At 63.1% G+C, this 56725-nt stretch carries 52 protein-coding genes and 3 pseudogenes (2 of these 55 running past the window's edge); 27 read left to right on the top strand and 28 right to left on the bottom strand.

From position 1 onward, the window contains the following. The 3 genes in view from PVU19_RS01305 to PVU19_RS01295 are tightly spaced (at most 17 nt apart) and all read right to left on the bottom strand, a layout consistent with a single transcriptional unit that may run on beyond the window. Positions 1–603: the 5' portion of a saccharopine dehydrogenase gene (locus PVU19_RS01305; RefSeq protein WP_050664162.1), read on the bottom strand. It extends 453 nt beyond the left edge of the window; only the first 603 of its 1056 coding nucleotides appear in the window; the start codon lies at positions 601–603; its stop codon lies off the left edge, out of view. Between the two features lie 10 nt (positions 604–613). Further along, a complete protein-coding gene (locus tag PVU19_RS01300) occupies positions 614–1228 on the bottom strand; it encodes a glutathione S-transferase family protein (RefSeq protein WP_050664163.1) in 615 nt (204 codons plus the stop codon). A gap of 17 nt (positions 1229–1245) precedes the next feature. After that, positions 1246–1896 carry a histidine phosphatase family protein gene (locus tag PVU19_RS01295; protein WP_050664164.1) on the bottom strand — a complete coding sequence of 217 codons (651 nt, stop codon included), beginning with the start codon at positions 1894–1896 and terminating at the stop codon, positions 1246–1248. Between the two features lie 220 nt (positions 1897–2116). On the opposite strand from PVU19_RS01295, the gene fdhF reads away from it, so the two are divergent. After that, the gene (fdhF, locus tag PVU19_RS01290) at positions 2117–4891 is read left to right on the top strand and encodes a formate dehydrogenase subunit alpha (protein ID WP_050664165.1); all 2775 of its coding nucleotides are present in this window, start codon (positions 2117–2119) and stop codon (positions 4889–4891) included. A gap of 63 nt (positions 4892–4954) precedes the next feature. Here fdhF and PVU19_RS01285 read toward each other — a convergent pair whose 3' ends face one another. Continuing rightward, positions 4955–5614 carry a YiaD family glycine zipper/OmpA-like lipoprotein gene (locus tag PVU19_RS01285; RefSeq protein ID WP_050664166.1) on the bottom strand — a complete coding sequence of 220 codons (660 nt, stop codon included), beginning with the start codon at positions 5612–5614 and terminating at the stop codon, positions 4955–4957. 124 nt (positions 5615–5738) lie between these two features. After that, complete coding sequence (locus PVU19_RS01280; protein ID WP_274789863.1) at positions 5739–6578, bottom strand: bifunctional helix-turn-helix domain-containing protein/methylated-DNA--[protein]-cysteine S-methyltransferase; 840 nt, start codon at positions 6576–6578, stop codon at positions 5739–5741. A gap of 606 nt (positions 6579–7184) precedes the next feature. Here PVU19_RS01280 and PVU19_RS01275 point away from each other — a divergent pair. The 3 genes from PVU19_RS01275 to PVU19_RS01265 all read left to right on the top strand — a co-directional run bounded on the left by PVU19_RS01275 (position 7185) and on the right by PVU19_RS01265 (position 9937). Next, the gene (locus PVU19_RS01275; RefSeq protein WP_160316403.1) at positions 7185–8237 is read left to right on the top strand and encodes a choice-of-anchor F family protein; all 1053 of its coding nucleotides are present in this window, start codon (positions 7185–7187) and stop codon (positions 8235–8237) included. 72 nt (positions 8238–8309) lie between these two features. Further along, positions 8310–8954 carry an endonuclease III gene (nth, locus tag PVU19_RS01270; RefSeq protein WP_050664477.1) on the top strand — a complete coding sequence of 215 codons (645 nt, stop codon included), beginning with the start codon at positions 8310–8312 and terminating at the stop codon, positions 8952–8954. Next, a complete protein-coding gene (locus PVU19_RS01265; RefSeq protein WP_050664478.1) occupies positions 8951–9937 on the top strand; it encodes an adenosine kinase in 987 nt (328 codons plus the stop codon). Before nth ends, PVU19_RS01265 begins: the two co-directional genes overlap by 4 nt. A 278-nt stretch (positions 9938–10215) precedes the next feature. Here PVU19_RS01265 and PVU19_RS01260 read toward each other — a convergent pair whose 3' ends face one another. Continuing rightward, entirely contained in the window at positions 10216–10992 is a 777-nt protein-coding gene (locus PVU19_RS01260) for an enoyl-CoA hydratase (protein WP_274789924.1), read from the bottom strand. Positions 10993–11055: 63 nt separating this feature from the next. After that, positions 11056–11907 (bottom strand): bifunctional DNA-formamidopyrimidine glycosylase/DNA-(apurinic or apyrimidinic site) lyase, encoded by an 852-nt coding sequence (gene mutM / locus PVU19_RS01255; RefSeq protein ID WP_050663106.1) that lies wholly within the window; start codon positions 11905–11907, stop codon positions 11056–11058. An 86-nt stretch (positions 11908–11993) separates the two neighbouring features. On the opposite strand from mutM, the gene ubiE reads away from it, so the two are divergent. Both ubiE and ubiB read left to right on the top strand, forming a co-directional pair. After that, entirely contained in the window at positions 11994–12737 is a 744-nt protein-coding gene (gene ubiE / locus PVU19_RS01250) for a bifunctional demethylmenaquinone methyltransferase/2-methoxy-6-polyprenyl-1,4-benzoquinol methylase UbiE (RefSeq protein WP_050663107.1), read from the top strand. A 3-nt stretch (positions 12738–12740) separates the two neighbouring features. After that, positions 12741–14273, top strand: coding sequence for a 2-polyprenylphenol 6-hydroxylase (gene ubiB / locus PVU19_RS01245; protein WP_050663108.1), 1533 nt, complete (start codon positions 12741–12743; stop codon positions 14271–14273). A 10-nt stretch (positions 14274–14283) separates the two neighbouring features. Here ubiB and PVU19_RS01240 read toward each other — a convergent pair whose 3' ends face one another. Both PVU19_RS01240 and fliK read right to left on the bottom strand, forming a co-directional pair. Then, positions 14284–14952, bottom strand: coding sequence for a flagellar hook capping FlgD N-terminal domain-containing protein (locus PVU19_RS01240; protein ID WP_050663109.1), 669 nt, complete (start codon positions 14950–14952; stop codon positions 14284–14286). 12 nt (positions 14953–14964) lie between these two features. Then, positions 14965–15711, bottom strand: a complete 747-nt coding sequence (gene fliK / locus PVU19_RS01235) for a flagellar hook-length control protein FliK (RefSeq protein WP_050663110.1) — start codon at positions 15709–15711, stop codon at positions 14965–14967. 55 nt (positions 15712–15766) lie between these two features. Here fliK and PVU19_RS01230 point away from each other — a divergent pair. After that, positions 15767–15898 (top strand): annotated as a pseudogene (locus tag PVU19_RS01230) (flagellar type III secretion system pore protein FliP); the annotation flags it as partial. 155 nt (positions 15899–16053) lie between these two features. Next, positions 16054–16467 (top strand): universal stress protein, encoded by a 414-nt coding sequence (locus tag PVU19_RS01225; protein WP_050663112.1) that lies wholly within the window; start codon positions 16054–16056, stop codon positions 16465–16467. Between the two features lie 48 nt (positions 16468–16515). On the opposite strand, the gene PVU19_RS01220 is transcribed toward PVU19_RS01225, so the two are convergent. From PVU19_RS01220 to cuyA, 3 genes are all read right to left on the bottom strand, one after another. Next, entirely contained in the window at positions 16516–16962 is a 447-nt protein-coding gene (locus PVU19_RS01220; RefSeq protein ID WP_050663113.1) for a YtoQ family protein, read from the bottom strand. 14 nt (positions 16963–16976) lie between these two features. Continuing rightward, on the bottom strand, positions 16977–19376 hold the full coding sequence (pheT, locus tag PVU19_RS01215) for a phenylalanine--tRNA ligase subunit beta (protein ID WP_050663114.1): 2400 nt from the start codon (positions 19374–19376) through the stop codon (positions 16977–16979). 113 nt (positions 19377–19489) lie between these two features. Next, complete coding sequence (gene cuyA, locus PVU19_RS01210; RefSeq protein WP_050663115.1) at positions 19490–20506, bottom strand: D-cysteate sulfo-lyase; 1017 nt, start codon at positions 20504–20506, stop codon at positions 19490–19492. A gap of 98 nt (positions 20507–20604) precedes the next feature. On the opposite strand from cuyA, the gene PVU19_RS01205 reads away from it, so the two are divergent. Continuing rightward, positions 20605–21483, top strand: a complete 879-nt coding sequence (locus PVU19_RS01205) for a LysR family transcriptional regulator (RefSeq protein ID WP_050663116.1) — start codon at positions 20605–20607, stop codon at positions 21481–21483. A gap of 69 nt (positions 21484–21552) precedes the next feature. Next, positions 21553–22845 (top strand): nicotinate phosphoribosyltransferase, encoded by a 1293-nt coding sequence (gene pncB, locus PVU19_RS01200; RefSeq protein WP_050663117.1) that lies wholly within the window; start codon positions 21553–21555, stop codon positions 22843–22845. A gap of 26 nt (positions 22846–22871) precedes the next feature. Here pncB and PVU19_RS01195 read toward each other — a convergent pair. From PVU19_RS01195 to PVU19_RS01165, 7 genes and pseudogenes are all read right to left on the bottom strand, one after another. After that, a pseudogene (locus PVU19_RS01195) lies at positions 22872–22994 on the bottom strand (flagellar basal body P-ring protein FlgI); the annotation flags it as partial. Positions 22995–22998: 4 nt separating this feature from the next. Continuing rightward, a pseudogene (locus tag PVU19_RS01190) lies at positions 22999–23268 on the bottom strand (flagellar motor protein MotB); the annotation flags it as partial. 85 nt (positions 23269–23353) lie between these two features. Then, positions 23354–24754 (bottom strand): TRAP transporter large permease, encoded by a 1401-nt coding sequence (locus PVU19_RS01185; RefSeq protein ID WP_050663118.1) that lies wholly within the window; start codon positions 24752–24754, stop codon positions 23354–23356. 12 nt (positions 24755–24766) lie between these two features. Then, on the bottom strand, positions 24767–25399 hold the full coding sequence (locus tag PVU19_RS01180) for a TRAP transporter small permease subunit (RefSeq protein ID WP_050663119.1): 633 nt from the start codon (positions 25397–25399) through the stop codon (positions 24767–24769). A 74-nt stretch (positions 25400–25473) separates the two neighbouring features. Next, complete coding sequence (locus tag PVU19_RS01175) at positions 25474–26493, bottom strand: C4-dicarboxylate TRAP transporter substrate-binding protein (RefSeq protein WP_050663120.1); 1020 nt, start codon at positions 26491–26493, stop codon at positions 25474–25476. A gap of 121 nt (positions 26494–26614) precedes the next feature. Beyond that, on the bottom strand, positions 26615–27949 hold the full coding sequence (locus PVU19_RS01170) for a sigma-54-dependent transcriptional regulator (RefSeq protein ID WP_050663121.1): 1335 nt from the start codon (positions 27947–27949) through the stop codon (positions 26615–26617). Continuing rightward, the gene (locus PVU19_RS01165; protein ID WP_050663122.1) at positions 27946–29679 is read right to left on the bottom strand and encodes a sensor histidine kinase; all 1734 of its coding nucleotides are present in this window, start codon (positions 29677–29679) and stop codon (positions 27946–27948) included. The genes PVU19_RS01170 and PVU19_RS01165 overlap by 4 nt, the downstream gene beginning before the upstream one ends. A 75-nt stretch (positions 29680–29754) precedes the next feature. Here PVU19_RS01165 and PVU19_RS01160 point away from each other — a divergent pair, with 75 nt between their 5' ends. Together PVU19_RS01160 and PVU19_RS01155 are read left to right on the top strand one after the other, a co-directional pair. After that, complete coding sequence (locus tag PVU19_RS01160; protein WP_050663123.1) at positions 29755–30384, top strand: bifunctional 4-hydroxy-2-oxoglutarate aldolase/2-dehydro-3-deoxy-phosphogluconate aldolase; 630 nt, start codon at positions 29755–29757, stop codon at positions 30382–30384. Beyond that, positions 30384–31298, top strand: coding sequence for a sugar kinase (locus tag PVU19_RS01155; protein WP_050663124.1), 915 nt, complete (start codon positions 30384–30386; stop codon positions 31296–31298). The genes PVU19_RS01160 and PVU19_RS01155 overlap by 1 nt, the downstream gene beginning before the upstream one ends. Positions 31299–31500: 202 nt before the next feature. Here the strand turns inward: PVU19_RS01155 and denD are convergent, their stop codons facing one another. Then, a complete protein-coding gene (gene denD, locus PVU19_RS01150; RefSeq protein ID WP_050663125.1) occupies positions 31501–32466 on the bottom strand; it encodes a D-erythronate dehydrogenase in 966 nt (321 codons plus the stop codon). 106 nt (positions 32467–32572) lie between these two features. Here denD and PVU19_RS01145 point away from each other — a divergent pair, with 106 nt between their 5' ends. Next, a complete protein-coding gene (locus PVU19_RS01145) occupies positions 32573–34354 on the top strand; it encodes an IlvD/Edd family dehydratase (RefSeq protein ID WP_050663126.1) in 1782 nt (593 codons plus the stop codon). Here the strand turns inward: PVU19_RS01145 and PVU19_RS01140 are convergent, their stop codons facing one another. Continuing rightward, positions 34355–34873: a glutathione peroxidase gene (locus PVU19_RS01140; RefSeq protein ID WP_050663127.1), complete on the bottom strand. Its 519-nt coding sequence runs from the start codon at positions 34871–34873 to the stop codon at positions 34355–34357. A gap of 127 nt (positions 34874–35000) precedes the next feature. Between PVU19_RS01140 and msrB the strand changes: the two genes are divergently transcribed. Genes msrB through PVU19_RS01125 form a run of 3 tightly spaced genes read left to right on the top strand, consistent with a single transcriptional unit; the run spans position 35001 to position 36900 of the window. Beyond that, positions 35001–35450: a peptide-methionine (R)-S-oxide reductase MsrB gene (gene msrB / locus PVU19_RS01135; protein WP_050663128.1), complete on the top strand. Its 450-nt coding sequence runs from the start codon at positions 35001–35003 to the stop codon at positions 35448–35450. After that, a complete protein-coding gene (gene msrA / locus PVU19_RS01130) occupies positions 35447–35959 on the top strand; it encodes a peptide-methionine (S)-S-oxide reductase MsrA (protein ID WP_050663129.1) in 513 nt (170 codons plus the stop codon). The genes msrB and msrA overlap by 4 nt, the downstream gene beginning before the upstream one ends. A gap of 2 nt (positions 35960–35961) precedes the next feature. After that, positions 35962–36900 carry a DMT family transporter gene (locus PVU19_RS01125; protein WP_050663130.1) on the top strand — a complete coding sequence of 313 codons (939 nt, stop codon included), beginning with the start codon at positions 35962–35964 and terminating at the stop codon, positions 36898–36900. A 70-nt stretch (positions 36901–36970) separates the two neighbouring features. Here the strand turns inward: PVU19_RS01125 and PVU19_RS01120 are convergent, their stop codons facing one another. The 5 genes from PVU19_RS01120 to PVU19_RS01100 form a co-directional block, all read right to left on the bottom strand. Next, on the bottom strand, positions 36971–38296 hold the full coding sequence (locus PVU19_RS01120) for an NAD(P)/FAD-dependent oxidoreductase (protein ID WP_050663131.1): 1326 nt from the start codon (positions 38294–38296) through the stop codon (positions 36971–36973). After that, a complete protein-coding gene (locus PVU19_RS01115) occupies positions 38293–39108 on the bottom strand; it encodes an ABC transporter permease (RefSeq protein ID WP_050663132.1) in 816 nt (271 codons plus the stop codon). Before PVU19_RS01115 ends, PVU19_RS01120 begins: the two co-directional genes overlap by 4 nt. A 79-nt stretch (positions 39109–39187) precedes the next feature. Continuing rightward, entirely contained in the window at positions 39188–40078 is an 891-nt protein-coding gene (locus PVU19_RS01110) for an ABC transporter permease subunit (RefSeq protein ID WP_050663133.1), read from the bottom strand. Beyond that, on the bottom strand, positions 40075–41439 hold the full coding sequence (locus PVU19_RS01105) for an ABC transporter ATP-binding protein (protein ID WP_050663134.1): 1365 nt from the start codon (positions 41437–41439) through the stop codon (positions 40075–40077). The genes PVU19_RS01110 and PVU19_RS01105 overlap by 4 nt, the downstream gene beginning before the upstream one ends. A 72-nt stretch (positions 41440–41511) precedes the next feature. After that, positions 41512–42585, bottom strand: coding sequence for a polyamine ABC transporter substrate-binding protein (locus tag PVU19_RS01100; RefSeq protein ID WP_420833239.1), 1074 nt, complete (start codon positions 42583–42585; stop codon positions 41512–41514). Positions 42586–42744: 159 nt separating this feature from the next. Between PVU19_RS01100 and PVU19_RS01095 the strand changes: the two genes are divergently transcribed. Both PVU19_RS01095 and PVU19_RS01090 read left to right on the top strand, forming a co-directional pair. Beyond that, on the top strand, positions 42745–43440 hold the full coding sequence (locus PVU19_RS01095) for a GntR family transcriptional regulator (protein ID WP_050663135.1): 696 nt from the start codon (positions 42745–42747) through the stop codon (positions 43438–43440). A gap of 87 nt (positions 43441–43527) precedes the next feature. Further along, entirely contained in the window at positions 43528–44925 is a 1398-nt protein-coding gene (locus PVU19_RS01090; RefSeq protein ID WP_050663136.1) for an aspartate aminotransferase family protein, read from the top strand. 297 nt (positions 44926–45222) lie between these two features. Here the strand turns inward: PVU19_RS01090 and PVU19_RS01085 are convergent, their stop codons facing one another. Then, positions 45223–45681: an Lrp/AsnC family transcriptional regulator gene (locus PVU19_RS01085; RefSeq protein ID WP_050663137.1), complete on the bottom strand. Its 459-nt coding sequence runs from the start codon at positions 45679–45681 to the stop codon at positions 45223–45225. Between the two features lie 138 nt (positions 45682–45819). On the opposite strand from PVU19_RS01085, the gene ald reads away from it, so the two are divergent. The 4 genes from ald (at position 45820) to PVU19_RS01065 (ending at position 51423) form a co-directional block, all read left to right on the top strand. Further along, positions 45820–46932: an alanine dehydrogenase gene (gene ald, locus PVU19_RS01080; RefSeq protein ID WP_050663138.1), complete on the top strand. Its 1113-nt coding sequence runs from the start codon at positions 45820–45822 to the stop codon at positions 46930–46932. A 127-nt stretch (positions 46933–47059) separates the two neighbouring features. Further along, positions 47060–48106 carry an ABC transporter permease gene (locus tag PVU19_RS01075; RefSeq protein ID WP_050663139.1) on the top strand — a complete coding sequence of 349 codons (1047 nt, stop codon included), beginning with the start codon at positions 47060–47062 and terminating at the stop codon, positions 48104–48106. 15 nt (positions 48107–48121) lie between these two features. Further along, the gene (locus PVU19_RS01070) at positions 48122–49306 is read left to right on the top strand and encodes an ABC transporter permease (RefSeq protein ID WP_050663140.1); all 1185 of its coding nucleotides are present in this window, start codon (positions 48122–48124) and stop codon (positions 49304–49306) included. 23 nt (positions 49307–49329) lie between these two features. After that, entirely contained in the window at positions 49330–51423 is a 2094-nt protein-coding gene (locus PVU19_RS01065) for a dipeptide ABC transporter ATP-binding protein (RefSeq protein ID WP_420833276.1), read from the top strand. Positions 51424–51453: 30 nt separating this feature from the next. Here the strand turns inward: PVU19_RS01065 and PVU19_RS01060 are convergent, their stop codons facing one another. Further along, positions 51454–52413 (bottom strand): L-malyl-CoA/beta-methylmalyl-CoA lyase, encoded by a 960-nt coding sequence (locus tag PVU19_RS01060; RefSeq protein WP_274789861.1) that lies wholly within the window; start codon positions 52411–52413, stop codon positions 51454–51456. Between the two features lie 258 nt (positions 52414–52671). Between PVU19_RS01060 and dgcN the strand changes: the two genes are divergently transcribed. From dgcN to PVU19_RS01035, 5 genes are all read left to right on the top strand, one after another. Continuing rightward, positions 52672–53673, top strand: coding sequence for an N-acetyltransferase DgcN (dgcN, locus tag PVU19_RS01055; protein WP_274789860.1), 1002 nt, complete (start codon positions 52672–52674; stop codon positions 53671–53673). A gap of 74 nt (positions 53674–53747) precedes the next feature. Further along, positions 53748–54713 carry an N-acetyl-D-Glu racemase DgcA gene (gene dgcA, locus PVU19_RS01050; RefSeq protein WP_274789859.1) on the top strand — a complete coding sequence of 322 codons (966 nt, stop codon included), beginning with the start codon at positions 53748–53750 and terminating at the stop codon, positions 54711–54713. 4 nt (positions 54714–54717) lie between these two features. Next, entirely contained in the window at positions 54718–55578 is an 861-nt protein-coding gene (locus tag PVU19_RS01045; protein ID WP_050664499.1) for a D-amino-acid transaminase, read from the top strand. 142 nt (positions 55579–55720) lie between these two features. After that, entirely contained in the window at positions 55721–56215 is a 495-nt protein-coding gene (locus PVU19_RS01040; RefSeq protein WP_050664498.1) for a VOC family protein, read from the top strand. A 64-nt stretch (positions 56216–56279) separates the two neighbouring features. Continuing rightward, positions 56280–56725: the 5' portion of a branched-chain amino acid aminotransferase gene (locus PVU19_RS01035; protein WP_050664497.1), read on the top strand. It continues 430 nt past the right edge of the window; the window shows 446 of its 876 coding nt (coding positions 1–446); the start codon lies at positions 56280–56282; its stop codon lies off the right edge, out of view.

Below are 56725 nucleotides of genomic sequence, written 5' to 3'. Positions count from 1 at the left end.
CGCCGCCCCGGTGCCGACGCGGCCAAGCGCGCCGATGACGATGGCCGAGGGACGCGCGGCGCCGGTGCCATCAAGCTGCGTGCCAAGCGCCGCGAGCAGCGCATCGCGCCCCGGATAGGTCGCGACCGGCGGGCAGGTGCCGCCGCCCTGCTGCGCCGCCCATGTCATCAGCGACACCGCCGCCCCTGCATAGCCCGCCCAATAGCCGAAGGCGGCAACGCGCCGCCCGTCCTCGTCCACCAGATATTCCAGATCATAGAGCGTCCCACCGCCCTCCTTGAACCGTGCGAGCAGGCGTTTGCCCGCATGCTGCCCCTTGAAGGCATGACCGAACATGATGTGGCGATGCGGCAGGGGCGTGCCGTCCTCGGGCAGCTCCTTGAGGCCAAAGATGATCGCACCCGATGGGGCAGAGGGCCAGGAATTCTCCGCCGCGATCTCGCAGCCCGCCGCAGCATAGCCGTCGATTGGAATGGCACGATTGTGGCTGTCTTCCACCGTCACGCGGATGCCCTTGGCGATCAGCGCCGCGGCCTCCTCGGGCGTCAGCCCGACGCGTTCCTCGTTGGGCCGCTGTTCGGCCCGGACCCAGAGATGTGTCATGCGGCAGCCCTCAGATCATGTTGTCGGCAATGACCTGCGCCACCGAGGCACGGCCGCGCATCGCCTCGATGAAAGCGGCGATCTTGGGGTAATCCGCCACGGTCACACCATCCCCCTCCAGCCAGTTGCAGGCGACATAAAGGTAGGGATCGGCCAGCGAAAACGTCTCACCCAGAACATACGGCCCTTGCAGCACATGATTTTCCACATGGGCCGCGCTCTCGGTCATGGTCTGCACCGACTTGGCCTTCATGTCGGCGAAAGAACTTTCCTCACTCGCCCACCGGTGCCCGCGCATCTTGTGGGCGTGGTTCACATGCATGGTCGAGGCGATATAGCACATCGCCTCGCGCATCTTGGCGGCCTCATAGGCGTCCGAGGGGCGCAACCCGGCGGCGGGCGCGATATCGGCGATGTAATCAAGGATCGCACCCGTTTCGGTCAGAATACCCTGATCGGTGACAAGCGCCGGCACACGACCCTTGGGATTGATCGCCTGATACTCCGGTCCGGTCTGCTCTCCGGCGCGAAAATCGAGGCGGACCGGCTCGAAATCGAGCCCCGCCTCGTGCAATGCGATGGCCGTGGCAATGGCGATGGTGCCCTTGGCGTAATAGAGTTTCATGGCGCGTTTCCTGTTGTTCAGATGAAGGTGCGGGCATGCGCCCGGTCGGGTGTGTCGAGATGGGGCGTGGCGTTGAATGTGCCCAGCATCAGCATATCGTGGACATGTTCAAGCCGGTGCAGCGAACTGTTCATCACCTGCAGCATGACCTTGGACATTCCGGGAATATCAAGCCCGAGCGTGTGCCGCATCACCATGCCGATAACACCCCCCGAGGTAACAATCAGGACACGTCCCGGATGATGGCAGATATCGTCGATCAGGCCGGTGATGCGCGTGGTGAAATGCTCGAAAGTCTCCGGCACATCCGCAAGATCGCCGCGCGCCCAGTGTTCGATCACCTGCGGAAGGTAGCGGGCGAATTCGGTGGCGTCGACGGGCGCGGGGATTCCGTGCTGGGCCTCGATAGCCTGCGCGAGCGCGAAATAACTCAGCTCATCGAGCCGCGCGTCCTGTTCGGTGATGTCATAGCCCATGGCCCGCGCGGTGCCGGTCTGACGATGCAGCGTGCCGGTAAACACGTGATCGAAATGCGGATTGGTCTCGCGCAGATGCGCGCCCAGCCATTCCGCCTGCTGCACCCCGAGAGGCGACAGCCGGTCATAGCCCGCCTCGTCCGTGGCATGGCTGTTCGCCTGCCCGTGCCGCACCAGAATGAGTTCCGCCAAATCGCCGCCTCCCCGCTTGCCGCGCGACGTTAGCGCCGCACGACAGAGGGTTAAAGGTCCGCCACGGGAAATTATTCACCGGCCCCGATCCACCGCGCCTGACGCCTATACGAAACATAGCGCCCGACCGTGGCGTAAAAATGCGGTGAGGGGTCGGGATTGGTGGACTCGGAAATGCCCGCGCATGGTCTAAGATCGCCACGGACAAGGAGGCGCGCGCATGTCTGAGACGATCAAGATCACACTCGATGGCCAGGAGATCGAGACCGAGGCCGGTCTGACGATCTGGGAGGTCGCCAATGGTCGCGGCCTGAAGATCCCGCATCTCTGCCATAAGCCTGCCCCGGGCTATCGTCCCGATGGCAACTGCCGCGCCTGCATGGTCGAGGTCGAGGGCGAGCGCACACTCGTGGCCTCCTGCATCCGCGAGGCCCGCGAGGGCATGGTTGTCACCACAAATTCGAACCGCGCCGAAACCGCGCGCAAGATGGTGGTCGAGATGCTGCTCGCCGACCAGCCCGAGCGCGACACCTCGCACGATGCGTCCAGCCATCTGTGGGACATGGCCGATGCCAATGGCGTCACCCATAGCCGCTTTCCCAAACTGGAAAAACCGCGCGTGCCGCTGCTCGATGACAGCCACGTCGCCATGCGCGTCAACCTTGATGCCTGCATCCAGTGCAACCTGTGCGTCCGCGCCTGCCGCGATGTGCAGGTCAATGACGTGATCGGCATGGCCGGGCGGGGCCACGATGCCTATCCGGTCTTCGATTTCGACGATCCCATGGGTGAGAGCACCTGCGTCGCCTGCGGCGAATGCGTGCAGGCCTGCCCCACCGGTGCACTGATGCCCGCCTCGGTGATGAACGACGCGCAGCAGGGCGACAGCGCCGATTATGACGAGGAGGTGCAGAGCATCTGCCCGTTCTGCGGTGTCGGCTGTCAGGTTTCGCTCAAGGTCAAAGAGGGCAAGGTCAAGTATGTCGAGGGCATCAACGGCCCCGCCAACGAAGGGCGGCTCTGCGTCAAGGGGCGCTTTGGCTACGACTACATCCACCACCCGCACCGCCTGACCAAGCCGCTCATCCGCCGCGAGGATGCACCCGAGAAGGGCCTCAATGTCGATCCCGGCAACTGGCATGAATTTTTCCGCGAGGCGGAGTGGGACGAGGCGCTCGACCTGACAGCGGGTGAATTGAAACGTCTCAAGGATGCCCATGGCGGCGCGACCGTCGCGGGCTTTGGCAGCGCCAAATGCACCAATGAAGAAGCCTATCTCTTTCAGAAATTCATCCGTCAGGGCTTTGGCCACAACAACGTCGACCACTGCACGCGGCTCTGCCATGCCTCATCCGTGGCCGCATTGATCGAGAATGTCGGCTCGGGTGCCGTGACCGCCACCTTCAACGAGATCGAGAATGCCGACGTGGCGATCATCATCGGCGCCAACCCGATCGAGAATCACCCCGTGGCGGCGACCTATTTCAAGCAGTTCACCAAGCGCGGTGGCAAGCTCATCGTGATGGATCCGCGCGGGGTGGGCATGCGCCGCTTTGCGACCCACATGTTGCAGTTCAAGCCCGGCGCGGATGTCTCGATGCTAAACGCGATCTGTCACGTGATCGTCGAGGAAGGGCTCTACGACCAGCAATATATCGAGGCCTTCACCGAGAATTGGGAGGCCGAAAAAGCGCATCTGGCGCAATTCCCGCCCGAGAAGATGGAGGCGATCTGCGGCATTCCCGCTGAAACCCTGCGCGCCGTGGCGCGAGAGTTCGCCACGGCGAAATCCGGCATGATCTTCTGGGGCATGGGCATTTCTCAGCACATCCACGGCACCGACAATTCGCGCTGCCTGATTTCTCTGGCCTTGATGTGCGGCCATGTCGGCCGCCCCGGCACCGGGCTGCACCCGCTGCGCGGCCAGAACAACGTGCAGGGTGCCTCCGATGCGGGCCTCGTGCCGATGTTCCTGCCCGATTACCAGACCGTGACCGATGACGGCGTGCGCAATGCCTTCACCGAAGTCTGGAAATCCGGCGATTTCTCGAACCAGAAGGGCCTCACCGTCACCGAGATCATGGATGCGGTCCACGAGGACAAGATCAAGGGTATGTATATCCTCGGCGAGAACCCGGCCATGTCCGACCCGGACGTGGAGCACGCCCGCGATGCCCTCGCCAAGCTGGAGCATCTGGTGGTGCAGGATATCTTCATCACCGAGACGGCGAACTATGCCGATGTGATCCTGCCCGCCTCGGCCTTCTACGAGAAATCCGGCACCGTCACCAATACCAATCGGCAGGTGCAGATGGGCCGCCGCGCGGTCACCCCGCCGGGCGAGGCGCGCGAGGATTGGCAGATCACCACACAACTTGCCAACCGGATGGGCCTTGGGTGGCAGTATGACACACCTGCGGACGTGTTTGCCGAAATGAAGGTCAACATGCGCTCGCTCGACAATATCTCGTGGGAGCGGCTGGAGCGCGAGAATGCCGTGACCTATCCCTGCAAGACACCCGATGGCCCGGGCGAGGCCGTGGTCTTCGGCGACGGTTTCCCGCGACCCGAAGGCCGGGCGCGCTTCACCCCCGCCTCGATCATCCCGCCCGACGACGTGCCCGATGCCGACTATCCGATGGTGCTGACCACCGGGCGGCAGCTGGAGCATTGGCATACCGGTTCGATGACCCGCCGCGCATCGGTGCTCGACGCGGTAGAGCCCGAGGCCAACTGTTCGCTGCACCCGTCTACCTTGCGCAAACTCGGCGTGGAGCCCGGAGGCATGGTACGGCTGAGCACAAAACGCGGCTCGATCAGCATCATGGCGCGTGCCGATCGGGCGGTTTCACCGGACATGGTGTTCCTGCCCTTCGCCTATGTCGAGGCCGCCGCCAATATCCTCACCAACCCGGCGGTGGACCCCTACGGCAAGATCCCCGAGTTCAAATACTCGGCCGTGCGCGTCGAGGCGGCAGAGATCGCGGCGGAATGAACAGCAAAGGGGCGGCCCGATGGACCGCCCCTCGCCTTTTCATACCGGGTCGCGCGCCGTCTCTCAGCGGTTCGGCAGGATCACGATTTCGACCCGGCGATTCTGCGCCTTGCCCTCGGCGGTCAGGTTCGAGGCCACCGGCTGATCCTCTCCGCGGCCAAAGGCATTGATCCGCGAGAACGTCACACCGCCATTCATCAGCACATCGGCCACCGCATTGGCACGACGCTCCGAAAGGCCCTGATTGTAGCTGGCATCGCCGTCGCTATCGGTATGGCCGACGACCTGAACCGTAGTGTCGGGATATCTCTGAAGACTGTCCGCCACCTTGAACAGATCCGAACGCAGATCAGGCCGGATGTTGAAACTGTCGACCGGGAACAGAATGTCCTGCGGCATGGTCAGGATCAGGCGATCCCCGGTATTGGTGATCTGAACGTCGCTGTCGAGTTGCTGGCGCAGTTCGGCCTCCTGCCGGTCGAGCGCATTGCCGATGGCAGCGCCACCCAAGGCACCGATCGCACCGCCGAGCAAAGCCCCCTTGCCCTTGCTGTCACTGACGGCAGCGCCGGTGGCGGCCCCGACAAGCCCCCCGATAACCGCGCCTGACTTGGTTTTCCGACGCGGATCATCACCACCGACATAGGCGGGATCGGTGCAGGCCGCGACCAGCAGAAGCGATGCGCCGGAGAGGATGAGAATGGGATTACGTGCTCGGATCATGGAATGTCGCCTTCATTGATTTCACAGCCCGATGGATCGGGTCCAGTGCAATGATATGCAATAACAGCACCTCGCCCAAGGCAAATCCACGGGGAAATACAATGCAGCACGCGCAGAATTCCGCCTATCCTTCGGCGCGCGCACTTTCCCAGGCGAGGATCGCGCGCTTGACCGGCAGACCCCAGTGATAGCCACCCAAGCCCCCCGATTTTCGCAGGGCCCGATGGCAGGGGATGAGAAAGCTGACCGGATTGCGCCCCACGGCGGTGCCGACCGCGCGCACCGCGCGCGGGTTGCCGATGGCTCCCGCGATTTCGGAATAGGTGGTGACATGGCCCGAGGGAATCGCGAGCAGCGCCTCCCACACCTTGATCTGAAACGGCGCGCCGATCATGTGGAGCACGGCTTCGCCGCGTCCCTCAAACCCTGCATCCACCCAATGCGCGATCTTCTCCGGGGCCTCTACATAGATCGCGTCGGACCACCGCGCGCACATATCGGCCATGGTCACATCACGTCCAAACTCTGCGGCAAAGGCCACACCGCACAAACCACGGTCGGTCCCCATGGCAAGCGCCTCACCGAAGGGGCTGTCGAACCAGCCGTAATAGATGATCAATCCCGCCCCCTTGCGCGCGAACTCACCGGGGCTCATCGCCTCCCATCTCAGAAACAGATCATGCAGCCGCCCCGAGCCCGACAGCCCCGCCGCATCGGCGGCCTCCAGAGTGGTATAGCGCTGCGCCAGAAGGGCCTTGGCATGACCAAGCGTCAGATACTGCTGGTAACGCTTGGGAGATACGCCCACCCATTGCGAGAAAAGCCGCTGAAAATGCGCGGCGCTCATGCCCATCTCACGCGCAAGGTCCTCGAGCGAAAGTGTCTCGTCGCGCGCATCGATCAGGTCAATCGCACGGCGCATGACGTTGTAGTGGTAGGCATTGTCGGATGCATGATCTTGCATTGTGACCTCTGCGGCATGTGATGTCTTCGAAAGTAAGTCGTCCAATTTCAATATGCGACCCGAATCATGTGCATTCGCTCGGTATTGGTTGGCCTCTGGGTCGTGGATAATCGTGGTGGATTTTCTCAATTGTTTCGATTTGATGCTCAAGTCGCTTTGGCACCAGCGGCAGAGGTTCTCGAAAATGCACTGCCCAATTGGAAAAGTGGCATTTTTGTGGCGGAAGTTGATTCAAAACATATGCGAATATATCTATGTGTGGTAGACATTCTCTGGGGAGGTCTGAACCGTGGCTGACTTAGGGAACGCGCAAAATGCCCTCGGGACATAGGCAGACACCTTCATTGGCATCACCCCTTTAATCAGTTGCCGGACATGTCCGGCGGCTGCCAAACAAGGAGTGTTAGAATGATGAACTTTAGACATGTCACAGCCGTCGCTGTGGCAGTATCAGGGTTGATCGCAGGCAGTTCGGGGACCGCTGCCACGATCACCGGTTGGAATACAGATAACGTTGAAGTGGCCCCGCCGACCGTTCTGCCGGACGACGAGGGCGTTACAGGATAAAGCGTCGTCTACGATCGCGCTCTGCCCGATACGGATGCCGTGACGAACGGCCGGATCGCCTTTACCCCGCCCGAGGCGCAAAGCCCGGGCATCAAGGTTGAGCCAGTTCCATACGAGCAGACCGGCGGAGGCGCACCTGCCCTGAGCTTTTCGGGTTGCCTCATGACCTCCAATCCGGGGGCCACCTGCACCAGCCCGTTCCAAAGCGGCAAGCGCATAAAACAGCAGATGACCGGGACCGGCCCGGTCGATCTGGTTTTCGACGTTGCCAACGACGACAAGACCTCGACTTATCAGGTATTCCACCGCCTGATCAACGATACCAATGCATTGCTCGATGGGTTCAAGATCGAGCTTGGCTACGGGATCGGAGACGGCTTCGAAAAGGCCGCCGAACAGGGAAGCTTGAGTTTCTCGTCTCTCTTTGCCGCACAGCCACAGGACAGCGGCTCGGCCTCGACGCAGTTTCCATTCGGTCTGTTCGGGGAGGCGGATACCAACCCAAATTTCACGCTTGATGGCTTCTTCGCGAGTGCGCGGACCGGCTTCAAAACCGCTTTCAGTGCCGTCGAAATCGCAAGTGATGGTATTTTCGGCCCCTATACGGACTTCTTCGACACCTGGCTGCCCGGGCAGTCCGTTCCCGCAGGCGTATTCTGGGACAACGACAACAATCCGGGCACGGATGCACTTGTTATGGCCTGGGAACGACCGGACGGCACATGGGAGATCCGCCGCGAAATTGCGAGCCTTCTTGATGGGACCGCCGCCGCTCTTGCGACACCTGTCGAAAGGGGCAGCTTTGATGATGTGGTTGACTGGTTCGAAGATGAACAAGGTGTCGCAGATCTCAGGGCCGTTCTTCTGCCGGGTGAAATCGAGGATCTTGCCAATCTCAACGTGAACTTCGCCATCCAGCTTGCCGGAAATCTGTTTGATACTGCTGGCGCCGCATTGGACTCGTTCACCCTGCGCACGACCGTTTTTGCGGCCCCCATCGCGGCGATCCCGCTGCCTGCTGGGGCCCCGCTGTTGCTGGGCGGGTTGGGCATGTTGTGGGCCTTGCGCCGCCGCCGTCAGCGAGCCGTCTGAAACGGTGACATTACGCGCGTGCAACCCTGTAACGGGGTTGCACTTTTTCTCGACTGTGTGGCATCTGAGGGGATGCGCTCACAACTCGACTATCACACGATCCGCGAGATCTTTGCCCGGTTCGAGGCCGCCGAGCCGGAACCCAAGGGCGAGTTGGAGCATGTCAACGCCTACACGCTGGTGGTTGCCGTCGCGCTTTCGGCGCAGGCCACCGATGTGGGCGTGAACAAGGCCACGCGGGAGTTGTTCAAGATCGCCGACACGCCACAGAAGATGCTCGATCTGGGCGAAGAGGGGCTGATCGGGCACATCAAGACCATCGGCCTCTACCGCAACAAGGCCAAGAACGTGATTAAACTCAGCCGCATCCTCGTCGAGGACTATGCTGGCGAAGTCCCCAACAGTCGCGCCGCCCTGCAATCCCTGCCCGGCGTGGGGCGCAAGACCGCCAATGTCGTGCTCAACATGTGGTGGCATTACCCGGCGCAGGCGGTCGATACCCACATCTTTCGCGTGGGCAATCGCAGCGGCATCTGCCCGGGCAAGAATGTCGATGCGGTCGAACGCGCCATCGAGGACAATATCCCAGTGGATTTCCAACGCCATGCACATCACTGGCTCATCCTGCATGGCCGCTATACCTGCAAGGCGCGCAAACCCGCCTGCGGCACCTGCCTTATTCGTGATCTCTGCTTATTCGAGGACAAAACCCTATGACAAAATATCAGGCCGTCGGCATCGGCAATGCCGTGGTGGACGTGATCAGCCAATGCGACGACGCCTTTCTGGCCCGGATGGGCATCGACAAGGGCGTGATGCAACTGATCGAGACGGAGCGCGCCGAGTTTCTCTACGAGAACATGACCGACCGCTGGCAGGCGCCGGGCGGGTCGGTCGCCAATACCATCGCGGGATTGGGCGCGCTCGGCCTCTCCACCGGCTTCATCGGCCGGGTGAGCGATGATGAACTGGGCCATTTTTACGCAGACGCGATGGCCGAGGTCGGCACCGAGTTCGTCAACGCCCCGCGCAGCGACGGCGCGTTGCCCACCTCGCGCTCGATGATCTTCGTCTCGCCAGATGGCGAGCGATCAATGAACACCTATCTCGGCGTCTCCACCGAACTCGACGAGGGCGATGTGCCCGAGGCAGTGGCGGGACAGGCGGGACTTCTGTTTCTCGAGGGCTATCTTTTCGACAAGCCCAAGGGCAAGGCGGCGTTCGAACGCGCCGCCCGCGCGGCGCGGGCCGGTGGAGGCCGCGCCGGGATCACGCTGTCCGATCCGTTCTGCGTCGAGCGCCACCGCGCCGATTTCCGCGGCCTCCTGCGCGAACTCGACTTCGTTATCGGCAACGAGCATGAATGGTGCGCGCTCTACGAGACCGAAGACCTCGGCGCGGCATTGGAACAAGCGGCGCAGGAAAGCGGGCTGATCGTCTGCACCCGTTCGGGCCACGACGTGGTGCTGGTCGAGGGCGAAGAGACGGAGACAGTGCCGGTGCACCGGGTCGAGCCGGTGGACACGACCGGCGCGGGCGATCAATTCGCCGCCGGGCTGCTATATGGTCTCGCAACCGGGCAACCGCTGGCCGTGGCCGGGCGGATGGGCTGCATCGCGGCGGCCGAGGTGATCGGCCATTACGGGGCGCGGCCCGAGACGGACGTCAAGGCGCTCTTTGCGGCGGAAGGGCTGATCTGAGCCAGCGGTGCGCCCTTGGCGAAGGTCGTATCACGGAAATTTTCGCCAAAAAGAAACAGCTATGCGCGCCCGCCCCTGGCGTCGGTCGACGCTCTGTCGATGCAGACCGGGGACGGGCGCGGCTTCTCCTTGGGCGGTCATCGACTCCCCAGCCTGTACCGCGCCCGTATCGTCGCATGGCTAGGTTAACGAAACCTTGCCTTCTTTTTGGCCCCAATACTCCGGGGTGAATTGGCCGCAGGCCAAGAGGGGCAGCGCCCCTCACGCCGCAGACACGCTCACTTGTCGCGGAACTGCGGCTCGCGTTTTTCGGCGAAGGCGGCCATGCCCTCTTTCTGGTCCTCGGTGGCGAAGAGCGAGTGAAACACGCGCCGCTCGAACAAGAGCCCCTCACGCAGCGTTGTCTCGTAGGAACGATTGACCGCCTCTTTCGCCGCCATCACTGAGATCTGCGATTTCTCGGCAATCTTCTGCGCCGCCGACATCGCCTCTTCCATCAGCTTCTTGGCGGGCACCACGCGGCTCACCAGCCCCGCGCGCTCGGCCTCTTCGGCATCCATGAAGCGGCCCGTGAGGTTCATGTCCATCGCCTTGGACTTGCCAACCAGACGGGTCAGGCGCTGCGTGCCGCCCAGCCCGGCAATGACCCCGAGATTGATCTCGGGCTGACCGAACTTGGCGGTATCCGAGCAGATGATGAAATCGCACATCATCGCCAGTTCACACCCGCCGCCAAGGGCATAACCCGACACGGCGGCGATGACCGGCTTGCGCACGCGGCAAATCGCATCGCTGTCCTCGGTGAAGAGATCCTCGAGGAAGACATCGACGAATCCCTTGCCGCTCATCATCTTGATGTCGGCCCCCGCCGCAAACGCCTTTTCCGACCCGGTGAGCAGGATACAGCGCACCTTGTCGTTCTTCTGCGCCTCGCCGAGCGCCTGCGACAGCTCTGACATGAGCTGATCGTTCAGCGCGTTGAGGGCATCGGGGCGGTTGAGTTTGATGAGGGCGACGTGGTCTTCTATTTCGACGATGATCGTCTCATAGGCCATGAAATCAGCTTTCATTTGTTTCCATCAGACCGATTCATTACCATTGTTGGCCGCGCGTTCAACCTATCTTTGACAGCGTGGGCAATAGAAGCTGGAGCGCCCGGACTGTACGATGCGCCCAATAGTGCCCTCACATCCCTCCGTCCGGCAAGGTTCGCCCTCGCGCCCGTAGACGTCGAAACTGTGCTGAAAATAGCCCAATTCACCATCTGCTTGCCGGAAATCCCGCAGCGAAGAACCGCCCGCCGTGATCGCATCCCGCAGCACGTCGCGGATGATCGGCACCAGCGATCCTGCGCGTTTGCCCGAGATGTTCTCGGCGCGGCGGCGAGGCGAGATGCGCGCCCGAAAAAGCGTTTCGCAGACATAGATATTGCCCAGCCCCGCCACGATCCGCTGATCGAGCAGCGCGGATTTGATCGGCGTTTTGCGCCCCTTGAGCATCGCGGCGAGATAGGGCGCGTTGAAGTCGTTGCCCATGGGTTCAGGCCCCAGCTTGGCCAGCAACGGATGCGCCTCTGCCCTATCCGTCGGCATCAGGTCCATCGCCCCAAAGCGCCTCGGGTCGTTGAAGGTGATCCGCCCGCCATTCTGCATGTAGAGCACCACGTGATCATGCTTTTCCGGCGCCGGGTGCTCATGCACGAAACGCCCCAAGGGATCGCCCGAGACCAGCATACGCCCGGACATGCCAAGGTGAATGAGCAGCGTCTCACCCGAGCCGAGATCGGCAAGGATGTATTTCGACCGCCGCCGCAGCATCAGCACCTTCTGCCCCGTCAGCCGTGCCGCCATGTCCGGCGGAAACGGCCACCGGAGGTCAGGCCGATTGACAGCGGCACGTGCAATCACCTCGCCCTCCATCACTGGCGCTAGCCCGCGGCGGACTGTCTCAACCTCTGGTAATTCCGGCATTTGTCCCCTCGATCAACACAAGCGGCGCATTGTAACCCCCCGCCCGCGCCCTATAAGAAGGGCAGGACACAAAAGCGGCAAGGCCCATGAGCGAGAAAACCACCCATTTCGGATTTCAGGATGTGCCCGAGTCGGAGAAGGCCGGGCGCGTGCGCGGGGTCTTTGGCAGCGTGGCCAGCAAATACGACGTGATGAACGATGCGATGAGCCTCGGGATTCACCGCATCTGGAAAGACGCGATGATGGATTGGCTGGCCCCGCGCGCGGGTCAGCGCCTGCTCGATGTGGCGGGCGGCACCGGCGATATCAGCTTTCGCTTTCTCAAGCGGGCCGGTCATGGCCATGCCACCGTGCTCGACCTGACCGAGCCGATGCTGGTCGAGGGGCGCAAGCGCGCCGAGGCCGACCAGATGGCCGACAGTCTCGATTGGGTGGTGGGCGACGCGATGGCATTGCCGTTCGAGGACAACAGCTTTGACGTCTACACGATCAGCTTCGGCATCCGAAACGTGACCCGCCCGCAAGAGGCGCTGAACGAGGCGTTTCGCGTGCTCAAGCCCGGTGGACGGCTGATGGTGCTCGAATTCAGCCAGATCCCCAATGAGCTGATGCAAAAGGTCTACGATCTTTACAGCTTCAACATAATTCCGCGTCTTGGACAGGCGATCGCGAATGATCGCGACAGCTATCAGTATCTGGTCGAATCGATCCGCCAGTTTCCGGACCAAGAGACGTTTCTGGGCATGGTCCGACAGGCCGGATTCGAACAGGCAAAATACCGCAACCTGAGCATGGGCATCGCCTGTCTGCATTCCGGCTGGAAAATCTGAGCGATGCGCGGACCGCATAATATCCTGCGGCTGATCCGCACCGGTGCCACGCTGGAACGCACCGGTGCCATGGGCCTGATCATGGACGCGTTCGAAGCGCCGCCGCTGGTGCGCGGCACGATGCGGTTTCTGGCCTGGCCGTTTCAGTGGATGGGCTACAAGGGCGACGAGACGACCCCGCCTGCGCCCCGCGCGCTGACCGCATTGGGCCCGGCCTATATCAAGTTCGGTCAAATTCTCAGCACCCGCCCCGATCTGGTCGGTGAGGAGTTGGCTGGGCAATTGCGCGTCTTGCAGGACAAGCTTCCGCCCTTCTCGGTCGATGTGGCCAAGGCGAGCATCACCCATGAGCTGGGGCATCTCGTCGAAGAGATGTTCGACGATTTCAGCCCGCCCGTCGCCGCGGCCTCGATCGCGCAGGTGCACAAGGCACGGCTGCGCGACACGGGCGAAGCCGTCGCCATCAAGGTGCTGCGCCCCGGCATCGAAAAGGCGTTTCGCCGCGACATTGACGCGTTTTATTTCGCCGCCCGCATGGTGGAATTGCTGGCCCCCGGGGCGCGACGCCTGCGGCCCACGGAGGTGATTGCGCATTTCGAGGGCGTGGTGATGGGAGAGCTCGACCTGCGGCTCGAGGCGTCGTCGGCCTCTGAGTTTTCCGCCAACACCTCGGGGGATACCGGCTTTCAGCTGCCGCCGGTGCAATGGCACCTCTCGTCGCGCCGGGTCATGACGATGGGCTGGGCCGACGGCCTGCCCCTCGGGGACAATGCCGCGCTCGACGCCGCCGGTCACGACCGCGCTGAACTGGGTGAACGGGTGTTGCAGCTCTTTTTGAACCACGCGCTGCGCGACGGCTATTTTCATGCCGACATGCATCAGGGCAATCTCAAGGTGGCCGGCAATGGCGATATCATCGCCTATGATTTCGGCATCATGGGCCATATCGACGAATACACCCGCCGGGTCTATGCCGAGATCCTCTACGGGTTCATCAAGCGCGATTATCGCCGCGTCGCCGAGGTCCATTTCGAGGCGGGCTATGTGCCCGCCGACCGCGATGTAGATGCCTTCGCCCGCGCGCTGCGCGCTGTGGGCGAGCCGATCTTCGGCATGGATGCCAGCCGCATCTCGATGGGCAGTCTGCTCAGCTATCTCTTTGAGGTGACCGAGCGATTCGGCATGGAGACGCGCACCGAACTGATCCTGCTGCAGCGCACCATGGTGGTGGTCGAAGGCGTCGCCCGGAGCCTCAATCCGCAGATCAATATCTGGCAGGTCGCCCGGCCCGTGGTCGAGGATTACATCAAGAAAACGATCGGTCCACGCGCCGCATTGCGCGATTTCGGGCGGACCGCCGCCGTGCTGTCGCGCTACGGCCCGCGCCTGCCCGGTCTGGTCGAGGCCGCACTGATTCGCCAATCCGCGCCACCCGCGCCCCCGCCCCCGTCGCCCTGGCCGATGCGCATCGCCTTTGCCGGGATCGGCGCCACCCTGGGTGCGGGCGGCGCGGCGCTGGCTCTGGCGTTTATGTGACATCTGGCGCTCACGCCCCGGTCTCCGGCGGGCGCAGACCAAGCACTCCACTCGCTGCAACGCTCTGACCGTTCGCGAGCACAAGCCGGGTTTCTCCCCCCTCCTGACGGGCTTCGACGATTCGGCTGTGAACATGTGCGTCGTGGCGCGCGATCACCTCCCCCTCGGCAAGGGACTGCACCGAGATCTCGTAGGTTCCACTTTGCAGCGGCAGACCGGCAGGATCGCGCCCTGCCCATGTGATGCGGCCATTTTGCGGAGCGATCTCCTGACGTTGCACGACAATGCCCGCTGCGTTGGTGACCACCAGTTGCGCGGCATCTGCCAGCGGATCGACCGTCGCCGTCAGCGGCACCGGTGTCCCGTCAAAGACAATCGGCGTTTTCGCCTCTGCCTCAAGCCCGATCCAGCCCGAAAGCTGACCGAGACCAAGCGCGCCCATCTGCGCCCCAAGCCCGGTCAGCAGGTCATTGGTCAGCACCTGCTGCTCGACGGTCGAGAAGGTCGCCAACTGCACAGCGAAATCGGACGACTCCACCGGATTGAGCGGGTCCTGATTGCGCATCTGCGTGGTCAGCATTTTCAGAAAGGTTTCGAAATCCGAACTGAGCGCGCCGCCACCGCGGGGAGCCGCAGCCGCGGTCTGGGCGGTCGATTGGGTCGAAGAGAGAACGTCCATGGTCAAACCTTTCTAGAGGCGGATGTCGAGGCGATCACCAAGGTGAAGCGTGGAAGCGAGATAAACCGCGTCGCCCTCGGCCTCCGACAGGGGGCCGGGCGAAGATTGCGGGGCACGCGGGTGCTGGTGCGTACCGGGCTGTTCATGGCCAAAGGAAAACTCCGCCGACTGATAGCCGATATCCAGAAACTCACGCGCCAGAAGGTCGATGTTGCGCCGAAGAAGATCGAGCGTTTCGGGGCGCTCTGCCAGCACCGAAACCGAGAGCCCCGCGTCGGATTGGCTTAGGCTCAGGCGCACCTTGCCCAGTTCTTCGGGGTTGAGCATGAGGTCGATCACCCGGTCTGTCCCGGATGCACCGCGCCCTATCGCTGCGGCGATCTGAATGACCACATGGTGCGGCGGAGTTGGCAGCGCAGCCGCGCCGACCAGAGTGAAACCTTGCGCGTGGAAAGCGGGCGCGCGCGGCCCCGAAAAGGCCGGAATATCGTCTTCGGCAAGACGCGGAACACCACGCAGCGCCGCACCCTCTGGCATAAAGGGCAGCACCGACAGCGCAGGTACGGCGGCCTTTATACCATCGACGGCACGCTGCGCGCCGGACATCTCGGGTAAAACCCGTGTCATGTCCCCGGCGCGCGTGCGCGCACCCATGGCGCGCTCGGGCAATCGCCGCGCCACGACGGCGTCCGGCGCATGCGGGGCCGGATTGCGTGCACCACGCAGAACAGGCGCGACCTCTGCCAGTGCGGTCGGCATGACCGGACCAACGTTTGCCGTGGCAAGCTATGGCGCTGCGCTTGCCGGATTTGTGGCGATCCTGATGTCGATGGGTATGATGATGGTTCCGCCCGCCATCGTCTCATTGCCCTTCAAGCTGGCCTTTTTCGTCATCGCCGATGGCTGGACCCTGATCGCCGACAGCCTTGTGCGCGGCTACATGTAGCAATCCCGGAAAATTCGGGCCGAATTCGCACGCTCTTCGGGATTTTTCACCCTCCGTTTCGCAACCGGCCCCAAAACTGCCGCATAGATGGCATCATGAGGCTGCGAATCGTTTAGGCGATGCGCTCCGGACCACCCCTCACAGACAGGTGCCCCATGCCTCGCACGACCCGCCTCATCCTCTGCCCCGTCAACCTCCGGCACCTCAAGGTCGATTACAACGCCTATGAAGAAGCCGTCGAAATGGCGCAGCGGCGCGGGGCGAAACTGATCATCGCCACCGTCGCCCCCGAGATCGAGCGCAACATGAACATCTACAATTCCGATGTCTATTGGGGTGACGAGCTCAATAAATTCGTGGCCGCCCACCCCGCCGAGGGGGTCGATATGGAACTGATCGTACGCAAGGGCGCGGTCCATCGCCAGATCGTCAAGCTCGCGGATGAGCGCAATGTCGACCTGATCGTGATGGAATCCGCCAACCCCAAGGTGCAGGATTACCTGCTCGGCACCACGGCAAGCCACGTGGTGACCCATGCCGAATGTTCGGTCTACGTGGTGCGCAGTTAAAGCAATAAGTCAGAGCATTTCGGTGTTTCAGTGAAAGACCGAAATGCTCTAGGCGGGCAGCTTGCCCTCCAGAACGTAGCGCAGAATATCCACCACCTGCCCCGGCTCGCGCGCCACGGCGAGAGCGGCGGCATCCACCTCCTTGAGGGCATGGTCATGCTCGGGCGGTTGCAGGATGATCAGCGACTTACCAAGCGCCGAGGCATAGCCCGCATCAAAGGCCGCGTTCCACTGCTTGTACTTGTCGCCAAAGCGCACCACCACGATATCGGCATCCGCGATCCCTTTGCGAGTGCGGATCGCGTTGACCATCGCGCCCTTGTGGTCGTGCCAATACTTGTCCGGCTCGTCGCCCAGGATCGCAACACCGCAATCATCACTCGCCGCGTGATCGGTCACAGGCGCGGAAAACGACACATCAAGCCCCTCGGCACCCGCAATGATCTGCTCGCGCCAATCGGTGTGTATTTCGCCTGACAGATAGACATTCAGCATCGTTCGCTCCTTTCTCAGCCGCGTAGCGTGCCGCCCGTGGCCTTGGTGACCTTGTCGATGATCCTGGCCGAGACCGCCTCGATATCGGCCTCTTTCAGCGTCGTGTCGCGGGGCTGCAAGCGCACGGTCATCGCCAATGATTTCTTGCCCTCGCCCAAGGTGCCGCCGATGAACTCGTCGAAAATGCGCACATCCTCGATCAGCGCCTTGTCGGCCCCTGCCGCCGCATTGACCAGCGTCAGCGCCTCGACCTCCTGATCGACGACAAAGGCGAAATCGCGCTCAACCGCCTGCAGATCGCTGATCGCCATCGCCCCGCGCGTGGCCGAGGATTTGCGCGGCAGCGGAACCTCTGCAGGCCATAGGGTAAAGGCCACCGCCGACCCCTTCACATCCATCGCGCGCAGCACCTTGGGGTGCAATTCGCCAAAGACGGCCATCACCTTCTTGGGGCCAAGGCAGACCATGCCATGCCGCCCCGGATGCCACCAGTCCGGCGCACCGCGCAGGATCTGCGCCTTGGCGGGCGCACCAATGGCCGCCAGCACCGCCTCGGCATCCGCCTTGGCGTCATAGAGATCGACGGCACGCGAAGTGCCGTGCACATCCTTGGGCCCGCTCCGCCCGATCAGCACACCGCAGACCTGCAAATGCTGCTCGCCCGGCTCGCCACCGTCAAAGGCGTGCCCAACCTCGAACAGCGCCAGATCCATGATCCCCCGCGCCTGATTGCGCGCCGCCGCCTGCAACAGCCCGGGCAACAGATCGGGCCGCATATGGCTCATTTCCGAGCTGATCGGATTGGCCAGCATCGTGGACGCGTCACCTCCGCCGAAGAGCGTGGCCGAGCCATGGTCGATAAAGCTATAGGTGACGCATTCGTTATAGCCGAGTGCGGCCATGCTGCGCCGCGCGACCTGTTCGCGCTTCTGCATCGGGCTCAGGATCGGCTTGGGCACACCGGCACCGACACGCGCCATCGGTCGCCCCTTGAGCTTCGTCAGCGAGGCAATCCGCGCCACCTCCTCGACCAGATCGGCCTCACCCTGGATGTCGGGCCGCCAGCTCGGCACATGCGCCATGTTGCCCTCGAGCTTGAAGCCAAGCGCCGTCAGCGTCTGGCGCTGCTCGCTTTCGGGGATGTCCATGCCGACCAGCGACTGCACCCGCGCCGGATCAAGCTTGTAGGCGCGGCTCACATCCGGAACCTTGCCCGCCATGATACGGTTCGACGGCTCCCCGCCACAAAGATCGAGGATCATCTGCGTCGCAAGATCGAGCGCCTCCATGTTGAACGCCGGATCAATCCCCCGCTCATTGCGATAGCGCGCATCGGAATTGATCTTGAGCGCGCGGCCCGTCGTGGCTATCTGGATATGGTCCCACACCGCCGCCTCGAGAAACACGTTCACCGTCTCCTCGGTACAGCCGGTGGCAAGGCCGCCCATGATCCCGCCGATGCTCTCGATACCGGTCTCGTCTGAAATCACCACCTGCCCGGGGCCGAAAGTATAGTCCTTCTCGTCCAGACCGGTCAGCGTCTCGCCGCCCTTGCTGCGATGCACCCGCAGATCGCCCGTCACCTTGTCGGCATCGAACACATGCAGCGGGCGGTTGCGGTCATAGGTGAAGAAATTGGTGATATCGACCAGCCTCGAGATCGGGCGCAACCCGATGGCGCGCAGCCGGTCCTGAAGCCACGCGGGCGACGGGCCGTTCTGCACGTCGCGAATGAGACGCCCGCCAAAGACCTCGCAGCCTCCCGTCGCCGCATCCTCGTCGATCGTCACTTTGATCGGGCAGGCGAACTGCCCCTCGATACCCGCCGTGGGCGCGGGCTTCATCGTTCCGAGGCCCCGCGCCGCCAGATCGAGCGCGATGCCCCGCACCCCAAGCGCATCGGGACGGTTCGGCGTGATCGCGATCTCGATCACCGGATCGACCTTGGACGGATCATTCTCGGCAAGCCAATCGACAAACCGCTCACCCACCTCGCCCGACGGCAGCTCGATGATGCCGTCATGCTCCTCCGACAGCTCCATCTCGCGCTCCGAGCACATCATGCCATGGCTCTCGATCCCGCGGATCTTGCCCACCCCGATGGTCGTGTCGATGCCCGGCACGTAGACACCGGGCTTGGCGATCACAACGGTGATCCCCTCACGCGCATTCGGCGCGCCACAGATGATCTGCGTCTCGCCCGCATCGGTCGCCACCTGACACACCCGCAGCTTATCAGCGTCGGGGTGCTTCTCGGCACTGACAACCTTCCCGATGGTAAAATCCCCCAGCCGCGCGGCCGGGTCGGAAATGTCTTCCACCTCCAACCCCAGATCGGTCAGGGTTTCCGCGATCTCCGCCACCGAGGCCGTGGTCTCGAGGTGGTCTTTCAGCCAGGACAATGTGAATTTCATGCGTGCTCTTCCGACTGCGAAACTTGGGTCAGCCTGCGCTTTACCGGATATGTCCGACATGGAAAACCCCGCATTGCTGCGGGGCTTTGCCGTAGGTCAGGGGTTTTGGCCGCTCAGCTCGTCCATCGGGACGCGAAATCAAACGAGCTGTCATAGCCAAAGAGCGCCACCGACCCTCCGGTATGCAGGAAGACGACCCGCTCGCCCTTCTTGAAATGCCCCTTGCGGATAAGGTCGACAAAGCCTGCCGCCCCCTTGGCCGAATAGACCGGATCAAGCAGGATCGCCTCCAGTTCCGCAAACATCTGAATTGCCTCGATGCCGCTCTCGGTCGGGATGCCATAGCCTTCGCCCACGTAATCGGTATTGGCCACCACGTCCTCGCGCGCCACCACACCGGCACAGCCCAGCTTTTCCGCCGTCGCACAAGCGAGATTGTACACGTTTTCCTCCTGCTTGGGCTTGGGCGCGCGCACCCCGATGCCGAGCAGCGGGATTTGCGCGTTCATCGCCTTGAGCCCGGTGATCAGCCCCGCCTGCGTACCGGCACTGCCGGTCGCATGCACGATATGATCGACCTTGAGCGCGCGATCATTGAACTGCGCCAGCATCTCGAAGGCGCAATTGACATAGCCAAGCGCGCCCGTGGGGTTCGATCCGCCACCAGGGATGGTATAGACATTTCGCCCCTCGGCGCGGAACCTGTCGGCGACCTTCTCCATCTCGGCATTCATGTCACCGCCGCCGGGGCGTTTCTCGGTCGTGGCCCCATGCATATGATCCAGCAGGACGTTGCCGTTATTGTTGTAATTGGCATTGTTCGAGCCGGTCCGATCCTCCAGCAGGATATGGCAATCCAGTCCCAGCTTGGCCGCAAAGGCCGCCGTCTGACGGGCGTGATTGGATTGCGTGGCGCCTTGGGTCATCACCATGTCAGCGCCCTGCAATTCCGCCTCGGCCATCAGGAATTCCAGCTTGCGGGTCTTGTTGCCGCCGGTCGAAAGACCGGTGCAATCATCCCGCTTGATCCAGATTTCGGGGCCGTTCAATTCCTTGGTCAGCCGGTCCAGCCGCTCCAGCGGGGTCGGCAGATGGGCGATAAAACGGCGGGGGTAACGGGCGAGATGCATTTGAGGTCCTCCATCAAACATGCGTTTCGCGCAGGCTAAGGCGGGACATCCGCGCCGTCCAATGCTATTCTCGCCATCTATTATGCAGGATATGCAATATGCGGCTCGATTGGCTCGACGATCTTCTGGCGGTGTCCGATACCGGCTCACTCGCCCGCGCCGCCGAAATGCGCCATGTCAGCCAATCGGCCTTCACCCGCCGCCTGCGCGCCATCGAAGAGGCGCTCGGCACGCCGCTCCTCGACCGCAGCCGCAAACCCGTCACCCTCCTGCCCGATGTCGCGGCACAAATCCCCGAGATGCGCAGCCTCGCCACGCAACTGCGCAACCTGCGCGAAACGCTGGCGCACACGTCGGACGCGCGCGGCCTGACGCTGGCCTGTCAGCACGCGATCACCACCACGCATTCGCCGGCCATCGTCAGCATTCTCACCGCGCAGGGGGGCCGCCCGGTGCGCGTGCGCTCGGACAATCGCGAGGAATGTCTGCTCCGCCTTTTGTCCGGCGAGGCCGATCTCGCCGTGGTCTACGCCGCACCGGACGTGGCCCCCCTGACCCTTGGCCGCGCCTTCGATCGGGTCTCGCTCGGGCTCGAACGCCTGCTGCCGGTGGCGACCCCGCGCCTCATGCAGGGCCCCGACCTGCCCTACATCGCCTATCCCGGCGACGTGTTTCTCGGCCAGGTCATGGCGCGCGCGGTCCTGCCGCGCATCCCCGCGCCCCGCGTGCTGCGCCGCCGGGCGGAAACCGCGCTGACCCTCGCCGCGCATGAATACGCCCGGCGCGGCATCGGCGTGGCCTGGCTGCCCGAAGGCATGGCGCGTGATGATCTCGCCAGCGGGCGGCTCATGGCCCTCGATGACACGCTGCCCGCGCTCGACATGGCGCTCTGGATGATCCGCCTGACCGAGAGCGGCACCGCCCCCTGGGCGCGCGACTGGTCCCGGCTCGTAACCGCGCTCGGGCACCCCGGCTGACCGTTCCACCTTGCACAGCCCTGCCCCCTTTGCTTTAACCGCCGCATTACCACTGTCGGAGGCCGCAGCATGGTCGACATCGCAACCCGCGTCTACAATCACCGCTGGAAGATGGACCCCATCGTTCGGTCCCTGATCGACACCGATTTCTACAAGCTGCTGATGTGCCAGTCGGTGTTTCGCAACCGGCCCGACACGAATGTCACCTTCTCCCTCATCAATCGCACCACATCGGTCCGGCTGGCCGAACTCGTGGACGAGGGAGAGTTGCGCGAACAACTCGATCACATCCGCTCGCTGTCGCTGTCGCGCGGCGAAAGCACCTGGCTGCGCGGAAACACCTTCTACGGCAAGCGCCAGATGTTCACCCCCGAATTCATGGAATGGTTCGAAGGGCTGACCCTGCCGCCCTACCACCTCGAGGTGCGCGACGGGCAATATGAGCTGACCTTCGAGGGCAAATGGCCCGAAGTCATGCTCTGGGAAATCCCCGCCCTCGCCGTGCTGATGGAACTGCGCGCCCGCGCCGTCCTTGGCCACATGAAGAAATTCGAACTTCAGGTGCTCTATGCCCGCGCGATGACCAAGCTCTGGGAAAAGGTCGAGCGGCTGCGCCCCATCGACGGGCTGCGCATCGCCGATTTCGGCACCCGGCGGCGGCATTCGTTCCTGTGGCAGGACTGGTGCGTTCAGGCCATGCGCGAGGGGCTGGGCGAACGCTTCGTCGGCACCTCCAACTGCCTGATTGCCAAGAACCGCGATCTCGAGGCGATCGGCACCAATGCCCATGAATTGCCGATGGTCTATGCCGCCCTCGCGCCCGACGACGCGAGCCTCGCGCAGGCCCCCTATGACGTGCTCTCGGACTGGCACGAGGAACATGACGGTAACCTGCGCATCATCCTGCCCGATACCTACGGCACCAAGGGGTTTCTCGACAACGCCCCCGATTGGCTGGCGGGCTGGACCGGTATCCGGGTCGATTCCGGCGCGCCCGAGGCCGGGGCCGAAACCGCAATCCGCTGGTGGAAGGACCGCGGCGAGGACCCGCGCCAGAAGATGGTGATCTTCTCCGACGGGCTCGACGTCGACAAGATCATCGAATTGCAGGCGCAGTTCGCCGGACGCGTGCGTACCTCCTTCGGCTGGGGCACGCTGCTCACCAATGATTTTCGCGGGCTGACCGAGGATGACGTGCTCGCGCCGTTCTCGCTGGTCTGCAAGGCGGTGTCGGCCAATGGCCGACCCACCGTGAAACTGTCCGACAACCCGCGCAAGGCCATGGGCCCCGAGGACCAGATCGAGCGCTATCGCCGCGTGTTCGGCGTCGGCGAGCAAGAGGCGCTTGACGTGATCGTCTGACGCCGCAAAGTCTAGCGCACCACGAACTAGCGCACCACGAATTCGGCATGCAGAGCCCCCGCCGCCTTGATGCTCTTGAGAATGTCGATCATGTCGCGCGGCGCGACGCCAAGCGCATTCAGGCCCGCGATCACCACCGACAGCGAGGTCCCCGTCCTCGGAAAACACGCTGTCGCCGCCGAACGCACCGTCACCCCCGCCCGAGATGCGGTTGACCGGCAGGGTCGGGCTGAAAAAATCCGCGATACCCTTGCGTTGCTGTTCGGTTGTCGCGTTCAACAGCCACATCAGCAGGAAAAAGGCCATCATCGCGGTGACGAAATCGGCATAAGCCACTTTCCAGGCACCGCCATGATGCCCGCCTCCTGCAATGATCTTTTCCCGTTTGATGATGACCGGCGCCACGTTGCTGCGCACGTCCATACTCACCACCTTTGTCTAACCCAGTTCAAGGGGTAGCACAGGGTGGATTACCTGTCTGTTAACACATCCAGTTTTACGGACTTCGCTAGGCCAGACCCGGCAGCCACAGAACAATTGCCGGGAACGACACCAACAGCGCGATAGTCACCGCATCGGCGACGAAGAACGGCATCACCCCGTTGAAAACGTCCTGCACGCTCAGGTCCGGTCGCACGCCCGCGACCACGAAACAATTCAGGCCAATGGGCGGCGTGATCAGACAGAACTCGGCCATCTTGACCACCAATATCCCGAACCAGATCGCACACATCTGGCCATTCATGCCAAAGGCACTGTCCGCCGCGCTGACATTGATACCCCCGTTGAGCGCCATCACCGCCGGATAGACCACCGGCAGCGTCAAGAGAAGCATGCCTATCGCATCCATGAACATGCCCAGCACCGCATAGGCCAGCAGGATGCAGATCAGGATCAGCATCGGCGACAGCGTCAGCGAGGTGATCCAGTCCGCAAAGGCCGACGGCAGATCGGCAAAGCCAAGAAACCGCACGTAGATCAACACGCCCCAGATGATGGTAAAGATCATCACCGACAGTTTCGCCGTCTCCAGCAGTGCGTCCTTCAACTCGGGCCAGCGCATGCCGCGATAAAGCGCCATAAGGAACACCACGAAGGCGCCAATCGCCCCGCCCTCGGTCGGTGTGCCCCAGGCATCGCCGCCGAACGGGTTGTAGACGAAGAAGATGATCGTCACGACAACGAACACGATGGGCAGGGCGGGCGGCAGCGACACGAAGCGCTCGCGCCAGGTAAAGCCACCCACCGGCGGGCCGAACCCCTTGATGGTCAGCGCCAGCCCGATGATCAAAAGCGCATAGACAAAGGCTGAGAACACGCCCGGAATGAACCCGGCAAGCAACAGCTTACCCACATCCTGCTCCACGATGATCGCGTAGATCACCAGCAATGCCGACGGCGGAATGAGGCTCGCCAATGTGCCCCCCGCCGCCACGACACCCGCCGCGAACCGCTTGTCATAGCCGATCTTGAGCATCTCGGGGATGGCGATCCGCGCAAAAACCGCCGCCGTCGCAACGCTCGCCCCTGACACAGCAGCAAACCCTGCCGTGGCAAACACGGTCGAGACCGCAAGGCCCCCCGGCACCCAGGCGATCCAGCGTTTTGCCGCCTCGAACAGCGCCTTGGTCAGCCCCGCGTAATAGGCGAGATAGCCGATCATGATGAAGGTGGGTATCAGGCTCAGCGCCTGTGAACTGACCTTGGAATGCGGCACCTGACCGGCAGTCTTGACCGCCACGGTCAGCGCCCAGACAAATTCGTCGCCCGCATAGCCCTTCTTGGACCAGAAAATCCAGATCAGCCCGACCGTACCGGCCAAAGCGGCGGCAAAGGCCACGCGCATGCCCAGGATCACGACGACCAGCATCAGGCCGGTCACGACAAGCCCGATATCTATCGGCTCCATCAGGTGAAATCCTTATTCATCACGGCCGCTGACATGCGCGGCCTCACGCGCGGCCTGTGCCGCGGCATCCTCGATCAGCGGCACGGCAACCGGCCGCTCCGCCCCGGTGAACAATGCGCGCCCGAATCCCCAGACCTGCAACATCAGCCGCAGCGACAGCACACCAAAGGCAATCGGCGCGAGGATCTTCGCAGGCCAGATCGGCAGGGCGATGTCGATGGTGCTGTCCCGGCTCCACAGCGGCGCGTTCCAGTCGAAACTACGCTCGAAATGCGCCCAACTGCCCCAGACCAGCAGCAGCATAAGCGCCAGAACCGCCAGCGTCGTGATCAACTCGAAAAGCCAAAGCGCGCGGCCCTGAAACATTCCGACAAAGATATCCATGCGGATATGCCCGCCATCGCGCTGCGTATAGGCCACGCCCATGAAGGCAATCAGCGGCATGATCTGCTCGATCCAGTCGACATAGCCGGGCAGCGGCTGATTGAAGAAATTGCGCCCGCCCACGGAAATGACCGCCAGCACCATGAGCGAGAACACCGCCAGCCCGCTCAGGAGCGCAAGTTGCCGCTCGATCCGGTAAAGACCGCGATCAAGCCTGCTCAGGCTGCTGTTGTCGGACAGGACAGAGGCCGCTCCCGCCATGGCTCGTCTCCCGGATGATGCGCAAGGAAATCGGCCTGCCCCGGATCATCCGAGGCAGGCCGGAAAGGTCAGGCTCAGGAGCCGCCCTTGAGCTCCGCAAGCGTGCTCGTGGCGAAGTCATAGAGCTCTTGCGCGGGAATACCGCGACTGCCCATCTCTTCGATCCAGGTCGCAGCGGCAGGACCGGCAACCGCCTCTTCGAACTTCGTCAGAGACTCCTCGTCAAAGCTGATCACTTCGATCCCGCGCTCTTCGAGCGCCGGGCCCCAGGCCTCGAGCGTGTTGTTCTGATAGTTGTCGATGTAGTAATCGAGCGACTCGTCGATCGAGCCCAACAGCGCCTCGCGATGCTCATCCGACAGCTCGTCAAGCGCATCGGTATTCGCCACGACCGGGCAATTAACCGTGCCGGGGTTCAGGTTCGCGGTCCACCATTTCGCATTCTCGATGGTGCCGAAGGACATATGCGCATGCGGCGCAAAGGCCACGGCCTTGACCACGCCACTATCCATCGCCTGCCGCACCTCGGTCGCCGACATCGAGGTCGGCACCGCGCCCACGGCCTCCATCGCAGAGCCGATACCACCGGTCGCGCGCACGCTCAGCCCTTTGAAATCGTCTAGGCTGCGGGGCGCATCGCCCAGACCCACGAGATTGTATTGCGGCATCGGCGAGGGCATCAGCAGCGTCGCGTTCCAGCGTGCCAGATCGGCCTTGACCGCAGGCTGATCATAGAGCGCCATCGACAGCGCGGTTTCCTGCTCCAGCGTCTCGACCCCGAGGAACGGCAGTTCCAGCACGGTGATCGTCGGATTCTTGTCGCGGTGATAGCCCGCGCAGAACTGCGCCATCTCGAACGCCCCGATGGAAATCCCGTCAAGGTTCTCGCGGTTGTTCGACAGGCCGCCGTAGCTGATGTTCAGGGTAAAATCGCCGTCGGTCTTCTCAGACACCAATTCGGCCAGCTTCTCGACATGCTCCGTAAACGCCCGGCGCTTGCCCCAGAGCGAGACGTTCCATTCGGTCGCCATCGCCTCACCGGCAAAGGCAAGGCTGATCGCGGCCACGGCGGTATAACTCAGAAATTTCGGCATGGTTTCTCCTCCCAGATGTCATGCGGTATGATGGGCGCTACCTTGGGTCATGCCCGGCACAATGGCTATGAAGAAAACCGCGCATGCCCCGGCAGCCGCCCTGCGGATATCCGCAAGGTGACTACAGCAGCGCCTCCTTGTCCAGCCCCAGCTTGACGATCTTCTCGTTCAGCGTGCGCCGCCCGATGCCCAGCGCCTCGGCCACCGCCTCCATCTTTCCCTCATGCGCGGTGATCGCCTTGGCAATGAGTTCTCGCTCGAACGCCGCCACGGCGGCGCGCAGCGTGTCGGGCACATCATCGGCCAGCGAATCGCGGTGCAGCGCCTGCGCCATCGACCCGCCCCCGCGCCGCGCGCTCAGCACGCGTCGTTCGCACACGCTGCGCAACTCGCGCACATTGCCGGGCCAGTCATGCGCCAGCAGCGCGGCACTATCCTCGGGCCCGAGGTCCGGCACGCGGGTCTCATAGACCCGCGCGAACTCGTCCAGAAACCGCGCCGCCAGCAGCATCACGTCATCGCGCCGCTGCCGGAGCGTCGGCAAGGCAATCACCGTGGTATTCAGCCGATACAGCAGATCGGCCCGCAGCCGCCCCTCGCGCACCGCCTGCTCAGGGTCCTCGTTGGTCGCCGAAATCACCCGGAACGCCAGCGGCACCGCAGCCCCCGCCCCGAGGGGCAGCACCTGCTTGTCCTCGATCACCCGCAACAGCTTGGCCTGCACCGGCATCGGGCAGGAACAGATTTCATCCAGAAACAGCGTGCCGCCATCCGCCCCCTGCAATCGCCCCTTGGCCCCGCCTTCGGCCCCGAACATCTCGGCCTCGAACCCCTCGACCGAGAGCGCGGCACAGTTCAGCGCCAGAAACGGCCCGGTGCCATCCGTCCCCAGATCATGCAGCGCGCGCGCCACCAGCTCCTTGCCGGTACCGGTCTCGCCCTGCAGCATCACCGCCGCACCGCTCTGCGACAGATCAAGCACCTCTTCGCGCAGGGCCGCCGTTTCCCGCGTCTGCCCCAACAGCACCCGGTCCAGCCCAGACAACTGCATCAGCCGCGATTTCAACCGCTCCGTCGTGCGCCGCATCGCGTGCTGATCGGCGGCATGCCGCAGGATGTTCAGCAACCGGCGCGGCTCATAGGGTTTCTCGACAAAGCTATAGGCCCCGCGCTGCATCGCATCCACCGCCATGGCGATATCGCCATGCGCCGAAATCAGCACCAGCGGCGGCGACAGATCGCGGTCGAGACTGTCCAGCAACTCCAGCCCCGACATGCCCGGCATCCGCACATCCGACAGGATCACATCCGGCTGAAACGCCTCCAGCCGATCCGCCAGCCGCTCTGCACGCGGCAGCGCCTCGACGCACCATTCAGACGCCTCCAGCAGGTCGATCAGCGACAGGCGCATCGCGCGGTCATCCTCGACAATCAGAATACGGGGGGTACTGCTCATGCCGCGCTCAAATCCTCCTCCATCCCCTCTTGCGGGATCTCGATCCGGAACATCGCGCCGCCCTGGGCAAGGTTATCCGCGCTGAACCGGCCCTGATGCGCCTTGACGATATTGGCTGAAATCGCAAGGCCCAACCCCATGCCGCGCCCGCTCTCGCGCGTCGTGACGAACGGCTCCTGCAACTCGTCAAGCCGCGCCTGCCCCAGCCCGTGCCCGGTGTCCCGCACCTCGACCCAGCCCGCTCGATCGCCCTGCCCCAGCGTGATGTCAATCCGCCGCTCGGCACAATCCTCCACCGCATCGACGGCATTGCGCAGCACATTGGTCAGCACCTGTTCCAGCCGCAACTGATTGCCGCGCACCAGAACCGGCGCCCCGGGCGCATCGAGCGACGTGGTGACACCCACCTTGTCGATATTCGGCTCCACCAGCGCCAGCGCCGCCTGCACCACGGCCCCCAGATCGACCGGCCCGAACTCCTCCCGGTCGTTGCGGGCAAAGAACTTGAGCTGCCGCGTGATCCCCTCCATCCGGTCCACGATCCCGGTGATCCTCGGGATGATCCGCGCCGCCGGTTGCCCGCCGATCTCGGCCGCTGTCAGATGGTTGCGCATCGCCGCAATCGGCTGCCCCAACTCATGCGTGACCGACGCCGCCAACTGCCCCAGCGCGGCCAGACGGCTCGCGCGCTCCAACTCGTCCTGCGTCCGCTTCAACCGGCGCTCGGCGGTGCGCCGCTCCTCGATCTCCACCGCAAGCCGCTCATTGGCCTCGCGCAACTGCGCCTCCTCCGCCTCGGACCGGCGCAGTGCCGCCCCGATCCGCTGTGTCCGCCGCACCTGCGACACCAGAAACCCAGCGCCCGCAAGAATCATCACCAGCCCGGTCAACAGCCAGCTGCGCGTCACCGCAGCACTGTCATCCGCGAAATAATGCAACACCCAGTCATGCGGCGCGACCGACGCCGCGAGGTGAATCCGCTCGACCCCGTCGATCATCGCGCGCGCGCCCTCCACGGGCTGCCAGTCCAGCGGCGCAAGATCCTGCCCCGGAAACTGCCGGTCCTGCGCGATCCGGGCCCGCTGATCGGCGCTCAGATCCGCAAGGCTGCGATACCGCCAGTCCGGGTCCGAGGAGAGCAGCACCACACCATCCCGGTTGGCCAGCAAGACCTGCTCCCCGGCCCGCCGCCATGTCTCCTCCAGATCGGTGAGATCGAGCTTGATCGCGATCACCCCGAGCACGCCGCCATTCGCATCGCGCACCGCATCGGCGATGAAATAGCCGGGCAATCCCGTGGTTGCCCCGATCCCATAGAACCGCCCCTGCAGACCGGCACCCGCCGCCTGAAAATAGGGCCGAAAGGAATAATCCTGCCCCACGAACGTCCCCGGTCGCCCGGCGTTCGAGGCGGCAATCGTCATCCCGTCAGGTCGCATCAGATAAATCGCATCCAGCCCCGACTGCGCCGCAAAGGCCGCCAGCCTGCGATCCAGCCGCCCGGTTGGCCCACCGGTGGCAGTGTCGATCACATGACTGTCACGCGCCAGCACATAGGTCAGGTGCGAAAACCGCTCCAGTTCCGAGCGCACAGTGCTGTGATACAGCGACAACCGCCCGCGCGCCTTGGCCTCTTCCTCGGATTGGAAAAAGCTGAGCGAGAGCCAGAACACGCCGATCATCACGCAAAGCGCGGTCAGGGCGGCAAGTGCGGTGGTGGTCAGTCGCATGGGAAACAGGTATCGGTATCTTTGCGGGGTCACGCAAGCAAAAGCATGGCCCGGACGCGCAACGCCGGAGGAGCAATGACCGACCATCTGACACGCGCCCTGAGAACCGCCCGCATCGTTCCGGTGATCCGCCATCCCGCCACGACCATCGCCGAAACCGCCTGTCACCTGCTCGCCCAAGAAGGCGCGCGCGTCCTCGAAATCACCATGACCGTGCCCGATGCGAACGGGCTCTTGCAGCGCCTTGGCGCGACACATCCCGATGTCATTCTCGGGGCAGGCACCGTTCTTGATGCCGCACAGGCGCAGGCGGCCATCGCCTCGGGCGCGCAATTCGTCGTCTCGCCCTGTTGGTGCGACACGGTGGCAGCAGCCTGTCGCGCCGCACAAATCCCCTATCTGCCCGGCGCCATGACACCCGGCGAAGTGCTCCATCACGCGCAGGCAGGCGCGCGTGTGGTCAAGGTCTTTCCCGCCGATGCCGCAGGCGGGCCCGGGTTTCTGAGGGCGCTTCGGGCGGTATTCCCCGACATCGCGCTCATGCCCACCGGTGGCATCACCCCGGGCAATGCCGCCGACTACCTCGCCGCCGGGGCGCTCTGCGTCGGCATGGGCGGCAACCTGCTGCCCGCCGCCGCCCTTGAGGCGGGCGACGAGGCCACGGCGCGCGATCTCATCCGCGCGGCCTTGAACGGGGCGGGCTGATGGCGGTCGATCTTCTCTGCCTCGGCGAGCCGATCCTCGAATTCAACCAGCAACCCGACGGGCGCTATTTGCCGGGCCATGGTGGCGACACCTCGAATTGCGCCATCGCCGCCGCGCGGCAGGGCGCGCATGTGGGATATCTCACCCATGTCGGGGCCGATGCCTTTGGCCGCTCCTTCATCGACCTGTGGCAGGCCGAAGGCGTGGACACCACCACCGTGCGCGCAGTCGAGGGCGGCCAGACCGGCATCTATTTCGTCACTCACGGGGCGGACGGGCACGAATTCAGCTATTTTCGGGACGGGTCTGCCGCCAGCCGCATGACCCCCTCAGACCTGCCTCGCGCCGCTCTTGAGACCACGCAAATCCTGCATGTCTCGGGCATCAGCCAGGCCATCTCCCAAAGCGCGGCCGATACCGTATTCGCCGCGATGGAGATCGTGCGCGCAGCGGGCGGGCGGGTGTCCTATGACAGCAACCTGCGGCTCAAGCTCTGGCCGCTCGACCGCGCCCGGGCGATCATCCATGCGGGCATGGCGATGGCCGATATCGCCCTGCCGGGGCTCGAGGATGCCGAGGCGCTGACCGGGCTTGCCGACCCCGACAGGATCGCAGATTTCTACCTCGAACTTGGTGCAGGGATCGTCGCACTGACACTCGGGGCGGACGGCACGTTGGTGGCCACCCCGAAAGACCGGAAGCGCGTGCCGGGACGGCCGGTTTCCGTTGTGGACGCCACGGGTGCCGGCGACACGTTCGACGGCGCGTTCCTCGCGCGGCTCATCGCCGGAGACGATCCTTTCACCGCCGCCACCTATGCCAACGCAGCAGCTTCTATCGCGGTGCAAGGCTACGGCGCCGTCGCCCCGATCCCAAGGCCTGCGGACGTGGAGGCGGTTCTTTCCACGCCCTAGGTGGCAAGCCTCGAAACACGGGGCGAAGGAGCGTGAGTGGCTTGGAGCTGCCGTTGACGTCTAGAACCAATGCGCGGAATCAAGGTGCCGCAGGCACCGCCGCGCAGCGCCCGACCGCCCCCTCGGGCGGGCGCCGCGCGGCTCATCTCGTTAACACCAAAGGTCGCTCAAGGCCAAAACTCGCGTGTCCTCTGACCCAAAATCACCCCCCAGGCCGGTCATCCTCGATATAGGCCCGCACATTCTCTTCAAAGCTGCCATCCACCTCCAGCCCCAGCGCAAGCGCCCTGTCGGCATGGATATCGAACCGCCACCCCCCCACGATCCGGCGCACCGCCTCTTCCGGCTGCCAGCTGATCAGGCGCGCGGGCTCAGGCCCCGCCACGGCCGTCATCGCGTCGATCATCTGCCGGATCGACAGGGTCCGCCCCGGCATCTGCAGGATGCGGTTGCCTCCCAGATCCCCGGCCGAAATCTCCGCCACCCGGATCAGGTTCTCGACGCATTTGCGCGGGCTCAGATAGTAATGCCGGAAATCCTCATCCACCGGGCAATTGGTCCCCTGCCCATTGAGCGGCTCGCGCAGGATCGACGACATGAAACTCGACGCCGCGCGGTTCGGCTTGCCGGGGCGGATCGAGATTGTCGGCAGGCGCACGCCACGCCCGTCGATATAACCCTTGCGCGCGTAATCGTTGACCAGCAACTCGCCCACGGCCTTCTGCGTGCCGTAAGAATTCTGCGGATTGAGCAGCGACACCTCGGTGATCGGGTCCGGCACCTCGCCGCCATAAACCGCCAGCGACGAGGTGAAGATCAGCAGCGGCGCCGTGCCCAGCGCCCGACAGCGCTCCAATATGTTGAGCGTCCCGTGAAGGTTGATCTGCATCCCCTCCTCGAACGCCTCCTCGGCATGCGAGGACACCACAGCGGCAAGATGATAGACCACCTGCGTCTCATCGGTGATGACCCGCGCCACGGATGCCGGATCGGTGATATCGCACTGCACCGTATCCACGGGCACCGCCCCCTCGATCCCCACCGGATCGGTCACATCCGCAAGCGTGATGCGACGCACCGGCTGACCGTTCAGCCTGCCCCGCGCAACCAGCGCACGCGCCAGCTTTTGCCCCAGAAACCCGGCCCCGCCAATGATGACGATATTCATACCTGTCTCCCCTCTCGCCTGCCCCCGACAGGGCCGATTATTGCCTTGCGTCCCGGTATATCAGCCATGATGCTCGCCACAAGCAGCCCACCCGCCGGAGGAGACCATGACCAAACCGCCGAAATCCGGGCGTTTCCGCTCGCAGGAGTGGTTCGACAATCCCGACAACCCGGGCATGACCGCGCTCTATCTCGAACGCTATCAGAACCAGACCTTCACCCGCGAAGAACTCCAGAGCGGTCGCCCCGTCATCGGCATCGCAAACACCGGCTCCGATCTTGCCCCCTGCAACAAGATCCACATCTTCCTGATGGACCGGATCAAGGCCGGCATCCGCGACGCAGGCGGCATCCCGATGGAATTCCCGGTGCATCCCATTCAGGAAACCGGCAAGCGCCCCACGGCGGCGCTCGACCGCAACCTTGCCTATCTCGGCCTCGTCGAGGTGCTGCACGGCTATCCCATCGACGGCGTCGTGCTGACCACCGGCTGCGACAAGACCACGCCCGCGCAACTCATGGGCGCGGCAACGGTCGACATTCCGGCGATCGCCCTCAATGGCGGGCCAATGCTCGATGGCTGGTACATGGGTCAGCGCGCAGGTTCCGGCACCGTGATCTGGGAGGCACGCCGCCTGCTCGCCGAAGGCCGCATCGACTACGAAGAGTTCATGGAGCGCGCCTGCGCCTCGGCCCCCTCGCTGGGCCATTGCAATACCATGGGCACCGCCTCGACGATGAACGCCATGGCCGAAGCCCTAGGCATGACACTGACCGGTGCCGCGGCAATCCCCGCACCGTTCCGCGAACGCATGGAAATGGCCCATGCCACCGGACGGCGCATCGTCGACATGGTGTTTGAGAATCTCAAACCTTCCGACATCCTGACGCGCAAGGCGTTCGAGAACGCGATCAGGACCAACACCGCCATCGGCGGATCGACCAACGCGCCGCCGCACCTTCAGGCCATCGCGCGCCATGCGGGCGTGGCGCTGCACATCACAGATTGGCAGACCATCGGCTTCGACGAACCGCTTCTCGTCAACATGCAGCCCGCCGGAGAGTATCTCGGCGAAAGCTTCCACCGTGCGGGCGGCGTGCCTGCGGTGATGGCCGAACTCATGAAGGCCGGGCGCCTGCATGACCACGTGATGACCGCCACCGGCAAGACCATGGGCGACAACCTCGCCGGTCGCGACAGCCACGACCACGACGTGATCCGCCCCCATGACCGGCCGTTGCGCGAGAAGGCGGGCTTTCTCGTTCTGTCGGGCAATCTCTTCGACTCCGCGCTGATGAAAACCTCCGTCATCTCCGATGCGTTCCGCGACCGGTTCCTCTCCACCCCCGGCGCCGAGGGGATCTTCGAGGCCCGCGCCGTGGTCTTCGAGGGGCCAGAGGATTACCACGCCCGCATCAACGACCCGGCCCTCGCCATCGACGAGCACACGATCCTCTTCATCCGCAATGTCGGCTGCGTCGGCTATCCGGGCTCGGCCGAAGTGGTGAACATGCAGCCCCCCGATGCACTTCTTCGCGCTGGCGTGCGGCACCTGCCCACGGTCGGTGACGGGCGGCAATCGGGCACCTCCGAAAGCCCGTCAATCCTGAACGCCTCGCCCGAATCGGTGGTGGGCGGCGGGCTCGCCTATCTGCAAACCGGCGACCGGGTGCGGCTCGATCTCAACACCGCCACGATGGACGCGTTGGTAGATCCAAAGGAATGGGCGCAGCGCCAGGCCGACTGGTCCGCCCCTCACATGGAGAACCAGACCCCGTGGCAGGAGATATATCGCCGCCATGTCGGGCAACTCTCGGATGGAGGCTGCCTCGAACTGGCAACCGCCTATCAGCGTGTCGCGCGCAACCTGCCGCGCGACAATCACTGATCAGCGCAACAGCGCCTCGATACGCCCGGTGATCTCTTTCGAGGTCGGGCGCGCGACCGATCCCCATGTGCCCGCGACCGCACCATCCGGACCGATCAACACCTTGTTGAAGTTCCACGAGGGCGCAAACCCCGCCTCTTGCGCGAGCGAGGCATAAAACGGGTGTGCCTGCGATCCGCGCACCGGCGTGATCGTCGTCATCGGGATATCGAGGCCGAAATTGACCTCGCAGAACTCCTTGACCTCGGCCTCGCTCGACAATTCCTGCCGGAAATCGTCAGACGGCACCGCCAGAACCACCAGCCCCCGGTCGCGATATGCGTCGTAAAGCGCCTGCAACCCGTCATACTGATGGGTGAACCCACAGCGCGACGCGGTATTGACGACCAGCACCGGTTGCCCCCGCCAATCGCTGAGCCGAATTTCTCCCCCGTCGATATTGCCGAACGGAGCCGCCAGATCGAGCGCGGCGGCAGGCAGGGCGAAAAAAGCGGCGAAAAAGGCGATGATCAGGCGCATGTCAATTCTCCGAAAAGTTACGTGATTTACGTCGCGACCCCGGCGGTGGATCACTCTGCCCCGCTATTCCATTTTCCGGCCCGCGCCCCATCTGTTATCCTGAACCATAGCACAGGAGGCGTGAGACGTGACCGAATACCGCAAAGACCCCGACAGGATCGCCGCCCTCTCACCCGAAGAATACCGGGTGACCCAGAAGAACGGCACCGAACGCCCTGGCACCGGCAAATACCTGAATAACAAGGAGCCGGGCATCTACGTCGATATCGTCAGCGGAGAGCCGCTCTTCGCCAGTTCCGACAAGTATGAATCCGGCTGCGGCTGGCCCAGTTTCACCAAGCCCATCGAATCTGCCCACGTGGCCGAAAAACATGATTTCACCATGGGCATGATCCGCACCGAGGTGCGCAGCCGCGATGGCGACAGCCACTTGGGCCATGTCTTTCCCGATGGTCCCAGCGACCGGGGCGGCTTGCGCTATTGCATCAATTCGGCAAGCCTGCGATTCATTCATCGCGACGACATGGAAGCGCAGGGATATGGCGCGTATCTCGATCAGGTGGAGGATGTGACATGAGCGAACGTGCAGTTCTGGCCGGTGGCTGTTTCTGGGGCATGCAGGATCTCATCCGCAAGCTGCCCGGCGTGATCTCGACCCGGGTGGGTTATACCGGCGGCGATGTGCCGAATGCCACCTATCGCAATCACGGCAGCCATGCCGAAGGCATCGAGATCGTCTTCGACCCTGCGAAGATCAGCTATCGGCGCATTCTCGAGGTGTTCTTCCAGATCCATGACCCGACCACCCTCTATCGACAGGGCAATGACGTAGGGATGAGCTATCGCTCGGCGATCTACTACTGCTCCGACGAGCAAAAGGCCGAGGCGCAGCGCACCATCGCCGATGTCGAGGCCAGCGGCCTCTGGCCCGGCAAGGTCGTCACCGAGGTCGAGCCCGTCGGCGATTTCTGGGAGGCAGAGCCGGAGCATCAGGATTATCTGAAACGCTTCCCGCAAGGCTATACCTGCCACTTCCCGCGCGCCGATTGGGTCTTGCCCCGCAAGGAGGCGGACACGGACGCCTGACCATGGCACCCCCGGACCGCGCCCACCCCCTTACCGGGATCGCGCTCAAGATCACGTCGGTCACGCTCTTCATCACCATGGCCTCGCTGATCAAGGCCACGTCAGGGCACATTCCCCCCGGCGAGGCGGTGTTCTTCCGCTCGTTCTTCGCCATCCCGGTGATCCTCGTCTGGCTCATGCTGCGCGGCGACCTGCGCACCGGTCTCAGGGTCCGCTCGCCGCTAAACCATTTCTGGCGCGGCTTTGTCGGCACGGCCGCCATGGGGCTGGGATTTGCCGCGCTCGGCCTGCTACCACTGCCAGAGGTCACGGCCCTGGGCTATGCCGCCCCCTTGCTGGTGGTGGTCTTCGCGGCGATGTTCCTAAACGAGCAGGTCGGCCTCTTTCGGATCGGCGCGGTCGGCCTCGGTCTTGCGGGCGTGTTGATCGTCCTCGCCCCGCGCCTCACCGCCCTCAGCGGCCCGACCGTCGAGACGATGCAGGCCGTGGGCGCGATGCTCGCCCTCACCGGCGCGATCTGCGCAGCACTGGCGCAAATCTACGTGCGCAAACTGGTGCAAACCGAAGAGACCAGCGCCATCGTCTTCTACTTCTCCGTAACCTCCACATTGCTCTCCTTCCTGACTATTCCCTTCGGCTGGGTTCAGCCCTCCGGCCCGGAATTCGGTCTTCTGGTGCTGGCCGGGCTTCTGGGCGGTCTGGGGCAGATTTTCCTCACCTCCTCCTACCGCTTCGCCGATGCCAGCGTCGTCGCCCCGTTCGACTACGCCTCGATCCTCCTGGCACTCGGGATCGGGTATTTCATCTTCGACGAGGTGCCGACCAGCGCCATGCTCACCGGCGCATCGCTGGTCATTCTGGCCGGGATCATCATCATCTGGCGCGAGCACCAGCTGGGGATCCGCCGTAATAGGGCAAGGTCTGCGCGGACACCGGAATAGGGTGGGAGTGACGTGGAACTACGTGAGCCGCGTATCGCGCGGGTGCGTCATTCCAAGGCTCGCCCCCAGCCTACCCCCCCGTCAACGTCGCCAGCGCATAAGGCGGCCAGAGCATCGCCCGGCGCAGCCGCCCCAAAGGCCAACGCCCCGGCGGCTTGCGCAGGATCTCCGGATAAAGACGCTTAGGCACCCGGTCCATCGCCAGATCGGCCAGCAGCGCCCCGGCATAACTCCCCATCGCCACCCCATTGCCATGATAACTCAGCCCGGTGAACGCACCCGGCATATCCGGGATCGGCCCGGCATAGGGCGTAAGATCCGGCGACAACGACAACAGCCCATTCCAGCTATGCGACGTCTCGACATCGGCCCAAGCCGGGAACATCCGCTCGAAATGCGCCCTTATCGTGCGATCCATCCGTGCATCGAACCGGGCCGAGGAAAACAGCCCGCCGCGCATCCCGAACAGCATCCGGTTATCGGGCATCAACCGGAAATAATGTAGAAAAAACCGGTCGTCATAACACATCTGCCGCGTGGTCCAGCCTTGGGCGCTGAGTTCCGCTTCGCTCATCACCCGCGTCACGATCACATTCGATTGCGTCGGCAGATAGCGCGCCCGCATCCACCCCGGCAGGTCATCCGACGAATAGCCATTGGTCGCCACGATCAGGCGCCGCGCGGTGACCTCCGCCTGCGGCGTGCTCAGATGAAACACCCCGTCCCGTCGGATCGCAGTGACCGGGGACTGGCCATGAACACGCGCCCCGGCGCGCACCGCCGCCTCCGCCAGCCCCAGCGTAAATTTCATCGGGTTGAGCGCCACGCCGACGGGCGTGGTGAGCGCGGCATGAAATGGTCCCTTCATGCCCATCTGCGCCAGTTCAGAGCCTGAAATGACCTCAGGCACCACGCCGTAATCCGCCTCGATCTGCGCAGCCCGCGCGGCAAACCCCGCAACCGCGCGCGGCGTATGCGCCAGCAGCGTCTCACCCTCGGAATGCAGATCGGCCTCAATCCCGAGCCGCGTGATCAGGTCGCGGGCAAACCGCGCCGCCTCAACCTCAGCGCAGCGATACTCGCGCCGTGCCGCCTCACCATTGGTCTTGCGCAGGATCGCGTCCGACGCGGCAGAGCCGCCCAGACAGCAGAACCCGCCATTGCGCCCCGAGGCGCCCCAACCGGGCACCTGCGCCTCGAACACCCGCACATCCTGCCCGGCCTCGGCCAGATGCAGTGCCGCCGACAGACCGGTGAAGCCCGCGCCGATTACCGCCACATCGCAGGTGATCCGCCCCTGCGCCGCCGGGTAATCGCGCGGCACCACGGTGGTCGGCCAGTAACAGCCCGCACGCGGCCCCTCGCCATAGGCATGCGCCGGATAGACCCGGCTCATGCGTGAACGGCGGCGCGTTCGTCGGCCTGTTGGCGCAGGCTGGCGCGTTTGGTGATCAGCGACGCGGTGATCACCCCGATCGCCACGATGGCGATCATGATAGTCGAGAGCGCGTTGATCTCCGGGCTGACCCCCAGCCGGATCGACGACCAGATCTTGATCGGCAGCGTGGTGGCCGACGGCCCGGCGGTAAAGGACGCGATCACCAGATCGTCAAGCGACAGCGTAAACGCCAATAGCCAGCCGGAAATCACCGCAGGCGCGATGATCGGCAGGGTCACAAGGCGGAACGCATCAAAATGCGAGCACCCCAGATCAAGCGCCGCCTCTTCCAGCGACCGGTCAAAGGTCACCAGCCGCGACGACACCACAACCGACACGAAACACATCGAAAAGGTGGTATGCGCGAGGATGATGGTGAAAATCCCCCGGTCCAGCCCGATCCCGATGAACAATAGCAAGAGCGACAGACCAGTGATCACCTCGGGCATCACCAGCGGCGCGTAGATCATCCCCGAAAACAGCGTCCGCCCATAAAACCGCCCCGCGCGCACCAGCACCAATGCGGCCATGGTGCCCAACACCGTGGCGATGGTCGAGGACACCACCGCCACCTGTATCGTCACCCAGGCCGCGTCCAGAAACGCCTCGTTCTGTATCAGCGTGCCATACCACTTGGTCGAGAATCCGGCCCAGACCGTCACCAGCTTCGATTCGTTGAAGCTGTAGACGATGAGGATGATCATCGGCAGGTAGAGAAAGGCAAAGCCGAGCGTGAGCGAGGTGGCGTTGAACCATGTCAAACGTCTCATGCGCACACCCTCGGATAAACGACTTCTTCAAAAGAAATCGGATCGAAATCTTTCAAAGATTTCGTCTGCAACCGTCGCGTCATCCCTCGGCCTCCCGCTGTTTCTGCTCGTTGCGCTGGAACAGCACGATAGGAATGATCAGGATCAGCAACAGCACCACCGCCACAGCACTCGCCACCGGCCAGTCGCGGTTGTTGAAGAACTCTTCCCACAACACCTTGCCGATCATCAGCGTCTGCGACCCGCCCAGAAGCGAGGGGATCACAAACTCGCCGATGGTCGGGATGAAGACCAGAAAGCAGCCCGCGATGATGCCGGTTTTCGACAGCGGTATTGTAATCAGCCAGAACGCCTTGATCCGCGAACACCCCAGATCCTCGGCCGCCTCCAGCAAGGACCCGTCCATCCGCTCCAACGCCGAATAGATCGGCAGGATCATGAAGGGCAGATAGGTGTAGACGATGCCGATATAGACCGCCACGGGCGTGTTGAGGATCGTCAACGGCTCGGAAATCAGGCCAAGGCTCAACAAGAGCTGATTGAGATAGCCCTCGGTCGACAGGATTCCCATCCACGAATAGACCCGGATCAGGAACGAGGTCCAGAACGGCAGGATCACCAGCATCATCAACGTCGGGCGCCAGTGATCAGGAGCGTTGGCCATCCCATAGGCGATCGGATAGCCCACCAGCAGCGTGCACAAGGTGGCGATAGAAGCGATCTGCAAAGACGACAGATAGGCCTTCCAATACAAATCATCGGTCGTCAAAAACACGAAATTCTCGAAATCGAGCCCGGCGAAGAAATCCCGGAGTCCCTTCCAGCCCTCCGAGAGGTCGAGCGTCGGCGTATAAGGCGGAATCGCCAGTTCAATATCGCTCAGACTGATCTTGAGCACGATGACAAAGGGCACCAGGAACAGCGCCAGCAGCCACAGGTAGGGCAACAGGATGAGCGTGGCGCGTCTCATTCGCCCAGCACCACACCGGCGGTGTCGCGGAAACTGATCCAGACCTCGTCTTCCCAGGTAATGTCGCGCTGCGCGACACGCCGGGTATTGGCCAGCTGTGCCTTGACCATCGTGCCATTGGCCAGTTCGACGTGATAGGTCGACAGGTTGCCCAGATAGGCAATGTCGATCACCTTGCCCCTGAGCGCATTGGCCGACTCCGGCCTGTCCTTGGAAATGCCCAGCTTTTCAGGCCGCACCGCCAGCGTCACGCGCTTCCCGGCCAGCGCCGGATCGCCATTGCTGGCAATCAGCGGCGGCTGCCCCTCGGCCCAGTGAATGGTGATACCGCCCGGAGCGATCGCGTAAGGCTGCACCGCAGACGCGGCCGCCTTGCTTTCCTCGGGCGTCGGCGGCGGCAATTGCTTGGGCGCATCCTCACGAGGCCCGAGAATATACTTGAACAGCTTGTCATGCAGCCACTTGCCACGCTCATTGGGTTGCGGCGCGCGGGGCGCTTGCTCTGCGGCGGGGGGCTGCGCCTCGGGCTGTGCGGGCGTCTCAGATTCGGCAGTCGGTGCCGCCTCTGCACCGCCCTCCCTCGCCTCGGCCATCCCGTCGATCAGGTTCACATCGCCGATGAAATCCGCCACGTAACGCGAGGCCGGGGCCTCGTAGATCACCTGCGGCGTATCAGCCTGAATGATCTTGCCGGTATCCATCACCGCAACCCGGCTCGCCACCGTCATCGCCTCTTCCTGATCATGGGTGACGATGACAAAGGTGGTGCCGGTCTTTTCCTGAATATCCATCAGTTCGAATTGCGTCGCCTGCCGCAGCTTGGCATCGAGCGCGCCCAGCGGCTCATCCAGCAACAACAGCTTCGGCGCCTTGGCGAGGCTACGCGCCAGCGCCACCCGCTGCCGCTGCCCACCGGAAATCTGATGTGGCTTGCGTCGCGCGAATTGCTCCAGCCGCGTCAGCTTGAGCATCTCCTCGACCCGCGCCGCGATCTCGTCCTTCGACTTGCCGTCCCGCTTCAGCCCAAAGGCGATGTTGTCCCACACCGACAGATGCGGAAACAGCGCGTAGGACTGGAACATCATGTTCACCGCCCGCTTGTTCGGTGGAAACGGCGCGATATCCTGCCCGCCCAGCAGGATCGTGCCCTCGGTCGGTTTCTCGAACCCGGCCAGCATCCGCATCATCGTCGTCTTGCCGCAGCCCGACGGCCCGAGCAGGGCAAAGAACTCCTTCTCGTAGATGTCAAAGCTCTGATTGTCGATCGCGGTGAACTCACCAAACCGCTTGGTGACGTTTTTGAACTGAATCAGCGGCTTGGCGTCCGGATCGTTCCACGGCTCGAATACGGTTTGTGACATGCGCCTGTCCCCGGCTGGATTGAGAAAACCCGCGCAAGGGCTGGCCTCGCGCGGGTCGGTCATGCCGTCCGATCAGGTGCCGGACTTGATCTTGGTCCACAGACGGGTCACCGTCCGCTGCACCTTCGCCGGGTAGGGCGTCGTGGTAAAGAGGTTGTCGAGCGCCTCCTGCGACGGATAGATCGCCGGATCTCCGATCACATCCTCGATCAGATATTCCTGCGACGCCTTGTTGCCATTCGCGTAGTAGACATAGTTCGACGCAGCAGCCATGTTCTGCGCATCCATTATGAAATTCAGGAACGTATGCGCGCCTTCAGGGTTGGGCGCATCGACCGGAATCGCCATCTGGTCAAACCACATCTGCGCGCCTTCCTTGGGCGCGTTATAGACGATCTCGACCCCGTTATCGGCCTCTGCCGCGCGGTCGCGGGCCTGCAGGATATCACCCGACCAGCCGACAGCGACGCAGATGTCGCCATTCGCCAGCGCGTTGATATATTCCGAGCTGTGGAATTTCTGGATATGCGGGCGCACCGCCATCAGGACCGGCTCGACCTTGGCGATCACCTCGGGGTCATGGCTATCGGGATCTTCACCGATATACTTGAGCGCCATCGGAATCATCTCGGCGGGGGCATCAAGGAAATGCACGCCGCATTCGGCCAGCTTTTCCATGTTTTCGGGGTTCAGCACCAGTTCGAGACTGTCGAGCGGCGCATCCTCACCCAGCAATTCCTGCACTTTGCCGACATTGGCACCGATGCCCGTGGTGCCCCACATGTAATTGATCGAATACTCGTTTCCGGGGTCGTATTTCGCCGTGCGCTTTTCAACCACGTCCCACATGTTGTCGAGGTTGGGCAGCTTGGATGTGTCCAGCTTCTGGAACGCGCCTGCACTGATCTGCCGCTGCAGGAATGTGCCCGTGGGCACCACCACGTCATAGCCCGAGCCACCGGCGAGCATCTTGGTTTCCAGCACCTCGTTGCTGTCGAACACGTCATAGATCAGGTCGAGCCCGGTTTCCTCTTCGAACTGCGTCAGCAGGTCCTCGTCGATATAGTCGGACCAGTTATAGACCCGGACCTCCTGCGCCGAAGCGGCGGACGCCGCAAGCGCAAGCGTCGCAGTGGTGGTCAGCATAAGATTTCGCATTATTGTCTCCCGTTGGTTTCGGCATGTTCTCTGCCTTGGCGCAGATTTGATCAAAAAATACCACGCCTGGCAATATGGTAATGTTTTCACGCAGCCGCTAAACTCGCAAGGTCAGAGATTGAAAGCCTTGCCCGGGATGCCCCCTTCATGCCCAAAGCCGCACAGAATTTAAGCGTCCAAGACCCCGCGACAACGCGCCTGCCTGCGCATGAGTTGATATACCGTCAACTGCGCGCACTCGTGCTCTTCGGCGATCTGGCACCCGGTCAGGCGGTGACCATTCAGGGCCTCAGCGAACGGCTCGGTGCGGGCATGACCCCGGTGCGCGAGGCGATCCGCCGTCTGATCGCCGAAGGGGCGCTGGAATTCCAGGGCAACAGGCGGGTCAGCGTGCCGTTGCTATCGGCCGATAACATCAGCGAATTAATATATGCACGCCAATGGCTTGATCCCTATCTGACGACACGCGCGACGGAACGGGCCACCGGCGATGACCTCGCCCAACTGACCGCCCTCGATACCGAACTGGATCAGGCGATTTCTCATGGCGATCTGCGCGGCTACCTGGAATTGAACTACCGCTTTCACAAGCGGCTTTACGAACTCGCCGAGGCTCCGATTCTCGCCGATGTGGCGGATGGGCTATGGCTGCGTTTCGGCCCATCCCTTCGGGTGGTCTGCGGGCGCATGGGAACGCAGAACCTGCCGGACAAACACAAGGACATGCTCGCCGCGATGCGCGCAGGCAATGCCGAGGCCGCCGCCCGCGCAATCCGCGAGGATGTCGTGCAGGGTATGGAGCAAGTGCGCCAATCCATCGCCCCAAAAGCGCGTGCGCACTGATTCGATTGACAGCGGATAATTTGATCATATTCTGGTGAAAACGCCCGCGCACCCGCGCCGGGCCACCCATTCGCGAGAGGTATTGCCATGAGCACGATCACCAACCACATGCCCACAGCCGAGCTTCAGGCGCTGGATGCCGCACATCACATGCACCCGTTCACCCATGGTGATGGCCTCAACGCCAAGGGTGCGCGGATCATCACCCGCGCGCGCGGCGTCACCCTGACCGACAGTGAAGGCAACGAAATCCTCGACGCCATGGGCGGGCTCTGGTGCGTCAATATCGGCTACGGGCGCGAGGAACTGGCAGATGTCGCCGCCCGCCAGATGCGCGAACTGCCCTTTTACAATACCTTCTTCCAGACCAGCCATGTGCCCGCCATCGCCCTTTCGGCCAAGCTGGCGGAGCTGGCGCCGGGCGATCTCAACCACATCTTCTATGCCGGCTCGGGTTCCGAGGCGAACGACACCAATATCCGCATGGTCCGCACCTATTGGGCGCAGTTGGGAGAGCCCGAGCGCAACGTGATCATCAGCCGCAAGAACGCCTATCACGGCTCCTCCGTCGGCAGCGGCAGTCTTGGTGGCATGTCGGGCATGCACGCGCAGGGCGGCATGCCGATCCCCGACATTCACCATATCGACCAGCCCAACTGGTATGCCGAAGGCGGCGACACCGACCCCGAGGCGTTCGGGCTCGAACGCGCCCGTCAGCTTGAGGCCAAGATCGAGGAACTGGGCGCGCACCGCGTCGCCGCCTTCATCGCCGAGCCGGTTCAGGGCGCGGGCGGCGTCATCGTGCCCCCCGACAGCTACTGGCCAGAAATCCAGCGGATTTGCGATAAATACGGCATCCTGCTCATCGCCGATGAGGTGATCTGCGGATTCGGCCGCACCGGCAAATGGTTCGGCAGCCAGACCTACAATATCCGCCCCGATATCATGACCATCGCCAAGGGGCTCAGCTCCGGCTATGCGCCAATCGGCGGCTCGATCGTCTCGGACAAGGTGGCGCAGGTGATGAACGCCTGCGAGTTCAACCATGGCTACACCTATTCCGGGCACCCCGTGTCCTGCGCCGTGGCCCTCGAAAACCTGCGTATCCTCGAAGAAGAAAAGATCGTCGAACGCGTGGCGAACGACACCGGTCCCTACTTGCAGGAAAAATGGCGCGGCCTTGCCGAACACCCCCTCGTAGGCGAGGCGAAGATCGTCGGCATGATGGGCTCCATCGCGCTGACACCCGACAAGGTAAGCCGCGCCAAGTTCGCCTCCGACCCGGGCACCGCCGGGTACATATGCCGCGAGCGGTGCTTTGCCAACAAACTGGTGATGCGCCATGTCGGCGACCGGATGATCATCTCGCCGCCGCTGGTGATTTCCAAATCCGAGATCGACACCTTGATCGAGCGGGCATGGATGTCGCTCGATCAGGCCGAACAGGCGATCCGTGCGGACGGTCTGATGCAGTCGGCGGCGTGACTGCACGCCACCGACGCGATACCGACGTAATACCGACGCGATACTGACGTAACGTAATGCGGATTTTCAGCGCAAAGGTAAGGTTTTCCATACGGGACAAACGATCCGTTTTTCCCCATGACTACACCGTCCGTAAGGATAGTCTGTTATGCGTAAACGAGTTCCTGAGTGTGCAGTTTTCCGTACAGTAAGTTAACGAGGTGCGCCATCACTCACGGCTGTGCGTGCCAGTAGGCCCCGGTGGAAACACCGGGGCTTTTGGTTGCCGGACGATGGGGAAAGCCCGTTCGGGGACGCTCAGACCGGCAAGGCCGTGGTCGAAAAAACCGTGCGTAATGCAAAGCTTGACTGCATCTTGGCAACCCCCGGCAGCCGTGTCAGGTATTGGCGGTGGATGCGGGCAAAGTCCTCGGTATCCTCGGCCACGATCTTGAGAATGTAATCCGCCGCCCCCGCAGTCAGGTGACATTCCAGCACATCCGGCACCCGCGCCACGGCCTTCTCGAACGCGTCCAGAACCTCATCCGCCTGCGTGCTCAGCGTGATCTCGACGAATATGGTCGCAGGCACCCCCATCTTGCGCACATCCAGCAACGCGACATAGCCCTTGATATACCCATCCGCCTCCAACCGCTGCACCCGCCGATGACACGCCGAGGCCGAAAGATTGACCTCCTCTGCCAGGTCCGCGTTGGAGATCCGGCCGCGCCGCTGAAGCACCTGCAGCAAGCGCCGATCTGTCTGATCCAGGGACATACGCACAAGACCTTTCGAAGCAAATGCATTTCCAGTGAACATTATTCACAAAAATGCCTTTTGGACGAGGGAAATTTCAATCGCCTTGCGCGCCATTTGCGGCACTCTTAGTCAAGTCAATCGGAGGAGAATCCAGACATGAAAATCGGCTGCCCCACGGAAATCAAACCCCAGGAATTTCGCGTCGGGATGACACCTAATGCCGCGCAAGAAGCCGTGAGCCATGGTCACGAGGTGATCATTCAGGCCGGCGCGGGCATCGGCGCGGGCTTTGATGATGCCGCCTATGAGGCAACGGGCGCCACCATCATCGACACCGCCGCCGAGGTCTTCGCGACCGCCGACATGATCGTCAAGGTCAAGGAACCGCAAGCCGCCGAGCGCAAGATGCTGCGCGAAGGGCAGTTGCTCTTTACCTATCTGCATCTGGCACCCGATGAGGCACAGACGCGCGACCTGCTGGCGTCAGGCTGCACCGCCATCGCCTATGAGACGGTGACGGACCGGTCGGGCGGCCTGCCCCTGTTGGCCCCGATGTCCGAGGTCGCCGGGCGTCTCGCCCCGCAGGTGGGCGCCTGGACCCTGCAAAAGGCCAATGGCGGGCGCGGTGTGCTGATGGGCGGCGTACCCGGGGTGGGCCCGGCCCGCGTCATCGTGATCGGCGGCGGCGTTGTCGGCACCCACGCGGCCAGGATCGCAGCGGGCATGGGCGCGGATGTGACCGTTCTCGACCGGTCGCTGCCGCGTCTGCGCTATCTCGACGACGTGTTCGGCGGCACATTCAAGACCGGTTATTCCTCGGCCGGTCTGCTGGAAGAATTGCTACCACTCGCCGATATGGTGATCGGCGCTGTGCTCATCCCCGGGGCCGCCGCGCCCAAGCTGGTGCGCCGTGATCAGTTCGGAATGATGAAGCCAGGTGCTGTGCTCGTGGACGTGGCGATCGATCAGGGCGGCTGCTTTGAGACCTCGAAGGCGACCACCCATCAGGATCCGATCTACGAGGTGGACGGGATCATGCATTACTGCGTCGCCAACATGCCCGGTGCCGTGGCGCGCACCTCGACGCTCGCGCTTGGCAACGCGACGATGCCCTTCATGCTGGCGCTCGCCGACAAGGGCTGGAAACAGGCCTGCGCCGAGGACCGGCACCTCCTAAACGGCCTGAACGTGCATGCCGGACAACTCACCTACGCCGCCGTGGGCGAGGCGCTCGGGATCGAAAGCGTGCATCCCGAATCGCTGCTCTGATCGTCATCCGCGTCACCGGCCCATCCGGGCCGGTGACGCAAATAGACTATCGATGTCGCAAATGATGCTGGACCGGCCGCGCCCTGTAGACTAGCGTTTCTGGAAAAACGCCAACAGGGGGCGCTAAATGGCCATGTTCATCCTGCGCAGGCTCGGGGTTATGATCCTGACTGCGTTATGCCTGACGTTTGTCGTCTTTTTCCTGACGAATCTCTATCCCAATCTCGAAAAGCTGGCCAAGACGCAGGGCAATTTCCGCATGACGGATGAAGAGGTTGCCAGCTATCTCGGGCGCAACGGATATCTGGAACCTCTGCCGGTCAAATACGGCCAATGGATGGGTGTGCTGCCCGGCTGGACCACCCAAGCCGAGGACGGCACCCTACGCGGACGCTGCATCGGCCCCGACACGCCAGCCGAAGAGGCCCCACGTTTCTGCGGCATCCTGCAGGGCGATTGGGGCTATTCCACCGTGTTCAAGAGGGACGTGGGCGAGATCATCGGCGAAAAGCTGGCGCTGACCGGGCGGCTGATGTTCTGGGTGATGCTCTTGATGGTGCCCTCGGCGCTGATCCTCGGTGTAATGGCGGGGATGCGCGAGGGCTCGCGCACCGACCGGACGCTGTCGACCTTCGCGATCACCACCACGGCGACGCCCGAATATGTCTCGGGGGTGCTGTTCATCGCGGTCTTTGCCAGCACCGCCGTGGGCCTGAAATGGTTCAAGGGCACGGCGACGAGCGCGATGGAGAACCCGACCTTCGAGAATTTCTTTCTGCCGGTGCTTACCATCGCGCTCTACGGGATGGGATACATCGCACGAATGACCCGCGCCTCGATGGCCGAGGTGATGACCGCGCAATATATCCGCACGGCCCGGCTCAAGGGGGTAAGTTTCCCCAATATCGTGATGAAACACGCGCTCAGGAATGCGCTGATCGCGCCCTTCACGGTGATCATGCTGCAATTCCCGTGGCTGCTGAATGGCGTGGTGATCGTCGAGACACTGTTTAACTACAAGGGCTTTGGCTGGACACTCGTTCAGGCCGCAAGCAACAACGACATCGAACTGCTGCTCGCCGTGTCGGTGGTGTCGGTCGTCGTCGTCCTGGTGACGCAGCTCATCTCGGATATCGGTTATGTCTATCTCAATCCACGCATCAGCGTCACCTAACGGAAGGGCCGAACCATGGACGCACTAAGCTGGAGCGAGATCATCCTGCGGACACTGGGACAGTTCACTCCCGTCTGGATCGCCCTCATCGCCACGTTCGCCCTGTCGATCACCTTCAAGCGGCGGCTCGGGCTCTATGGCAAGCTCTTTGACAGTCCCATCGGCATGGTCGGTTTCGCGCTGGTGATGTTCTGGGTGTTCACCGGAGTTTTCGGTGGCGCTTTTGATCTCATCACCACGCATGACGTGCTCGACCAATCAGCCTCGATGAAGAACAAGGGGCCCGGGACACCCTATACCAAGCTGATGGGCGAGGTGGCCGAGGGTGCCTACCCCTATTACCTGCTGGGCGGCGACAATCTCGGGCGCGACGTGTTCAGCCGCATGGTTGTGGGCGCATGGGAGGTGATCAAAATCGCGCCCTTCGCCAGCCTCTTTGCCTTCATGGTGGGCATCACGCTTGGCCTGCCAGCAGGCTATTACGGCGGGCGTCTCGATACATTCCTGTCCTTCCTCGCCAATCTGATCCTCGCCTTCCCGGTGATCCTGCTCTTCTACCTGCTGGTCACGCCCGAGATCGTCCTGACCGGCATTCCGGTCTACATGGCCGCCGTGCTCTTCATCTTTCCCATCATCTTCCTCGTGCTCCTGTGGAACTCGCGTTTTCACACGCAGCCCGCGACGCGCAACCTCTATGTCGGGGTGACGCTGGTGGTGGGGCTGTGGCTCTATGCGGGGATCGCGTGGAATGCCGACCCGCTGGGCCTGGTGAGCTTTCCGCCCAATCTTCTGGTGGTCTTCGTGGCGGTGGTCTTTGTCAACTCGCCCACCGTGTTCCGCATCGTGCGCGGCCTCACGATGGACATCAAGACCCGCGACTATGTCGCCGCCGCGCAGACCCGGGGCGAGGGGCCGTGGTACATCATGCTGTGGGAAATTCTGCCCAATGTGCGCGGGCCGCTCTTGGTCGATTTCTGCCTGCGCATCGGATACACGACGATCCTGCTCGGCACGCTCGGCTTCTTCGGCCTCGGCCTCAGCCCCGAGAGCCCGGATTGGGGCAGCACCATCAACGAGGGGCGCAAGCTTCTGTCGATGTATCTCCACCCCGCCCTGCCACCCGCCTTCGCACTCCTGAGCCTCGTTCTGGGGCTCAACCTGCTGGCCGACGGGCTGCGGGAAGAGAGCCTGCGGGATTGAGTATTTATGGAAAGATGAAGGAGATGGACATGGCCAAGCCGGACTATGACGGACCGATCCTAGAGATCGAGAACCTGTCAATTTCCTTCTTCACCCGGTTGCGAGAAATCCCGGCGGTGATGGATTTCTCGGTCGCCGTGCAGCCGGGCGAGGCCGTGGGACTCGTCGGCGAATCCGGCTGCGGCAAATCCACCGTGGCCTTGGGCGTGATGCAGGATCTGGGGGTGAATGGCCGGATCGTTGGCGGCTCGGTCCGCTTCAAGGGTCAGGATCTGAGCAAGATGAGCGCGGCGGAGCTGCGCCACATTCGCGGCAACGAGATCGCGATGATTTATCAGGAGCCGATGGCGTCCCTCAATCCGGCGATGAAAGTGGGCCGTCAGTTGATCGAAGTGCCGATGATCCACGAAGGCATCTCCGAGAAAGACGCCTGGGCGCGTGCGCTGGAAGTGGTGAACGACGTCAAGCTGCCCGATCCCGACCGCATCATGAAAAGCTATCCGCATCAGCTCTCGGGCGGGCAGCAGCAGCGGATCGTGATCGCCATGGCGCTGATGTCGAAACCGTCGCTGCTCATTCTCGACGAGCCCACCACCGCGCTCGACGTGACGGTCGAAGCAGCTGTGGTGGAGCTGGTCAAGGATCTGGGGCGCAAATACGGCACCTCGATGCTCTTCATCAGCCACAATCTCGGCCTCGTGCTGGAAACCTGCGACCGAATCTGCGTGATGTATTCCGGCGAGGCGGTCGAGACCGGCAGCATCAAGGACGTATTCGACAAGATGCAGCACCCCTACACGCAGGCGCTCTTTCGCTCGATCCCGCTGCCCGGCGCGAACAAGAACAGCCGTCCGCTCAAGGCCATTCCCGGCAACTTCCCCCTGCCGCATGAACGCCCCAACGGTTGCAATTTCGGGCCGCGCTGCGACTATTTCCAGAGTGGCCAATGCGATGCCGGTGAGATTCCCATGGCAGTGATCGAGGGAGACGACCGCCATTTGACCCGCTGCCTGCGCTACCGCGACATCGATTGGAACGCCCCCGTCGAGGCGATGGCGCAGCACGAGGCGGGCGAGCCGGGCCAGGTCGTGCTCAAGATGGACAAGCTCAAGAAATATTACGAGGTCGCGGCCAACGCCCTCTTCGGCGGTGGTGGCGCGAAGAAGGTGGTGAAGGCCAACGAAACGCTGAGTTTCGAGGCGCGCGAGAGCGAGACATTGGCGATTGTCGGCGAATCGGGTTGCGGCAAATCCACCTTCGCCAAGGTGCTGATGGGGTTGGAAACGGCGACCGAGGGGCAGATCCTGCTCGACAACCGCAATATCGAAGACATCCCCATCGAAAAGCGCGACACGCAGACCGTGGCCGATGTGCAGATGGTGTTCCAGAACCCGTTCGACACGCTCAACCCTTCGATGACCGTGGGCCGCCAGATCATCCGCGCGCTCGAGGTGTTCGGCATCGGGGCGTCGGATCAGGAACGCCGCGACGAGATGCTGCGCCTGCTCGATCTGGTGAAACTGCCACGCGAGTTTGCCGACCGCATGCCCCGACAGCTGTCCGGCGGGCAAAAACAACGCGTCGGCATCGCCCGTGCCTTCGCCGGCGGCGCCCGGATCGTGGTGGCGGATGAGCCGGTCTCGGCGCTCGATGTGAGTGTGCAGGCCGCCGTCACCGATCTCCTGATGGAGATCCAGCGCAAGCAGAAGACGACGCTTCTCTTCATCTCGCACGATCTTTCCATCGTGCGCTATCTCAGCGACCGGGTGATGGTAATGTACTTGGGACATGTGGTCGAACTGGGCACCACGGATCAGGTCTTCTCGCCGCCCTATCACCCCTATACCGAGGCACTGCTGTCGGCGGTGCCAATCGCCGATACCAGCGTCGAGAAGCGCCATATCGTGCTTGAGGGGGATGTGCCTTCGGCGATGAACCCGCCGCCCGGTTGCCCGTTCCAGACGCGCTGCCGCTGGAAATCCGAGGTGCCTGGGGGATTGTGCGAAAAAGAGGTGCCCCCGGTGCGCGACCTCGCCCCCGGCCATCAGGTCAAATGCCACCTGTCCCAAGAGATGCTCGACCGTATGGAGCCGGTGATCAAGATCGCGGCGGAGTGAACGGGGCGGCGGTGACCGCCCCGTTCCAGGTTACTGTGCCGCGATCATTTCGGCCTGTTTGACGATCACCTCGGCCTGCTTGATCGAGGCGATATCGACGAGACGGCCCTTGTAGGTCGTGGCCCCCTCGCCGCGTGCAGTGGCCTCTTCCATCGCCTGAAGAATCTCCCGCGCTTCCGCGACCGCCGCGTCGGACGGCGTGAAGATCTCGTTGGCGAGCGCGATCTGCTTGGGATGGATCGCCCATTTGCCGACCATGCCAAGCGTGGCCGACCGGCGCGCCTGCGCACGAAAGCCCTCGTCATCCGAGAAATCCCCGAACGGGCCGTCGACCGGCAAGAGGCCATGCGTGCGGCAGGCGGCGACAATTGCGGTCTGTGCCCAATGCCAAGGATCAGACCAGTATTTCGCGCCCTCATGCAGCATGTAGTAGTTTTCTTGCGTGCCGCCGATACCAGTGGTGGACATGCCCATAGAGGCCGCGAAATCGGCGGCACCAAGGCTCATCGCCTGCATGCGGGGACTGGCGGCGGCGATTGCCTCGACATGGGCGATGCCCGCAGCGGATTCGATGATTACCTCGAAACCGATGCGCTTTTTGCGCCCCTTGGCGGCTTCGATCGCGGTAACAAGCGCGTCGACGGCATAGATATCCTCGCCGCAACCCACCTTGGGGATCATGATCTGATCGAGTCGGTCACTGGACTGCTCCAATAGATCAACCACATCGCGATACCAGAACGGCGAGTCGAGACTGTTGATGCGCACCGAGAGGGTTTTCTTGCCCCAGTCTACGCTGTTGATCGCCTCGATCGTGTTGTTGCGCGCCACGTCCTTGTCGGTGGGGGCCACCGAATCCTCTAGGTCGATATTGATCACGTCCGCAGCACTCGCCGCCATTTTCTCGAACAGCTTGGTGTTGGAGCCGGGGCCGAACAGCTGACAGCGGTTGGGGCGAGCGGGGGGCGGCGGTTGCAGGCGAAAGCTCATCTTTGGGTCGCTCCGTTGGTTAAGGAAATTGCGTGAACATCGCGGCTTTGGGTATGAAATTGCGCATCACTCTGCAAGCGGCTTTTCCGTCGCGGGTTAAACCTGCAATGTACGGGCATGAATTGCAGAAAATTCGAGCCATTCGCCTATTCGCAACAGGATCATGCGATATTCTTGCCTTTCACATTGAAATACGTATGAAATCGCGTTTGAATCGTACGAAATTCCCCTGAATTCCGAACGCTTGGAGCATCTGCCATGATCGAGACCCCCTATCTGTTGTTCCTGGGCGATGCGCCCGACATGCTGGCCGCCAAGGTGGCCATCGGTATCCGCGACTGGCGCCCCGAGAATGCCCTGGGCCAGTTTCGCCTACCTGGCTGCGGGGCCGATCTGGGTCTGCCCGACATGACGCTGGAGGAGGCGAAAGCCGCGGGCGTCAAGACCGTCGTCATCGGCGTGGCCAATCGCGGCGGCATCATCAGCCAGGAATGGAAGAAGGTGCTGGTGGCAGCATTGGAGGAGGGGTTCGATCTCGCCTCCGGGCTGCACAATCTGCTGCGCGACGAACCCGATCTCAAGGCCGTGGCCGAGGCGACCGGACACACGCTGCACGATGTGCGGGTGCCTTCGGTGAAATATCCGATAGCCGACGGGGTGAAGCGGCGCGGCAAGCGCTGTCTGGCCGTGGGCACCGATTGCTCGGTCGGCAAGATGTATACCGCGATGGCGATGGAACGCGAGATGCAGGCGCGTGGCATGAAGGCGACGTTCCGCGCCACCGGGCAGACTGGCATCCTGATCACCGGCGACGGCGTGCCGCTCGACGCCGTGGTCGCCGATTTCATGGCCGGGTCGGTGGAATGGCTTACGCCCGACAATGACCCCGATCACTGGGACCTGATCGAGGGGCAGGGCAGCCTCTTTCACGTGTCCTTCTCGGGGGTGACCATGGCGCTGATCCATGGCGGACAGCCCGACGCGCTGATCCTCAGCCATGAGCCGACACGGGCTCATATGCGCGGCTTGCCCGGATATAAGTTGCCCTCGCTGGAGCAATTGCGCGACACCGCGCTGCCACTGGCGCAGGTCGCCAATCCGGCCTGTCAGGTGGTCGGCGTATCGGTCAACACGCAGCACATGAACGAGGCCGAGGCGCGTGCCTCTCTGGACAAGGTCGAGAGCGAGATGGGCCTGCCTGCGACTGACCCGTATCGGTTCGGGTCGGGCAAGCTGGTCGAGGCGCTCGCGGCGCTTTGATCCGCCGGAGCCGTGCGAGGCATGTGGCGGATGCCTCCGGCGGGAGTATTTCTGGAAAGATGAAAGGGGGACGCTTGGAGATTTCAGTGACGCGCGACGTGTTCCGGTTGGCGCAGGTGTTTACCATCAGCCGGGGCTCGCGCACCGAGGCACAGGTGCTGACCGTGCGGATCAGCGCGGGCGGCGTGACCGGTTGGGGCGAATGCGTGCCCTATGCCCGCTATGACGAGACGCTGGAGAGTGTCACGGCGCAGATCGAGGGGCTGCCGAGCGATCTGGCGCGCGAGGGGCTCTATGATCTGCTGCCCGCCGGGGCGGCGCGCAATGCGGTGGATTGTGCGCTATGGGATCTTGAGGCGAAGACAAAAGGTTGCCGGGTCTGGGACCTGGCCGGGTTACGCAAGCCGGGGCCGGAGATTACCGCCTACACCCTGTCACTCGACACGCCCGAGGCGATGCAGGCGCAGGCGGCACAACACGCGCATCGGCCGCTTCTGAAGATAAAGCTGGGCACGCCCGATGACATGCCCCGGCTGGAGGCGGTGCGGCGGGGAGCGCCGCAGGCGAAGATCATCATCGACGCCAATGAAGGCTGGAGCGCCGACGTTTATGCCGAACTCGCGCCGCATCTGCTGCGGCTTGGCGTGGCGCTGGTCGAGCAACCACTGCCTGCGGGTGAGGATGAGGCGCTGATCGGAATGGGCCGCCCGGTGCCTGTCTGTGCCGACGAGTCGTGCCATGACCGGGAAAGCCTGCCGGATCTCAAGGGCAAATATGACGTGGTCAACATCAAGCTGGACAAGACCGGTGGGCTGACCGAGGCGCTGCGCCTGCGCGAGGCAGCAAGGGCAGAAGGTTATGGAATTATGGTAGGTTGCATGGTCGGAAGCTCGCTGGCCATGGCCCCGGCAGTACTGGTTGCGCAGGGCGCGATGGTGACGGACCTTGACGGCCCGCTTCTCTTGGCCGAAGACCGGAAGAACGCTTTGAAATTCGATGACGCCGGGGTGCATCCGCCCGAGGCGGCTTTGTGGGGGTAGGACCATGCGCACTGTCTATGTGAACGGCGAATATTTGCCGGAGACCGAGGCCACCGTGTCGATTTTCGACCGGGGGTTCCTGATGGCCGATGGCGTCTACGAGGTGACGAGCGTTCTGGGCGGCAAGCTGATCGATTTCGCGGGCCATCTGGCGCGGCTGGAGCGGTCGCTCTCGGAGCTCGAAATAAAGAAGCCCGCTGCGTACGACGACCTGCTGGAGATCCACCGCGAGTTGGTGCGCGCGAACGACATTGAGGACGGGCTGGTCTATCTGCAAGTCACCCGCGGCAGCGATGGCGACCGCGATTTCGTATTTCCAGACGCCGAGACGACTGAGCCGACGCTCGTGCTGTTCACCCAATCCAAGCCCGGGCTGGCGGACAATCCGGCGGCGAAAAAAGGCATCAAGGTCATCAGCATCGAGGATATCCGCTGGGGCAGACGCGATATCAAGACGGTGCAGCTGCTCTATCCGTCAATGGGCAAGATGATGGCCAAGAAAGCCGGCTGTGACGATGCCTGGATGATCGAGGATGGGCATGTGACGGAAGGCACTTCGAACAATGCCTATATCGTCAAGGGCAACAAGATCGTCACCCGGCATCTGAGCAATGACATCCTGCACGGGATCACCCGCGCCGCCGTGCTGCGCTTTGCCCGAGAGGCTCAGATGGAGGTGGAAGAGCGAAGTTTCACCATCGACGAGGCGCGCGAGGCGGACGAGGCATTCGTCACCTCGGCAAGCGCCTTTGTGATGCCCGTGGTGGAGATCGACGGGGTCACCCTGGGCGATGGCACACCTGGGCGCGTGGCCACACGGCTGCGGGAGATTTACCTCGATGAGAGTCGCAAAACAGCTGTGTAAGTACGTCAGTTGTCGAGTTTAGCACGTGAACGTGACGGATCAATTAATCTGCATTCACGCACATAAGCTGGGCAGATTCGGGGAATTGAGCGTTCAGCGCGCATGGGTCAACTTGGCGTCGACCAAGAAAAGGACGACACCCATGACCCCTGTTCATCCCGCAACCCGTATCGGCCATGTGCATCTCAAGGTCTCGGATCTGGAGCGCGCCATCGGCTTCTATTCCGGCGTGCTCGGCTTCGAGCTCACGCAATATTATTCCGGCGGGCAGGCGGCGTTCCTGTCGGCAGGGGGCTATCATCACCATATCGGGCTCAACACATGGGAGAGCCTCGGGGCCACACCACCGCCGAAAGGGCATACCGGCCTGTTTCATACCGCGTTCCTCTACCCCGACCGCACCGCGCTCGCCGATGCGCTGCGACGCGTGGTCGGGGCGGGCATTCCGGTCGAAGGCGCAGCCGATCACGGCGTGAGCGAGGCGATTTACCTGTCGGACCCGGACCTTAACGGCGTGGAGCTGTATGTCGACAAGCCGGAGGCGGAGTGGCCGCGCGATGCGAGTGGCAACTTGGCCATGGTGAACAGGCCGCTCGATCTGGACCGCCTCATGGCCGAGGCACCGGCACGAAACTGATCGCTCTGGACCCTCTTGCAAGACCGGCCTAGGGTCTGGCCGAGACGAGGCAGGGAGGAACAACATGCCAACCGGAAAGAACATCCGCACTTATTTTCAGGGCCAATGGCATGACGGCGACTTGGCCGTAATGAAGGCGGCCGATCACGGCATTTGGCTGGGCAGCAACGTGTTTGACGGCGCGCGCTACGCCCACGGCCTGACCCCCGATCTCGACAAGCATTGCGCGCGGGTCAATGCCTCGGCTGCAGCGCTGATGGTGACACCGACGGTGAGCCCCGAGGAGATGGTCGCGATCGTGCGCGAGGGACTGCGCGCCTATCCCAAGGACGCCGCCGTCTACATCCGCCCGATGTATTGGGCGATCGACGGCGGCATGGCGGCGATCGTGCCCAAGGAAGGCGGAGAGACCGGCTTTGCCATCAGCCTCGAGGAAATCCCGATGGCCCCACCCGGCTTTACCACCACACTGAGCCGCACGCGCTTTCGCCGTCCGGTGATGGAGGATGC

The sequence above is a fragment of the Roseovarius tolerans genome (assembly GCF_028885395.1).
Lineage (GTDB): Bacteria > Pseudomonadota > Alphaproteobacteria > Rhodobacterales > Rhodobacteraceae > Roseovarius > Roseovarius tolerans.
The sequence above is the reverse complement of the archived record's forward strand: the minus strand, read 5'-3'. Positions and strand labels throughout refer to the sequence as shown.

Excerpts from the sequence above, each read along its gene's own strand:
- PVU19_RS01300 (WP_050664163.1), bottom strand. The coding sequence starts at position 1,228 with ATGAAACTCTATTACGCCAAGGGCACCATCGCCATTGCCACGGCCATC.
- fdhF (WP_050664165.1), top strand. The coding sequence starts at position 2,117 with ATGTCTGAGACGATCAAGATCACACTCGATGGCCAGGAGATCGAGACC.
- PVU19_RS01285 (WP_050664166.1), bottom strand. The coding sequence starts at position 5,614 with ATGATCCGAGCACGTAATCCCATTCTCATCCTCTCCGGCGCATCGCTT.
- PVU19_RS01280 (WP_274789863.1), bottom strand. The coding sequence starts at position 6,578 with ATGCAAGATCATGCATCCGACAATGCCTACCACTACAACGTCATGCGC.
- nth (WP_050664477.1), top strand. The coding sequence starts at position 8,310 with ATGCGCTCACAACTCGACTATCACACGATCCGCGAGATCTTTGCCCGG.
- PVU19_RS01265 (WP_050664478.1), top strand. The coding sequence starts at position 8,951 with ATGACAAAATATCAGGCCGTCGGCATCGGCAATGCCGTGGTGGACGTG.
- PVU19_RS01260 (WP_274789924.1), bottom strand. The coding sequence starts at position 10,992 with ATGGCCTATGAGACGATCATCGTCGAAATAGAAGACCACGTCGCCCTC.
- mutM (WP_050663106.1), bottom strand. The coding sequence starts at position 11,907 with ATGCCGGAATTACCAGAGGTTGAGACAGTCCGCCGCGGGCTAGCGCCA.
- ubiE (WP_050663107.1), top strand. The coding sequence starts at position 11,994 with ATGAGCGAGAAAACCACCCATTTCGGATTTCAGGATGTGCCCGAGTCG.
- ubiB (WP_050663108.1), top strand. The coding sequence starts at position 12,741 with ATGCGCGGACCGCATAATATCCTGCGGCTGATCCGCACCGGTGCCACG.
- PVU19_RS01240 (WP_050663109.1), bottom strand. The coding sequence starts at position 14,952 with ATGGACGTTCTCTCTTCGACCCAATCGACCGCCCAGACCGCGGCTGCG.
- fliK (WP_050663110.1), bottom strand. The coding sequence starts at position 15,711 with ATGCCGACCGCACTGGCAGAGGTCGCGCCTGTTCTGCGTGGTGCACGC.
- PVU19_RS01225 (WP_050663112.1), top strand. The coding sequence starts at position 16,054 with ATGCCTCGCACGACCCGCCTCATCCTCTGCCCCGTCAACCTCCGGCAC.
- PVU19_RS01220 (WP_050663113.1), bottom strand. The coding sequence starts at position 16,962 with ATGCTGAATGTCTATCTGTCAGGCGAAATACACACCGATTGGCGCGAG.
- pheT (WP_050663114.1), bottom strand. The coding sequence starts at position 19,376 with ATGAAATTCACATTGTCCTGGCTGAAAGACCACCTCGAGACCACGGCC.
- cuyA (WP_050663115.1), bottom strand. The coding sequence starts at position 20,506 with ATGCATCTCGCCCGTTACCCCCGCCGTTTTATCGCCCATCTGCCGACC.
- PVU19_RS01205 (WP_050663116.1), top strand. The coding sequence starts at position 20,605 with ATGCGGCTCGATTGGCTCGACGATCTTCTGGCGGTGTCCGATACCGGC.
- pncB (WP_050663117.1), top strand. The coding sequence starts at position 21,553 with ATGGTCGACATCGCAACCCGCGTCTACAATCACCGCTGGAAGATGGAC.
- PVU19_RS01185 (WP_050663118.1), bottom strand. The coding sequence starts at position 24,754 with ATGGAGCCGATAGATATCGGGCTTGTCGTGACCGGCCTGATGCTGGTC.
- PVU19_RS01180 (WP_050663119.1), bottom strand. The coding sequence starts at position 25,399 with ATGGCGGGAGCGGCCTCTGTCCTGTCCGACAACAGCAGCCTGAGCAGG.
- PVU19_RS01175 (WP_050663120.1), bottom strand. The coding sequence starts at position 26,493 with ATGCCGAAATTTCTGAGTTATACCGCCGTGGCCGCGATCAGCCTTGCC.
- PVU19_RS01170 (WP_050663121.1), bottom strand. The coding sequence starts at position 27,949 with ATGAGCAGTACCCCCCGTATTCTGATTGTCGAGGATGACCGCGCGATG.
- PVU19_RS01165 (WP_050663122.1), bottom strand. The coding sequence starts at position 29,679 with ATGCGACTGACCACCACCGCACTTGCCGCCCTGACCGCGCTTTGCGTG.
- PVU19_RS01160 (WP_050663123.1), top strand. The coding sequence starts at position 29,755 with ATGACCGACCATCTGACACGCGCCCTGAGAACCGCCCGCATCGTTCCG.
- PVU19_RS01155 (WP_050663124.1), top strand. The coding sequence starts at position 30,384 with ATGGCGGTCGATCTTCTCTGCCTCGGCGAGCCGATCCTCGAATTCAAC.
- denD (WP_050663125.1), bottom strand. The coding sequence starts at position 32,466 with ATGAATATCGTCATCATTGGCGGGGCCGGGTTTCTGGGGCAAAAGCTG.
- PVU19_RS01145 (WP_050663126.1), top strand. The coding sequence starts at position 32,573 with ATGACCAAACCGCCGAAATCCGGGCGTTTCCGCTCGCAGGAGTGGTTC.
- PVU19_RS01140 (WP_050663127.1), bottom strand. The coding sequence starts at position 34,873 with ATGCGCCTGATCATCGCCTTTTTCGCCGCTTTTTTCGCCCTGCCTGCC.
- msrA (WP_050663129.1), top strand. The coding sequence starts at position 35,447 with ATGAGCGAACGTGCAGTTCTGGCCGGTGGCTGTTTCTGGGGCATGCAG.
- PVU19_RS01125 (WP_050663130.1), top strand. The coding sequence starts at position 35,962 with ATGGCACCCCCGGACCGCGCCCACCCCCTTACCGGGATCGCGCTCAAG.
- PVU19_RS01120 (WP_050663131.1), bottom strand. The coding sequence starts at position 38,296 with ATGAGCCGGGTCTATCCGGCGCATGCCTATGGCGAGGGGCCGCGTGCG.
- PVU19_RS01115 (WP_050663132.1), bottom strand. The coding sequence starts at position 39,108 with ATGAGACGTTTGACATGGTTCAACGCCACCTCGCTCACGCTCGGCTTT.
- PVU19_RS01110 (WP_050663133.1), bottom strand. The coding sequence starts at position 40,078 with ATGAGACGCGCCACGCTCATCCTGTTGCCCTACCTGTGGCTGCTGGCG.
- PVU19_RS01105 (WP_050663134.1), bottom strand. The coding sequence starts at position 41,439 with ATGTCACAAACCGTATTCGAGCCGTGGAACGATCCGGACGCCAAGCCG.
- PVU19_RS01100 (WP_420833239.1), bottom strand. The coding sequence starts at position 42,585 with ATGCTGACCACCACTGCGACGCTTGCGCTTGCGGCGTCCGCCGCTTCG.
- PVU19_RS01095 (WP_050663135.1), top strand. The coding sequence starts at position 42,745 with ATGCCCAAAGCCGCACAGAATTTAAGCGTCCAAGACCCCGCGACAACG.
- PVU19_RS01090 (WP_050663136.1), top strand. The coding sequence starts at position 43,528 with ATGAGCACGATCACCAACCACATGCCCACAGCCGAGCTTCAGGCGCTG.
- PVU19_RS01085 (WP_050663137.1), bottom strand. The coding sequence starts at position 45,681 with ATGTCCCTGGATCAGACAGATCGGCGCTTGCTGCAGGTGCTTCAGCGG.
- ald (WP_050663138.1), top strand. The coding sequence starts at position 45,820 with ATGAAAATCGGCTGCCCCACGGAAATCAAACCCCAGGAATTTCGCGTC.
- PVU19_RS01075 (WP_050663139.1), top strand. The coding sequence starts at position 47,060 with ATGGCCATGTTCATCCTGCGCAGGCTCGGGGTTATGATCCTGACTGCG.
- PVU19_RS01070 (WP_050663140.1), top strand. The coding sequence starts at position 48,122 with ATGGACGCACTAAGCTGGAGCGAGATCATCCTGCGGACACTGGGACAG.
- PVU19_RS01065 (WP_420833276.1), top strand. The coding sequence starts at position 49,330 with ATGGACATGGCCAAGCCGGACTATGACGGACCGATCCTAGAGATCGAG.
- PVU19_RS01060 (WP_274789861.1), bottom strand. The coding sequence starts at position 52,413 with ATGAGCTTTCGCCTGCAACCGCCGCCCCCCGCTCGCCCCAACCGCTGT.
- dgcN (WP_274789860.1), top strand. The coding sequence starts at position 52,672 with ATGATCGAGACCCCCTATCTGTTGTTCCTGGGCGATGCGCCCGACATG.
- PVU19_RS01045 (WP_050664499.1), top strand. The coding sequence starts at position 54,718 with ATGCGCACTGTCTATGTGAACGGCGAATATTTGCCGGAGACCGAGGCC.
- PVU19_RS01040 (WP_050664498.1), top strand. The coding sequence starts at position 55,721 with ATGACCCCTGTTCATCCCGCAACCCGTATCGGCCATGTGCATCTCAAG.